51 protein-coding genes and 1 tRNA gene (2 of these 52 cut by a window edge) are annotated in these 57,671 nt (G+C 43.4%); 20 read left to right on the top strand and 32 right to left on the bottom strand.

Features of this window, described 5'->3' with window-relative positions; genetic code table 11:
- The 3 genes in view from IP510_RS11110 to IP510_RS11100 are tightly spaced (each overlapping or abutting the next) and all read left to right on the top strand, a layout consistent with a single transcriptional unit that may run on beyond the window.
- Positions 1 to 195: the end of an ABC transporter ATP-binding protein gene (locus IP510_RS11110; RefSeq protein ID WP_265087593.1), read on the top strand. The gene continues 879 nt to the left of window position 1, outside the view; 195 of the gene's 1,074 nt are visible here — the last part of the coding sequence; its start codon lies beyond the left edge, outside the window; the stop codon is at positions 193 to 195.
- Positions 192 to 1,163 (top strand): peptide ABC transporter ATP-binding protein, encoded by a 972-nt coding sequence (locus IP510_RS11105; protein ID WP_194364900.1) that lies wholly within the window; start codon positions 192 to 194, stop codon positions 1,161 to 1,163. The genes IP510_RS11110 and IP510_RS11105 overlap by 4 nt, the downstream gene beginning before the upstream one ends.
- Positions 1,156 to 2,124, top strand: a complete 969-nt coding sequence (locus tag IP510_RS11100; protein WP_194364899.1) for a DUF4424 family protein — start codon at positions 1,156 to 1,158, stop codon at positions 2,122 to 2,124. The genes IP510_RS11105 and IP510_RS11100 overlap by 8 nt, the downstream gene beginning before the upstream one ends.
- On the opposite strand, the gene IP510_RS11095 is transcribed toward IP510_RS11100, so the two are convergent.
- The 4 genes from IP510_RS11095 to serS all read right to left on the bottom strand — a co-directional run bounded on the left by IP510_RS11095 (position 2,125) and on the right by serS (position 7,601).
- A complete protein-coding gene (locus IP510_RS11095; RefSeq protein WP_194364898.1) occupies positions 2,125 to 3,189 on the bottom strand; it encodes a nuclease-related domain-containing protein in 1,065 nt (354 codons plus the stop codon). It lies immediately after the preceding gene.
- A gap of 84 nt (positions 3,190 to 3,273) precedes the next feature.
- A complete protein-coding gene (locus IP510_RS11090) occupies positions 3,274 to 3,795 on the bottom strand; it encodes a hypothetical protein (protein WP_194364897.1) in 522 nt (173 codons plus the stop codon).
- A 270-nt stretch (positions 3,796 to 4,065) separates the two neighbouring features.
- Positions 4,066 to 6,063 (bottom strand): transketolase, encoded by a 1,998-nt coding sequence (gene tkt, locus IP510_RS11085; protein WP_194364896.1) that lies wholly within the window; start codon positions 6,061 to 6,063, stop codon positions 4,066 to 4,068.
- A 251-nt stretch (positions 6,064 to 6,314) separates the two neighbouring features.
- The gene (serS, locus tag IP510_RS11080) at positions 6,315 to 7,601 is read right to left on the bottom strand and encodes a serine--tRNA ligase (protein ID WP_194364895.1); all 1,287 of its coding nucleotides are present in this window, start codon (positions 7,599 to 7,601) and stop codon (positions 6,315 to 6,317) included.
- Positions 7,602 to 8,036: 435 nt separating this feature from the next.
- On the opposite strand from serS, the gene IP510_RS11075 reads away from it, so the two are divergent.
- Together IP510_RS11075 and IP510_RS11070 are read left to right on the top strand one after the other, a co-directional pair.
- A complete protein-coding gene (locus IP510_RS11075; protein ID WP_194364894.1) occupies positions 8,037 to 8,699 on the top strand; it encodes a YcxB family protein in 663 nt (220 codons plus the stop codon).
- 259 nt (positions 8,700 to 8,958) lie between these two features.
- Positions 8,959 to 9,444, top strand: coding sequence for a Dps family protein (locus tag IP510_RS11070; protein WP_194364893.1), 486 nt, complete (start codon positions 8,959 to 8,961; stop codon positions 9,442 to 9,444).
- Positions 9,445 to 9,539: 95 nt separating this feature from the next.
- Here IP510_RS11070 and IP510_RS11065 read toward each other — a convergent pair whose 3' ends face one another.
- From IP510_RS11065 to IP510_RS11055, 3 genes are all read right to left on the bottom strand, one after another.
- Positions 9,540 to 10,247, bottom strand: coding sequence for a DUF2057 family protein (locus tag IP510_RS11065; RefSeq protein ID WP_194364892.1), 708 nt, complete (start codon positions 10,245 to 10,247; stop codon positions 9,540 to 9,542).
- 119 nt (positions 10,248 to 10,366) lie between these two features.
- Positions 10,367 to 11,170, bottom strand: a complete 804-nt coding sequence (hda, locus tag IP510_RS11060) for a DnaA regulatory inactivator Hda (protein ID WP_194364891.1) — start codon at positions 11,168 to 11,170, stop codon at positions 10,367 to 10,369.
- Between the two features lie 377 nt (positions 11,171 to 11,547).
- Positions 11,548 to 12,654 (bottom strand): AI-2E family transporter, encoded by a 1,107-nt coding sequence (locus IP510_RS11055; protein WP_194364890.1) that lies wholly within the window; start codon positions 12,652 to 12,654, stop codon positions 11,548 to 11,550.
- 461 nt (positions 12,655 to 13,115) lie between these two features.
- On the opposite strand from IP510_RS11055, the gene purM reads away from it, so the two are divergent.
- Entirely contained in the window at positions 13,116 to 14,165 is a 1,050-nt protein-coding gene (purM, locus tag IP510_RS11050; RefSeq protein ID WP_194364889.1) for a phosphoribosylformylglycinamidine cyclo-ligase, read from the top strand.
- The gene (gene purN / locus IP510_RS11045) at positions 14,165 to 14,851 is read left to right on the top strand and encodes a phosphoribosylglycinamide formyltransferase (RefSeq protein WP_194364888.1); all 687 of its coding nucleotides are present in this window, start codon (positions 14,165 to 14,167) and stop codon (positions 14,849 to 14,851) included. The genes purM and purN overlap by 1 nt, the downstream gene beginning before the upstream one ends.
- A 157-nt stretch (positions 14,852 to 15,008) precedes the next feature.
- Here the strand turns inward: purN and IP510_RS11040 are convergent, their stop codons facing one another.
- The gene (locus tag IP510_RS11040; RefSeq protein WP_194364887.1) at positions 15,009 to 16,382 is read right to left on the bottom strand and encodes an NAD-dependent succinate-semialdehyde dehydrogenase; all 1,374 of its coding nucleotides are present in this window, start codon (positions 16,380 to 16,382) and stop codon (positions 15,009 to 15,011) included.
- A 458-nt stretch (positions 16,383 to 16,840) separates the two neighbouring features.
- Positions 16,841 to 17,830, bottom strand: coding sequence for a LysR family transcriptional regulator (locus tag IP510_RS11035; protein ID WP_194364886.1), 990 nt, complete (start codon positions 17,828 to 17,830; stop codon positions 16,841 to 16,843).
- Positions 17,831 to 18,524: 694 nt separating this feature from the next.
- Here IP510_RS11035 and IP510_RS11030 point away from each other — a divergent pair.
- Complete coding sequence (locus IP510_RS11030) at positions 18,525 to 20,114, top strand: isocitrate lyase (protein ID WP_194364885.1); 1,590 nt, start codon at positions 18,525 to 18,527, stop codon at positions 20,112 to 20,114.
- Positions 20,115 to 20,290: 176 nt separating this feature from the next.
- Positions 20,291 to 21,847 carry a CYTH and CHAD domain-containing protein gene (locus IP510_RS11025; protein ID WP_194364884.1) on the top strand — a complete coding sequence of 519 codons (1,557 nt, stop codon included), beginning with the start codon at positions 20,291 to 20,293 and terminating at the stop codon, positions 21,845 to 21,847.
- Positions 21,848 to 21,878: 31 nt separating this feature from the next.
- Here IP510_RS11025 and IP510_RS11020 read toward each other — a convergent pair whose 3' ends face one another.
- On the bottom strand, positions 21,879 to 22,394 hold the full coding sequence (locus tag IP510_RS11020; protein WP_194364883.1) for a L,D-transpeptidase: 516 nt from the start codon (positions 22,392 to 22,394) through the stop codon (positions 21,879 to 21,881).
- Between the two features lie 152 nt (positions 22,395 to 22,546).
- Between IP510_RS11020 and IP510_RS11015 the strand changes: the two genes are divergently transcribed.
- Positions 22,547 to 23,800, top strand: coding sequence for a hypothetical protein (locus IP510_RS11015; RefSeq protein WP_194364882.1), 1,254 nt, complete (start codon positions 22,547 to 22,549; stop codon positions 23,798 to 23,800).
- A gap of 169 nt (positions 23,801 to 23,969) precedes the next feature.
- On the opposite strand, the gene IP510_RS11010 is transcribed toward IP510_RS11015, so the two are convergent.
- Positions 23,970 to 25,208, bottom strand: a complete 1,239-nt coding sequence (locus IP510_RS11010) for an argininosuccinate synthase (protein ID WP_194364881.1) — start codon at positions 25,206 to 25,208, stop codon at positions 23,970 to 23,972.
- A gap of 378 nt (positions 25,209 to 25,586) precedes the next feature.
- Between IP510_RS11010 and pyrC the strand changes: the two genes are divergently transcribed.
- The 3 genes from pyrC (at position 25,587) to IP510_RS10995 (ending at position 28,183) form a co-directional block, all read left to right on the top strand.
- On the top strand, positions 25,587 to 26,657 hold the full coding sequence (pyrC, locus tag IP510_RS11005; protein WP_194364880.1) for a dihydroorotase: 1,071 nt from the start codon (positions 25,587 to 25,589) through the stop codon (positions 26,655 to 26,657).
- A 255-nt stretch (positions 26,658 to 26,912) separates the two neighbouring features.
- Positions 26,913 to 27,575 carry a ribonuclease T gene (rnt, locus tag IP510_RS11000; protein ID WP_194364950.1) on the top strand — a complete coding sequence of 221 codons (663 nt, stop codon included), beginning with the start codon at positions 26,913 to 26,915 and terminating at the stop codon, positions 27,573 to 27,575.
- 532 nt (positions 27,576 to 28,107) lie between these two features.
- Positions 28,108 to 28,183: transfer RNA gene (locus IP510_RS10995), tRNA-Glu, on the top strand.
- A gap of 257 nt (positions 28,184 to 28,440) precedes the next feature.
- Here the strand turns inward: IP510_RS10995 and IP510_RS10990 are convergent.
- The 11 genes from IP510_RS10990 to IP510_RS10940 all read right to left on the bottom strand — a co-directional run bounded on the left by IP510_RS10990 (position 28,441) and on the right by IP510_RS10940 (position 42,288).
- Positions 28,441 to 29,007 (bottom strand): BLUF domain-containing protein, encoded by a 567-nt coding sequence (locus IP510_RS10990; RefSeq protein ID WP_194364879.1) that lies wholly within the window; start codon positions 29,005 to 29,007, stop codon positions 28,441 to 28,443.
- Positions 29,008 to 29,514: 507 nt separating this feature from the next.
- Positions 29,515 to 30,237 carry a 2-C-methyl-D-erythritol 4-phosphate cytidylyltransferase gene (gene ispD, locus IP510_RS10985; protein WP_194364878.1) on the bottom strand — a complete coding sequence of 241 codons (723 nt, stop codon included), beginning with the start codon at positions 30,235 to 30,237 and terminating at the stop codon, positions 29,515 to 29,517.
- A 121-nt stretch (positions 30,238 to 30,358) separates the two neighbouring features.
- Positions 30,359 to 30,667, bottom strand: coding sequence for an FtsB family cell division protein (locus tag IP510_RS10980; protein WP_194364877.1), 309 nt, complete (start codon positions 30,665 to 30,667; stop codon positions 30,359 to 30,361).
- 156 nt (positions 30,668 to 30,823) lie between these two features.
- Positions 30,824 to 32,140 carry a phosphopyruvate hydratase gene (gene eno / locus IP510_RS10975; protein WP_194364876.1) on the bottom strand — a complete coding sequence of 439 codons (1,317 nt, stop codon included), beginning with the start codon at positions 32,138 to 32,140 and terminating at the stop codon, positions 30,824 to 30,826.
- A gap of 336 nt (positions 32,141 to 32,476) precedes the next feature.
- Positions 32,477 to 34,837 (bottom strand): heavy metal translocating P-type ATPase, encoded by a 2,361-nt coding sequence (locus tag IP510_RS10970; protein ID WP_194364875.1) that lies wholly within the window; start codon positions 34,835 to 34,837, stop codon positions 32,477 to 32,479.
- Positions 34,838 to 34,940: 103 nt separating this feature from the next.
- Positions 34,941 to 35,165 carry a heavy-metal-associated domain-containing protein gene (locus tag IP510_RS10965; protein WP_194364874.1) on the bottom strand — a complete coding sequence of 75 codons (225 nt, stop codon included), beginning with the start codon at positions 35,163 to 35,165 and terminating at the stop codon, positions 34,941 to 34,943.
- Positions 35,166 to 35,238: 73 nt separating this feature from the next.
- On the bottom strand, positions 35,239 to 35,493 hold the full coding sequence (locus IP510_RS10960) for a heavy-metal-associated domain-containing protein (protein ID WP_194364873.1): 255 nt from the start codon (positions 35,491 to 35,493) through the stop codon (positions 35,239 to 35,241).
- Positions 35,494 to 35,520: 27 nt separating this feature from the next.
- A complete protein-coding gene (kdsA, locus tag IP510_RS10955; RefSeq protein WP_194364872.1) occupies positions 35,521 to 36,396 on the bottom strand; it encodes a 3-deoxy-8-phosphooctulonate synthase in 876 nt (291 codons plus the stop codon).
- Between the two features lie 223 nt (positions 36,397 to 36,619).
- Complete coding sequence (locus IP510_RS10950) at positions 36,620 to 38,254, bottom strand: CTP synthase (protein ID WP_194364871.1); 1,635 nt, start codon at positions 38,252 to 38,254, stop codon at positions 36,620 to 36,622.
- Positions 38,255 to 38,446: 192 nt separating this feature from the next.
- Entirely contained in the window at positions 38,447 to 39,475 is a 1,029-nt protein-coding gene (locus IP510_RS10945; protein WP_194364870.1) for a porin, read from the bottom strand.
- 614 nt (positions 39,476 to 40,089) lie between these two features.
- On the bottom strand, positions 40,090 to 42,288 hold the full coding sequence (locus IP510_RS10940; protein WP_194364869.1) for a malate synthase G: 2,199 nt from the start codon (positions 42,286 to 42,288) through the stop codon (positions 40,090 to 40,092).
- A 617-nt stretch (positions 42,289 to 42,905) separates the two neighbouring features.
- Between IP510_RS10940 and IP510_RS10935 the strand changes: the two genes are divergently transcribed.
- On the top strand, positions 42,906 to 43,592 hold the full coding sequence (locus IP510_RS10935) for a tRNA-(ms[2]io[6]A)-hydroxylase (RefSeq protein WP_194364868.1): 687 nt from the start codon (positions 42,906 to 42,908) through the stop codon (positions 43,590 to 43,592).
- Between the two features lie 184 nt (positions 43,593 to 43,776).
- Here the strand turns inward: IP510_RS10935 and IP510_RS10930 are convergent, their stop codons facing one another.
- The 6 genes from IP510_RS10930 to mtgA all read right to left on the bottom strand — a co-directional run bounded on the left by IP510_RS10930 (position 43,777) and on the right by mtgA (position 48,278).
- Positions 43,777 to 43,977 (bottom strand): hypothetical protein, encoded by a 201-nt coding sequence (locus IP510_RS10930; protein ID WP_194364867.1) that lies wholly within the window; start codon positions 43,975 to 43,977, stop codon positions 43,777 to 43,779.
- 152 nt (positions 43,978 to 44,129) lie between these two features.
- On the bottom strand, positions 44,130 to 44,423 hold the full coding sequence (locus IP510_RS10925; protein WP_194364866.1) for a hypothetical protein: 294 nt from the start codon (positions 44,421 to 44,423) through the stop codon (positions 44,130 to 44,132).
- Between the two features lie 38 nt (positions 44,424 to 44,461).
- A complete protein-coding gene (locus tag IP510_RS10920) occupies positions 44,462 to 44,710 on the bottom strand; it encodes a hypothetical protein (RefSeq protein WP_194364865.1) in 249 nt (82 codons plus the stop codon).
- A gap of 82 nt (positions 44,711 to 44,792) precedes the next feature.
- Positions 44,793 to 44,963, bottom strand: coding sequence for a hypothetical protein (locus tag IP510_RS10915; protein ID WP_194364864.1), 171 nt, complete (start codon positions 44,961 to 44,963; stop codon positions 44,793 to 44,795).
- Between the two features lie 273 nt (positions 44,964 to 45,236).
- Positions 45,237 to 47,498, bottom strand: coding sequence for a polyphosphate kinase 1 (gene ppk1 / locus IP510_RS10910; protein WP_227669673.1), 2,262 nt, complete (start codon positions 47,496 to 47,498; stop codon positions 45,237 to 45,239).
- Positions 47,499 to 47,591: 93 nt separating this feature from the next.
- Positions 47,592 to 48,278, bottom strand: coding sequence for a monofunctional biosynthetic peptidoglycan transglycosylase (gene mtgA, locus IP510_RS10905; RefSeq protein WP_194364862.1), 687 nt, complete (start codon positions 48,276 to 48,278; stop codon positions 47,592 to 47,594).
- Between the two features lie 301 nt (positions 48,279 to 48,579).
- On the opposite strand from mtgA, the gene IP510_RS10900 reads away from it, so the two are divergent.
- From IP510_RS10900 to IP510_RS10885, 4 genes are all read left to right on the top strand, one after another.
- Positions 48,580 to 48,894 carry a glutaredoxin family protein gene (locus IP510_RS10900; RefSeq protein ID WP_194364861.1) on the top strand — a complete coding sequence of 105 codons (315 nt, stop codon included), beginning with the start codon at positions 48,580 to 48,582 and terminating at the stop codon, positions 48,892 to 48,894.
- Between the two features lie 158 nt (positions 48,895 to 49,052).
- Positions 49,053 to 50,252, top strand: coding sequence for an alpha-hydroxy acid oxidase (locus IP510_RS10895; protein ID WP_194364860.1), 1,200 nt, complete (start codon positions 49,053 to 49,055; stop codon positions 50,250 to 50,252).
- A gap of 125 nt (positions 50,253 to 50,377) precedes the next feature.
- Positions 50,378 to 51,391, top strand: a complete 1,014-nt coding sequence (locus IP510_RS10890) for a rhomboid family intramembrane serine protease (RefSeq protein ID WP_194364859.1) — start codon at positions 50,378 to 50,380, stop codon at positions 51,389 to 51,391.
- A gap of 134 nt (positions 51,392 to 51,525) precedes the next feature.
- On the top strand, positions 51,526 to 52,338 hold the full coding sequence (locus IP510_RS10885; RefSeq protein WP_194364858.1) for a MipA/OmpV family protein: 813 nt from the start codon (positions 51,526 to 51,528) through the stop codon (positions 52,336 to 52,338).
- A 150-nt stretch (positions 52,339 to 52,488) separates the two neighbouring features.
- Here IP510_RS10885 and IP510_RS10880 read toward each other — a convergent pair whose 3' ends face one another.
- From IP510_RS10880 to fumC, 3 genes are all read right to left on the bottom strand, one after another.
- Entirely contained in the window at positions 52,489 to 52,956 is a 468-nt protein-coding gene (locus IP510_RS10880; RefSeq protein ID WP_194364857.1) for a hypothetical protein, read from the bottom strand.
- 456 nt (positions 52,957 to 53,412) lie between these two features.
- On the bottom strand, positions 53,413 to 53,940 hold the full coding sequence (locus IP510_RS10875) for a peroxiredoxin (RefSeq protein ID WP_149409229.1): 528 nt from the start codon (positions 53,938 to 53,940) through the stop codon (positions 53,413 to 53,415).
- A 144-nt stretch (positions 53,941 to 54,084) separates the two neighbouring features.
- On the bottom strand, positions 54,085 to 55,488 hold the full coding sequence (gene fumC / locus IP510_RS10870) for a class II fumarate hydratase (protein ID WP_010196317.1): 1,404 nt from the start codon (positions 55,486 to 55,488) through the stop codon (positions 54,085 to 54,087).
- 198 nt (positions 55,489 to 55,686) lie between these two features.
- On the opposite strand from fumC, the gene IP510_RS10865 reads away from it, so the two are divergent.
- Together IP510_RS10865 and IP510_RS10860 are read left to right on the top strand one after the other, a co-directional pair.
- Positions 55,687 to 56,337 (top strand): 5-formyltetrahydrofolate cyclo-ligase, encoded by a 651-nt coding sequence (locus IP510_RS10865; protein WP_194364856.1) that lies wholly within the window; start codon positions 55,687 to 55,689, stop codon positions 56,335 to 56,337.
- Complete coding sequence (locus IP510_RS10860) at positions 56,337 to 56,591, top strand: hypothetical protein (protein ID WP_194364855.1); 255 nt, start codon at positions 56,337 to 56,339, stop codon at positions 56,589 to 56,591. Before IP510_RS10865 ends, IP510_RS10860 begins: the two co-directional genes overlap by 1 nt.
- 128 nt (positions 56,592 to 56,719) lie before the next feature.
- Here IP510_RS10860 and IP510_RS10855 read toward each other — a convergent pair whose 3' ends face one another.
- On the bottom strand, positions 56,720 to 57,671 hold the 3' portion of the coding sequence (locus tag IP510_RS10855) for a Na+/H+ antiporter family protein (protein ID WP_194364854.1). The gene runs 410 nt beyond the window's last position; the window shows 952 of its 1,362 coding nt (coding positions 411-1,362); the start codon falls outside the window, past its right edge; its stop codon occupies positions 56,720 to 56,722.

Here is a 57,671-nt window from a genome sequence, read left to right as displayed (position 1 = left end):
CCAGGGGTCGTACCAAGTCAATACGATCGCCCAAGTGGTTGCCTATTGTCTCCGCGCTGCCCGTATAAAGAATCCGCTTGTGAAGTACCACCACCTATTTTAGATACGCCTACTGGCAAGGTGCGCTGTATTCATTCTGATCCTTCTTCTCGCAACTCTATCTCTCACGCTGCTACTTTGGAGTCCCAAGTATGAGTAACAAAGTGGTCTTAAAAGCAGACAACCTACACAAGCACTACCCAGTATCACAAGGTCTGGGCAAGGCAAAAGCATACGTGAAAGCGCTCAATGGTATCTCATTCGAGCTTGAAGCTGGCAAGACATTAGCCGTCGTTGGTGAGTCAGGCTGCGGTAAATCAACCCTTGCCCGCCAGCTGACGCTGATCGAAGCGCCTACTCATGGTGAGCTATTTATCAATGATGAAGGCACCACTGGCTATAGTAGAAAGGCGCTAAAAGAGCTGCGTACCGAAATTCAAATGGTTTTCCAAAACCCTTATGGTAGCTTAAATCCGCGCCATACTATCGGCTATCAGTTGACGGAACCATTGGATATTCATACCAAATTGTCTAAAGAAGAAAAGCGTGACAAAATCAACGAGATGATGAGAAATGTTGGTCTACGTCCCGAACATGCAGGCCGCTATCCACATATGTTTTCAGGGGGTCAACGCCAACGTATTGCCCTTGCCCGCGCGATGATGCTCAATCCTAAAATTGTCGTCGCTGATGAGCCAACCTCCGCACTCGATGTATCAATCCAAGCGCAAGTCTTAAATCTATTTATGGATTTGCAGGATGAGTATCGCACCGCTTACGTCTTTATCTCGCACAATTTATCGGTCGTACGCCACGTCGCTGATGATGTGATGGTGATGTATTTAGGTCAAGCGGTCGAACACGGCCCGAAAGAAGCGATTTATAATGCGCCAAAACACCCCTATACCATCGCCCTATTGGCTGCTGCCCCAACGGTAAATGGTCATAAAAATGATTTGACGCTACAAGGTGAGCTACCAAGTCCGCTTAACCCGCCAAGTGGCTGTGCACTGCATAAACGTTGTCCATATGCCAAGCAGCAATGCAGCGAAATAGAGCCACAACTGCGCGAATGGGATGGTCGATTGGTGGCTTGTTTACGTTTAGAAGAGATATATGGGTAAGCGACATTTTGTGTCTAGCGGTACATTAGCTTACGCTGTGCTGCTAGCAATGACGGCTGCCCAAGCTAATGACTCTACTGGCTATGTCGGTGCAGGCGGTGTTGAGTATCTTAAAAATAAAAATATCAGCATGCATAGTGAAGATTTATATATCTCAAAAGATGAAGTACGCGTCAATTATGAATTTAAAAACCTAAGTAATAAAGATATTACTGAGACGGTTCTTTTTCCTATGCCAGCGGTGCCTAGTTTTATAGACTCAGATTACGCTGATACCAGTGCCACTTATGATAACTTTAAAATTTGGGCCAATGGCAAGCCTATCACGCCTACCCTACATGTCCGTACCTTTATGTACCCGATCATCATCAAAAATGGTGAGAAAAGCCATGCGGAAAAAGCTGTTGATACCACCAAAGTTTTTAAGGCCTGCGGTATTAGTGATGCTCAAATGATGTCACCTTGGACCTATAAATTTGATACCAATGACATCAATCAACGGCTTTTGGACTGTAATAATAAGGCACTCGATAAGTTTATCGATGATAGAGAAAGTCTTTATATACCTTGGGATTCTCAAGTGATTTATAGTTGGGAGCAAACCTTTAAAGCCAATACGATTACTAAGGTCAAACACACGTATAAACCGTTAGTGGGTGGATCTGTGGATTTGGACAGTGGGCAATATGGGGATTTTTGCGTAGATGATTCAACTCAGAGAGCCTTTAACAAGAATAGTCGTCCATATCATGCCTTAAGCTATATCCTAACGACGGGGGCAAACTGGGCCAAACCTATTGCCAATTTCAAACTGACTGTCGAACGTGACCCTAACGAGCTAGTCTCGTTCTGCTGGAAAGGTAAGGGTAAAGTCAAAAAGATTGGACCAACGACATTTGAGATTAAAGAGACTAATTTTGTGCCAACCCATAATTTTGACGTCGCTTTTATCATGAAGTAGCTAATGGATATTGACCACACCTCGGCACTTAGGAAATTGGCTACAACCAAAAAAGTCCTGACCTTGATTCAGGCCTTTTTTTGCAACACGTTTGGTCATTTCTCCCTGACATCTTGGACAGTTAGGTACCTGCTCTGTAACAGCTGTATGATTGGTTCGCTCAACAGCTTTAAGATTGGTGCTATCAGACGTGATGATCTCACATTCAGCCGTTTTAAAATCATTGCCCGATAACTCAGGCTCCATAACTTCAAACGGTGTAAGAAACACTTTATTAGCCATATCATATGGTATGTTTGTCTGCTGAGTATTCATACTGTCAGTTAGTAACTCGCTAGATTCAATCTCAGTTTGACCAGACCATTGCAGCACTTCTTTACTTTTCAGCGTGGCTCGTTTAGCGGTTTCTTTTACGATCGGCTCAGGTATTGGCTTACTGACAGTTTTAGCAATTGGTTTATCAGTAGCGTTAACGCTAGGCTGCTGATTCAACGGGCTATGCTTGTCTTTTAGATAGGCTTTATGCTCTCTATTGGTGCGCCAAGACTTACTAAATCTGTTGCTATTAATCTGCTCAACGATGGACTTAACCTCGTCTTCAGTCAGTATCTTATCCTGCTTCTTCTTTACATAAGATACCATCCCACTCGTCAATACGTGTTCGGGTAACTCATCACGGGTTTTCAGCTCACACTCACCGATGAAAACAATCATCGAATGAAAATAGCTCAGCTCCAATCCTAATAAATCTGCGAGAGTCCTAATGTGCAAGTAGTTTTGGCGCAATGGGTTTTGGAATTTGAATTTACTGCCATTTGGGAAGGCTTGTGTCCACTGCTTTTGCTTCTCGCTACCATATATCCAGCCTTTATAGTTTTTGGTTTCGATGACAAAGATGCCGTACACAGAGACAATAATATGGTCGATTTGAGTGCTACCGCCATTTGCTCTTGGCAAGGTAATACCGTTTAATCGGTGATAGACGTTTTTTTCTAGTTTTAACCACATAGCGACGTTGATAACGGTTTCACCTAGGAAACCTTTGAAGGTGGATTTTAGGGACATTGTTTTATCTCAGTTCAATAACAGGACAAATGATCACATTTAAATAACCTATATGATGGACCTGACGTATCAGCAAGACAGAGATTATAATGAAATTCTAAATAGCTCATCGTAGCATTTGCAAATAACTGCTAAACATTTTTCTAAAAAATTATTATCTACGCAAACTAGAGTTTCTATCTCTGACACATCACTTTCGTTTCTAAATGTTGAACCAGCTGGTGTGATTTCAAACGGTAGATTACTTTGCTTCTCCAAAAGCTTTGTGTAAGACATGCCTTTTCCGTGCTTCAATACATTGATTGCGTAATAAAAATCCTCAAAACTTTCAAGTAACTCTATCTTATGATGACTTTTAAGCTTTTGTTTTAGCTCTTTAAAAGCTGAGCCTTTCTCGATCTTGAGTTCCTTTTGAACAACTGCCTCAAATAGTGAAAACATTCCTATAGCGAAAATACTTCTCTCCCACTGCATCTTTTGAAGTGTTAGTACCAACCTAGTTGAACCTAAATTTTCAAGTTCTTTACGAGTTAACTCTTCAACTCTATTAAAGTTTTCAATATTTGATTCTGTACTTTCAGATATGATTTGAATAAAGTTTTGCATCGTTTTTCTCAATATATTGAATAAAGATAAATTTTATTCTATCCAGTGCATCCCGTATACCTTTTAAACTATAACTGAAATATAGTTCGTACTTACCACTAAACCATCGCGTCGAAACACAAATTTTAGTACTAACGATAGCAATTATTTCACAACTGATAATATCGATATAAGTAGACCAAATCAACAGCTCTAAAACCAAAAATTAAATCATAAAAAAAGCCACCAGATTTCTCTAGTGGCTTTTTTATCTATCATTTTTTTAACGGATTACACCAAACTATTTACCGCTTCAACTACAGCATCAGTCGTAATACCAAACTCTTTGTATAACTGGTCTGCAGGGGCAGATTCGCCATAAGTGGTCATACCGATGACTTTGCCATCTAGACCAACGAACTTATACCAGTAATCTACATGCGCTGCTTCGACTGCTACGCGAGCACGGATATTGCTTGGTAATACCGCTTCGCGATAGCTAGCATCTTGCTCAACGAAAACCTCAGCACATGGCATAGACACTACACGTACGCCAACACCATTTGCGCTCAATGCTTCGTACGCTTCCATCGCTAGGCCAACTTCTGAACCAGTTGCGATGATGATTGCCTGTAGCTCGCCTTGCTCTTTTGCCAATACATAACCACCTTTAGTGATGTTCGCTACTTGCTCGCTATCACGTGCTTGATGTGGCAAGCTCTGACGGCTAAAGATCAATGCTGATGGGTTGTTTTCAGATTTGATTGCTTCTACCCAAGCGCTTGCAGATTCAGTCGCATCACACGGACGCCATGTACGTAGGTTTGGCGTGGTACGTAGGCTAGTCAATTGCTCAACTGGCTGATGCGTTGGGCCATCTTCACCCAGACCGATAGAGTCATGCGTATAGACATGAATGACGCGCTGCTTCATGAGTGCGCCCATGCGTACCGCGTTACGTGCGTATTCCATAAACATGAGGAACGTTGCTACGTAAGGGATAAAGCCGCCATGCAATGCGATGCCATTGGCAATCGCGGTCATACCGAACTCACGTACACCATAATAGATATAGTTGCCATCAGCATCTTTTTCGATGCCTTTAGCGCCTTTGAATAGCGTTAGGTTCGAGCCAGCTAAATCCGCTGAACCGCCTAGTAATTCTGGTAATAATGGCTGCAAGGTATTGATGGCGTTTTGACTGGCTTTACGGCTAGCAACATCGCCGCCCGCTTCTTGCGTTTGCTGAATATAGGCTTGTGCTTGGCTATCAAAGTCAGCAGGCAAATCACCATTTAGACGGCGTAACAACTCAGACGCCAGTTCAGGATAGGCTTTTTTATAAGCTTCGAAGTCCGCATCCCAGTTCTTCTGTTGTACGTCACCTTTGGCTTTGGCATCCCACGCTTCATAGATTTCGTCATCTAATTCAAATGGAGCATGTTTCCAAGACAACGCATCACGAGTCAAGGCAATTTCGTCATCACCTAACGGGGCACCATGACTGGCTGCTAGACCTTGCTTGTTCGGGCTACCCGCACCAATCGTGGTTTTGCAAATCAGAAGACTTGGTTTAGCAGTCTCTTTAAGCGCTTGTTCAGTTGCCTGAGTGATCGCATCAGCATCATGACCATCGACTTTGATAACTTGCCAGCCATAAGACTCAAAACGCGCTTGCGTATCATCAGTGAACCAGCCTTCGACATTACCGTCGATAGAGATGCCATTGTCATCATAGAAGAAGACCAGCTTACCAAGACCTAACGTGCCAGCCAATGAGCAAACTTCATGACTGATACCTTCCATCAAGCAACCATCGCCTAAAAATGCATAGGTATTATGATCTACGATGTTATGGCCTTCACGATTGAACTGCGCGGCTAAGGTTTTTTCAGCGATTGCAAAACCAACGGCATTAGCAATACCTTGGCCTAGTGGACCAGTAGTTGTTTCAACACCTGGTGTATAGCCAAGCTCAGGGTGACCTGGCGTTTTTGAATGCAACTGACGGAAACCTTTCAGGTCATCAACGCTGACGTCATAACCAGATAAATGCAGCAATGAGTAAATAAGCATTGAGCCATGACCGTTCGATAAGACAAAGCGATCACGGTTGTGCCACTGTGGATCGGTTGGGTTGTGCTTCAAAAACTTGCGCCACAGAACTTCAGCAATATCAGCCATGCCCATCGGAGCACCTGGATGACCAGAGTTGGCTTTTTGTACCGCGTCAAACGACAGTACACGAATGGCATTGGCTAATTTACGTTCGCTAATTGGAGCTGGCATAGAGTGTCCTAATATTCAAATGAGGGGTATGGCTGATAAGAGGAGAGTTTACTCAAAGGGTAATAAAATAAGGACGCAAAATGCGCCCTTACCGTGTTGGCTATAAAATCAAAGTGCAATATTAACATATTTGATGCAAGTCACGCCAAAAAATGGCATGGCTTAGCGGTGAGTATTTCACAGTAATTTATATCAATTTTATCAAAATACCCATAGTAATACGTTGTAAATCATTACAGCAAAATAACCATTTAAACTGAAATAGTCTCAGCACCGCCCATAAACGGACGCAATACTTCTGGAATGGTGATACTGCCATCTGCGTTTTGATGGTTTTCCATGACGGCCAATAGCGTACGGCCAACTGCCAAACCTGAACCATTCAGCGTGTGTACTAAGCTGGTTTGCTTGCCATCTTTGACACGCGTACCCATACGGCGCGCCTGGAAATCACCGCAGTTAGAGCAGCTAGAGATTTCACGGTAAGTGTCTTGGCTTGGTAACCATACTTCGATGTCATAAGTCTTTTGTGCTGCAAAGCCCATATCACCCGTACATAGCTGCACCGTGCGGTATGGTAGGTTCAACTGCTGCAAGATATATTCAGCTTGTCCAGTCATTGCTTCTAGCAACTCATCAGATTGTTCAGCCGTGGCAATATTGACCATCTCAACTTTTTCAAACTGATGCTGACGGATCAAACCACGGGTATCACGGCCATGTGAGCCAGCTTCACTACGGAAACAAGGCGTATGCGCGGTAAACTTAAGTGGTAGCTCGCTAATGTCCAAACGCTCGCCACGTACCAAGTTGGTCATTGGCACTTCAGCGGTTGGAATCAAATAAAAATCCATCTCTTCGTTATTAGTATGGTTTTTTAGCTTAAACAAATCATCTTCAAACTTAGGGAGCTGCCCCGTACCTTTGAGGCTGTCTGAATTCACAATATAAGGCACATAGGTCTCAAGATAGCCGTACTTCATGGTATGGGTATTGAGCATAAATTGAATCAGTGCGCGATGCATCTGCGCCAACTGTCCTTTTAGCACATTAAAGCGACTGCCAGTTAGCTTGGTCGCCGCTTCAAAGTCTAGCATACCAAGTGTCTCACCAATATAGGTGTGATCTTGAATCTCAAAATCAAACGTACGCGGCGTGCCCCACTTGCGCACTTCTACGTTGTCTTCTTCTGACGTACCTACTGGCACATCAGCTGCTGGAATATTAGGGATTTGCATGCCAGCTTTGGTGATGCGTTCCTGCAAAGTGCGCAGTTCATCTTCAGCCGCTTTAATCTCACCGCTGACACTTTGCATCTCAGCCAATAGCTCACTGGCGTCTTCGCCTGATTTTTTTAGCGCGCCTACTTGCTTGGCACCCGCATTACGGCGCGACTGCAACTCTTCAGTCTTGATCTGCAAAGATTTACGCTCTGACTCAACTGTTTGCCAAAAATCCATGTCAAGTGCATAACCACGAGTGGCCAGTTGCTGTTGTAAGTCGATTAAATCGCCGCGTAAGAGTTTTGCATCAATCATAATAGTTGCCTGTAACACTAAAGGTGAGTAAAAGGGTTGAAAAATATTATTAATAATTACCTAGCGCATGCACCGCTATGTTTTGCATCAATATGTCTTGTAGACGCTATAATACCAAGACACAGCAGATTTGACCATGTTTTGACCTCTGCTGATTGTATTTTCATTGATGACTTTCATTGTCTGTAGTCACTTACATTAGCCTCAAATACCTGTCTTGACATTTAATTCATCTCCAATAAGCCTCACCCCTCTTTATTAAAATCATTAATATCACCTCTATCAGTGCACAGAACGGCTTATATGTTTCATTTAGGGATACTTTTCGGTAAGATAAGCGCATACCTTTTTTTACTTTCAGCCAAGTACAGCATTGCCGCTTAGCTTTGGCGATTTAAATCCAACACTTTTAATCTAAGTATTTGAGAAACCTTTATGGCCCTGTACCCTTATACGCTCCAACCTGTCGCCTTAAACATAACTGAGGCTGAATTTCACCAAGCACAGTATGAACTGTTTGCCAGTGCCAGCCCCTCTTTTGGTCTATCAAGCTTTAAGAATAAAGAATGGATCATCATGGCAGTGGTTGTGGTACTTGCTATTGCAGGACTTATCTTTGTGACAGGCTACTCAACCATCATCTTTTGGTTGATGCTCGCTGGTGTGGTGATTTATCTATTGGCTCGTACTTTAGGTTTTAAGTGGTACGTAAAAAGAGAGTTCGAAAAGCAAGTGGCCGATCAAGAAATGCCAGATGAGATGCGCCAAATGAAGCTCGGCGTACAAAAACATGGCCTCGTGATGGCAATGCCAAGCAACCAACCTGATATGATGAAAAACTCGCAAATGCGCGGTATGCAAATGCGAGCTGGTAGCATGCAACAAGCCGTTATTCCGTGGACTGCTATCAAGAGCTGGGATGAGACTGACGACTATATTTTTATGATGTTTGAGCTAAAAGGTCAGCAAGGCAGCCAGATCGTACCCAAACGTCTAAAAGCGCAGAAATTCCCAATCGATACAGTACGTCAGCATTTATTAGAAGTGATTCCCTCTAAAGGTCTAAACCCTGAAAATCTGAAGCCACCAGCATTATAGAAACAAGCTCTTCTTTATCATTAATAGTAATGGTAGAGAAAGCCAGTTATAGTTTTATAAAACCAATCATTAAATTGTATTTATTAAATTTAACTTATTAATAATAGTTTGCTATTATTATAAGCATCAAAAGAAGAAAGACAGCTGATGCCAACAGTATCACAATCAAAATATTTTGATTATGATCACAACTTAGTACAGCTACGATGCTTCTTTATTTAATCTCGCATAATAACACTCACACTATAAGGACAATACTATGAGTAATACTAATAACGCTACTAACCAGATCGGTCTAGAAAAAGCAGACATGAGCGAAGTGATCGCAAAATTGAACAATCTATTATCAACGTATCATGTGTTTTATCTGAATGTACGTGGCTACCACTGGAATGTAAAAGGTGAGCATTTTTTCACTTTACATCCAAAGTTTGAAGAACTGTATACATCACTACAACTACAAATCGACGAAATTGCTGAACGTATCTTAACTTTGGGTGGTACGCCACTTCACGCTTATAGTGATTTTACGCAGCATACCAGTATCAGTGAAGACAAAAACGTCAAAGATGGCACAACTTGTGTGAAAGGTGTGATCACTGGATTACAAGCCTTGATTACAGAGCAACGCCAAGTATCATCGCTCGCTGCAGAAAGCGAAGATCAAGGATCAGCTGACTTGGTAGATGCTTATGTACAAGAACAAGAAAAACTGGTGTGGATGTACAACGCATTTTTAGGTTAATCATTATTAAAGAAACAGTACGCTACTAAAATCTAGATCATAAAAAAGCACCTACTTTAGGTGCTTTTTTTGTGCTTGCTGTGGCTAATGAAACCCTACTTTTGCATCCATTGACGCATTTTTTCACGTTCAGCAGGTGTTGCTTGTAGCCAAATCTGCATAAAGGTATCTAACGTATTGGTAGAGGCGTTCACACTCGTAGTCTGCTTGATAGGCGCTGCTGATGCCATGCTGACATTACTTGGTGCCGTAGCTGCTGGCTGACCTATAGCGGCAATCGCACGTTGGTTTTGTAGCTCTGCATCACCTGCACCGCCGAATACGCCGCCCAATGCTTTACCCAATCCTGAAAACAAGCCACTCTGGTTGCCAGCCATACCTTGCTGACTAGCAATGACGGTATTGTTTTGCTGTACGGCGAGCGTTGGCTGTTTAGCATAGTCTCTAGCAGTCTCATAATCTTCTGGCTGATTGGGCATCGTCAAACGATAGGTTTGATTGTCAGCCAGTTGTGCAGTCACACTGACATTACCTGAACGCAAATAGTCATGCTCATCACGAGCCAAGTTGTACAAGCGATCATATTTAGCTGTGATAGCGTGTTGACCCGGCTCGAGAGTGAAAGTCTTTGTCAATGGCTGAAAAGCACTCTGTTGAACCTCCTGCCCATTGATAGCGGTTACTTTAATATGATCATCGACCAATAATGTCACTGCGGCTTGTGACATCATAGAGACCGAAGTAGCACCGACCAACAATGATCCAATGGTCAATTTTTTTAACAAAGAAGCATTCGATTTCATAAATTATTCCGTTAATAGTAAAAGCATATTGGATGAAAGGATTCGTGTTCTTGCTACTAGATTTCTACTATCGTTGATTCAATTCAACTCAACAAAGAGACAACAGCAAGTGAGACAGATTAAAAATCAAGTGGCATCGTATGTTGGTCTTGAATAGCCGAATCGCTATCCACTTGTGTCTCTTGAGCGATGTCAGCAAGCTCTGCTGCCAATGTTTGTTCGTCGATGGTGCGTAGCGCATCGCTAATCACTGCTTTAGATATATTACTACGTCCCAGGTTAGAGAACATCGGTTGGATATAATTGAGCACTTCCATCATCGCACCGATACGGTGAGGGCCTTCTGTCAGCAAATGATTGAGGATTCGATCATCAAACTGCCAACCGCGACGACGTAAGATAGACTGTAATAATGCCTGACGATCTGCTAAATCGTGACCGGTAGGTACTTTAAAGGTAGGCGCTTGTGCCAAACGCGTTAATAAATCCCTCAGCTGAAAAGGCAAATCATCGGCGGGCTTATTGGCAGCAAACAACAGTTGACGCTGCCCTTCACGGCTACGATTGATCAGATGAAACAACGCTTCTTGCCATTGGCTGCTTTGCTCAAGCACCTCTAAATCGTCAATCGCGATGAGATCAAAATTCTCTAAAGACGATAGTACATGCACATCGGTTTGGATCAGCTCATTAAGGGACAAACAAATTGCAGATTTGTCCATTTCAATAAACGACTCACAGATAGCAGACAGCAGATGGGACTTACCCGTCGCAGGGCTACCAAACAGGTATAGCTGACCAATCAGGCCGACATGAAGTTGCCGCACTGCATCAATAATCGACATCCAACCGGGACCTGCAAAGTCGCTGAGACTTGCATCATGCTTAATGTCTAGGTTGAGACTTAGCTGTGCTTCTGCCATGAATCATCAACTCGTTTTGCGTATTGCAATAAAAATAAAAAAGATAAAAGTAAAATAAATCAATATGAGCTAGCGTCAGTATTACTGGGCATAAAATCTGGTGCAACTTAAGGACATGTCATCATTTAGATTCTGAAGCTTAAAATGAGGGACATGGCAGCCATATTTTTTTTAAAACCTGCATGAGCAAAGATGTCACTAGGATACGTAAAAATGTCGCAGTAATAGCGCATACCATTGATACTGCGCCTATATATAACATATTTACAAAATGACTGACAAGTCTTTTACCTACTAAGCCTTGTCAATCATTACTCCCTCACCGCATTATCCCTATCTACACTCTGTCTATCTGGGCATGTTAGGAGTTAGCGCATTTATTTATTTTCAAACAGTAACAACTGCTTACGGCCTTTATAAAAGTCAGTCGTACGATAGTACGCATATGCATGGCGAAACAATACATTCAGCACAGCGGACACCGGCAGCGCGATCAACATTCCTACGAAACCCAATAAACTGGCCCCTGCCAATACGGCAAATATCACCCATAGCGGTGATAGGCCAATCTTATCACCAAGTAGTAATGGCTGCAGAATATAACCTTCTGCGGCTTGTCCTACTAAAAACGCACCAACAATCAACGACAGGTAAGTCCAATCCAATCCAAACTGAAATAAGCAGGCAATGATCGCAGCAATGAACCCAATACCAAAACCTAAGTAAGGGACAAAGCTGGCAATACCCGCTACCATACCAATGATCAGACCAAGCTCTAACCCAATGAGCTGCAGCTGTATCGCATAGATAGCACCCAGTAACACCATCACCAAAAACTGACCTTTGATAAACGCCATCAAGGCCAAATCACACTCTTTGACTATTTCAATGACTTGTTGGCAGTAAGCAGTGGGTATTGCCATCTTCCATGTCTTTAAACGCTGATCCCAATTAAATAAGAAATAAAAGGTCAGAATAGGCACTAATACAATGAGACCTGCGTTATTGATGAAATTCATACTGGAAGTCAGTATTTGGCTCATCATAGTGCTAGCATCAGCAAACTCATAATTCGTCTGCATATAGTCAACGAGTGTCTCTGAAAAGGCTTTGGATTCTAATTCGGGCAGTCGAATACGGGTATTGTTGACAAGCCAATCACGCACCACTTGGTTATACCAATTAAATATCTTGGGCAAATAGTCCCAAGCGGCTTGTAGCTGATGCCATAATGTTGGTACTAACCACCAGAGTAACAACGCCATTCCCAAGGTAATGGTGGCATAAACAATGATAATCGCCATCCAACGCTTGATATATTTTGACAGTCGCTTTACCAACGGGTTGAATAGATAAGCCAGCATAAACGCCACGACAAATGGCACGATGACAGGCAACATCAAATACAGTAAAACCAGAGCCACAACTAAGGCAACGACAATAAATAAACGCCGGAAAAAGATATCTATTGGTTGTTTTATCATGACAAGTAGTCCTAGATTAAGCTGATTTAGAAAAATACCGCGTTGAAATTAATACAAGATAAAAAATCTGCCACACAATAAAGCACAATCGTCATCAGTGATTTATTAAATGCATCGCTCTCTAAAATGTATCCATTGCTCTTCTTGGTAGATAACCTGCTTTATTAAATTAACACTTAGCGAATAAGAATATTTAAACAACTATTTTAGGCAACATTTAACGATAAATTTAGCGTTTCATTATCGCAGAGTACGACAAAAAATCCGTCATTTTTTGTTTCTAAGCAACTTATTTGCCACTTAAGGCAAGTCTTCACTAAATATCAGCCAAATATTCGTAAGTTGCTTTGCGAGTAGGGTCTGTTTTTGGGTATAATGCGCCCACTATGTGCGCAATTAACACAACCGACCAGCTTTTCTACTGATAGACCTTCATTCCCTATAAAATTTGTGAGATGACCATGAGTAACAAGCCTTCTTTAAGCTACAAAGATGCCGGCGTTGATATCGATGCAGGCGATGCTTTGGTTCAGCGAATCAAGTCCGTGGCAAAAGCCACTACTCGTCCTGAAGTCGTGGGTGGACTGGGCGGTTTCGGTGCACTATGCCGTATCCCAACAGGTTATACATCTCCATTATTGGTTTCGGGCACTGATGGCGTGGGCACCAAGCTCAAATTGGCCCTACAGCTCAATCGTCATGACACGATCGGCATCGACTTGGTTGCCATGTGCGTCAACGATTTGTTGGTTTGCGGTGCAGAGCCACTATTTTTCTTAGATTACTATGCAACGGGTAAGCTCGATGTCGATGTAGCAGCGACTGTCGTGACAGGTATTGGCGATGGCTGTAAGCTCGCTAACTGTGCCCTTATTGGCGGCGAAACCGCTGAAATGCCAGGTATGTATCAAGACGATGACTATGACCTAGCTGGATTTTGTGTCGGTGTGGTTGAAGAAGCAGAAGTGGTGACTGGTGAAAATGTCGCAGAAGGTGATGTATTGATCGCATTGGCTTCTAGTGGCGCACACTCTAACGGCTACTCATTGGTACGTAAGGTCATCGAGGTTAGCGGTATTGATGTGACGACTAGCGATGAACAGCTAGACGGTCAGCCTATCCAAGACGCACTAATGGCACCGACCCGTATTTATGTTAAAGCCATCAAAGCGCTACAAGACACCCTTGGTAGCTCAGCGCTTCATGCCATGTCGCATATCACTGGTGGCGGCTTAACAGATAACTTACCTCGCGTACTACCTGAAACGCTAGCAGCAAGCATTGATACAGCCAGCTGGCAGTTCTCAGAGCTATTCACTTGGCTACAAACCCAAGGTAACATCGAGCAGAGTGAAATGTACCGCACCTTTAACTGCGGCGTCGGTTTTGTCATCGTCGTGCCTAAAGATAAAGCTGAAGCAGCCATCAACATATTGAATGACGCTGGCGAAAAAGCATGGCAGTTGGGTGAGATGGTTACACGCGAAGCGGATGCAGTGGTGTACCGTTAATGGTATCTGATACGTCAAATCAACCTATCAAACCATTACGTATTGCCGTTCTGGTATCAGGTAGTGGTAGTAATCTACAAGTATTGATCGATGCCATGCAAGCTGGCGCACTACCGATTGAAATAGTAGGTGTCATCAGCAATCGTGATGACGCTTATGCCATCACTCGTGCCAATGAGGCTAATATTCCAGTCGCGGTACTGTCACACGTTGCTAACGGCAAACGCATGGGTATCAAAACTTTTGAAACTCATGCAAATGCACAGCTTGTCGAATGGCAACCTGATCTCATTGTGTTGGCTGGGTTTATGCGTGTATTAAGTGGCGCGTTCATCGACAATGCGCCAGCGCCCATGATTAACTTGCACCCTTCTCTATTGCCTGTTTACAAGGGACTTGATACCCATCAGCGAGCGATACAAGCAGGTGAGCGTCATCATGGTTGTAGTATTCATGTCGTCACTGCTGAGCTCGATGCGGGCGCTGTTTTGACCCAAGCGCTGTTAGAGATCAATCAAACAGAGACGGCGGATAGCCTACAAGCACGTGTACAAAAACTTGAGCATAAGTTGCTACCATGGACAATTTTGCTATTGGCAAATAAAGTATTGTCACTTGATACTAGCAATACAGTTAAAGCAAGTTTGTTGCCAGCCTTGCCATTACAGCTGTTTATGAACGCTTAGACCAGTAATAGAACAGGATAAATTAGCTCGAAGCTAGTTTTAACACGTATGACATTTTTACATTAAAAAGCCCAGTCAACTCATAACGAGTGACTGGGCTTTTTAATGGTCATCTACTGACGACCATATTAATATCTAGCAGCAATATTAACTGCCATTAAAAAACATGAACCGCTTTAATGTTGACGAACTCTTTGATACCGAAGCCACCATGTTCGCGGCCATAACCTGAGTTTTTGACGCCACCAAATGGCAATGCAGGGTTGGCAAGACCATAACCATTGATATAGACCATACCAGTGTCAAACTCTTCACGTGCTAGACGTACCGCTTTGTCTGTATCTTTTGAGAAGATTGCACCGCCTAAACCATAGCGGCTGTCGTTAGCGATACGTAAGGCATCGTCTTGGTCTTTTGCGCGAATGAGCGAAGCCACAGGACCAAATAGTTCATCATCATAGGCAGGTTGACCTCTCTCAACGTTCTCTAAAATAGTAGCTGGATAAAAGCTGCCTTTACTATCAGGAATTTTACCGCCGACTGCAATCGTTGCACCTTTGGCCACGCTTTGCTCTACTTGCTCGTGTAACTGCTCCTGTAGATCTTTACGAGCCAATGGACCGATATCTGAGCTGTCATCCATAGGATCACCAGATTTCGTACCTGCAAACTTCTCAACAATACGCTTGCGGAATTCATCATATACACTATCCACTACAATGAAGCGTTTTGCGGCAACACAAGTTTCGCCGTTGTTGATTAGGCGTGCTTGTGCACAAGTCTCTACTGCTATGTCTAAATCAGCATCTTCTAACACGATGAAAGCATCGTTTGAACCAAGCTCTAATACCGCTTTTTTGATGGCTTTTGCCGCTTGTTGACCAACGATGACACCTGCTTTATCGCTACCTGTGAGCGTCACACCACGTACTTTATCGTTGTTGATTAAGTCTTCTGACTGGTCATGACCAATGATAATAGTACGGAAAAGATCACTTGGCAGTTCAGACTCATGCAAGATTTTTTCAATTAGTAAACCAGAGCCCGTCACGTTAGATGCGTGCTTTAACAAGACACTGTTACCCGCCATCAAGTTGGCGATGGTGTAACGGAATACCTGATATGCTGGGAAGTTCCAAGGCTGCATACCATAAATAATACCGATAGGCTGATAGCTAACCAATCCTTTTCTCATGCCTTCAATATCACGTACATCGTCAGCCAGTGCTTCGATACCATTTTCAGCAGTATAGTCACAGATTGCTTTACACAGATCAATCTCTTGCAAGCTTTGGCTATATAGCTTACCACGCTCTTCAGTCATCAGCTTAGCCAGCTCTTCTTTATGCTCGATTAGCTTATCACCGATAGACTTAATCGCTCGGCCACGCTCTTCGTGGCTAACAGTACGCCACGCTAAGAAAGCTTCATGTGAGGCATCAACGATCTTATTAACTTCGTCTACGCTCATATAATCGTAGTTTTTGATTTCTTCACCCGTGGTTGGGTTGATAGTAGTGATATCCGACATGTTATTGTCCTTGTTATTTGATTTTATATATATTTAATATTGTTGTTTGTATCGTTAATATCATAATGCTTTTATAGAATTATAAGCTTCCATCGAATAACCTTTTGTACAGTTCAATATTCGATGGGTCATTGTTTAACTGCGATTATCATAACAAGATATTTTACTCAGAGTTTTACAATATATTGTGAAGTGTGTTGAAGATGTTAAGAGTGTGACTGTTTGATTAAGTATGTCTAAATATTAGAGCATTTCCTTAGCCTGAGAGTTAAATGTTAAATGGAATGAAAACTGCTAACCATTTGCCAAAGTTCACCATCTATATGACGTTTTAATAAACCAAAAAAAACCAACGCTTAAGTTGGCTTTTCTGGTTGAGAATGACTAGAAGTTGCTAATAGTATAGTAGCTTAGTAGCCCATAAATAATCATAGAGGCTTTATGACATTTTTATCAGATCAAAACAAATGGTTAATGACAGGTATCTCTTGCGGTGGGTTCTCTTCTTCGTCAACGATTTGACGAGCCACATGCATGATCAGTTGGCGTAACCAACGATGGGCTGGATGATGTTGCAGTAACGGGGACCACGCCATCGTCAGCTCAAACTCAGGAATAAAGAATGGTGGCTCTTCCATCCTAATACTGTCGTTATTGGCTTGCATTCTTGCCACACGGGTTGGCAACGTTGCTACCAAATCCTTGTTGGCAGCAAGCATGGCTGGCATCTGATAATGACGAGTAAAGACACTGATTTGACGTTTTTGTCCCAGGCGCTGCAATGCCTGATCGATAGATCCTAGCCCGCCTGACTTTTCTGGATTCACCCCAAAGCCGACGCCCATACCTGTTTTTGATACCCAAACATGCTGTGCTTTCAGATAGTTTTTTAAATTAAAACGATTGGCGTAAGGGCTATCAGAGGACAGCAAACAAGTAAAGGTATCACGCCACACCAGCACCTGATGGAAGCTCTGTGGTATCTCATTAAAGCGGTTAATTGCCAGATCGACTCGTCCCTGCTCCATGTCACGATAGGAGACGTCTGATGGCGTCAAAAAGTCCAGAATAACATTGGGTGCCTCAGAACGTAATGCTTTCACCAGTTTAGGCACTAGGGTCGCTTCTGCATAGTCTGAGGTCATGATACGAAATACACGCGAGGTGCTATAGGGTCTAAATTCAGTACGCGGCTCTAGCACTTGCGTCAAGTCAGCCAATATCTCACGAATACGCGGCTGCAACTCAAGCGCACGCTCTGTCGGCGTCATGCCTTCAGACGAGCGAACCAACAGAGGGTCATTAAACAACTTGCGCAGACGGCGCAAAATATTGCTCATAGCAGGTTGGGTGATACCAAGCTGCTCGGCTGCACGAGTGACGTTTTTTTCTCGTAACAACACATCTAAATGGACTAATAGATTTAAATCAACCCGCTGCAAATTCATATGTAATTCTCTTGGACTTTGAGTAAATACCTCGACAAGCTTGGTATTTTCGGTGTTGTTATGACGAGTGACGACCAATAACAGCCTATTTTCACTAATTCCTGTCTAACTTATTCGAACATATACTGAGTATAACTCATCTTAGTCGATGTAAGGTACTGTTATATATAGTTTATAACCTATGGAAATACCAAAGATAACTATCATAAATTAGATAAATCTTGGTAAGGCAGTTATAGTAAATCCCATAAAGAGATTGTAATGCAGACGATAAATATGAGTTTTATAAGCGGATCACATTCAACTTAACAGTAGGATTTGGTCGCAGACTAGGACGTATTATCGGCCATGAAATACCGCTAGCTGGCATCGTCATTGTAACATCTCTTACGGTCAATTATGACACCACTATTTACTAAATGCTAAAGCGCTTTAAAGACACATAAGTGAGATGAGTTAACAGTTATTTATCAACTCCCAAGTTCAGTAATATTGTTGTATTCGTCACAAAGTTTGTTTAGTGTAAAGAAGAGATTGATTGGTTATGTACTCTCACATTTACGCTATATAAGATACTGACAGTGCCAATATCAAATATGAACAAACGATTTTTAGTCTAATAAAATGCTTTAGCAAAATAAAATTATTATCTCAACATTCAATTTATTTTTACACCCCACCAAGGAGACTATAGATGTCAACTGCATATAAATCAGCGATCGATCTAGTACGTGAATTAAAGCAAAAACACGGCAACTGGCAGAATATCAGTGAAGTCGACGCGGCACGTATGATGTCTCAAAACCGTTTCAAGACTGGTTTAGATATTGCAAAATATACAGCAAAAATCATGCGTCAAGACATGGAAGACTATGATAACGATACGTCTCAGTACACACAGTCTCTAGGTGCTTGGCATGGTTTTGTTGCACAGCAAACTATGTATGCTAAGAAAAAATATTTTGGCACTACTGCTAAAACGTATATCTATCTATCAGGCTGGATGGTTGCAGCATTGCGCTCTGAGTTTGGTCCTCTACCTGACCAATCAATGCATGAAAAAACGTCAGTACCTAAGCTAATCGAAGAAATCTACACATTCTTGCGTCAAGCAGATGCTAAAGTATTGAACGATTACTTCCGTGAGCTAAACGCTGCTGAAGAAGCAGGTCAAGACACGACTGAAATCCAAGCTAAAATCGAAAACTTTGATTCGCATGTTGTGCCAATCATTGCTGATATCGATGCAGGTTTCGGTAACGAAGAAGCCACTTACCTATTGACTAAGCAAATGATTGAAGCTGGTGCTTGTGCCATTCAGGTTGAAAACCAAGTATCTGATGCTAAGCAATGTGGTCACCAAGCAGGTAAAGTAACTGTACCGCATGAAGACTTCATCTCTAAGCTAAACGCCATCCGCTATGCATTCTTAGAGCTAGGTGTTGAAGACGGCATCATCGTTGCTCGTACTGACTCTGAAGGCGCATCACTCACTCAAAAAATCCCAGTATCAAATGAGCCAGGTGATTTAGCTTCTAAATACATCGACTTCATCGAAATGGAAGAAGTTACTTTAGAAAACGCCAACGAAAACGACAGCTTACTTAAGCACAACGGCAAACTAGTACGCCCTGTTCGCTTGCAAAACGGTCTATATCAATTCCGTGAAGAAACCAACATCGACCGCGTTGTACTTGACTGTGTAACGGCTCTAGAAAACGGCGCAGATCTACTATGGATTGAAACACCAACGCCAAACGTTGAACACATCAAAATGATGGTTGACCGTATTAAAGAGCAACAGCCAAAAGCGAAGCTTGTATACAACAACAGCCCATCATTCAACTGGACGCTAAACTTCCGTAAGCAAGTTATCGCACAGTGGGAAACCGAAGGCAAAGACATCTCTGCATACAATAAAGATGACTTGATGAGTGCTAACTATGATGGTACTGATTTGGACAAAGCAGCTGACGAAGCGGCTAAAAACTTCCAAAAAGATGCCTCACGTGAAGCAGGTGTATTCCATCATCTAATCACGCTACCTACTTATCACACGACCGCTCTTAGCGTACATGAGCTTGCTAAAGGCTACTTCGGTGAAGAAGGCATGCTTGCTTATGCAGCTGGTGTACAACGTAAAGAAATCCGCGAAGGCATCGCTTGTGTTAAGCACCAAGCAATGGCTGGTTCTGACCTTGGTGATGATCACAAAGAGATTTTCTCTGGTGACAACGCACTTAAAGCTGGTGGCGGTAAAAACACCATGGATCAGTTCAAATAGACTTTTATCAAATGATTGATTCGTTATAAATAACGACATCATTATTACCAAAAGCCGCCCTACATCATGTAGGGCGGCTTTTTTATTGCAGTTTAAATAATCAGAGAATGGTAGACTAATAATGGTTAATCACAATTATTGATCAGAGCCATCAGTCAGAATTATTAGGAGCTAATATGCAAGAGATAGAGCTGAAGTTTTTGGTACCAGAGTCGCGATTAAAGGGTTTGATGCGTCAAGCGCAAGTCAAATCTTCACAAGTGACCCAACTGGCTGCACATTATTACGATACGCCTGACCAGCAGCTGGCACAGGCAGGTATCGGTCTGCGTATTCGCAAAGAAGGTGACACATGGGTGCAAACGATAAAAGCGGGTGGCGATGGTTTGGCTGCACGCTTAGAGCATAATGCGGTACTTGATAATGAGCAAGTACAGGACATGCTCGATAATAACGAGCTGATGCCTGATCTTACCCTTTATAAAGACACCTCTATAGCCACTGCCCTAGCTGATTTTAAGCTCAAAAAACTGGCCAAGCAGTTGACTCGATTATATGTGACTGATGTACAACGTACCACTCGAACACTTATAGAGGATGATAATGACGATATCAATAACTGTCTTGAGGTGGCTTACGATCATGGAGAGATTGTCCATGGTACAGACGATGCTCAGCGAGAAGCTATCCAAGAGATAGAGTTTGAGCTGGTCTCAGGAGACTTGGACTTTTTATTTTTGACAGCCAAGACATGGTGCAAACGCTATAAACTGTGCTTATCTACTGTGACCAAGGCCGAACGTGGCGGCCTACTAATCAATGGACGAGACCACAGTCCAGCCGTCAGTGCCAACCTCAGTCAACTACAAGTAAGTAAAGACAGTAGCATGCCAGCCTTTGTACGAGCAGCGGTACATAACTGCCTGCTACAGATACTACCGAATAGCAGCGCTATCGTTGCTGGAAGCACAGAGGTCGAGCATGTGTTGCAATTGCATACTGGTATTAAGCGCTTGCTGGCGGCTCTAAGAGCATTCGCAGATTTTTCTGATGAGATTAATCCAGACTGGCTACCGATACTGCAACAGACAGCTGTGTTGCTTGATGACTATCGTCAGCTTGCTCATGTGGTCTCACACGTTGAGCCACTGCTGCAAACCTATGGCGCTCCTGCTGTTGACTGGGCCACAGATATCGATGCTATCAAAGTCACTCCCATTGATGCCGTGCGAGCCAATGACTTTCAGCTTACTCTACTAGAGCTGATTGCCTTTGCCATGAGCGATCCTAGTATCGAACCTAAAGCCGATCATCTAGCCCACGATAAGCTAGAGAAGATTCTCTCTAAACAGTACGAAAAGTGTTTTGAGAGCGATAATGAACCTGATGAAAGCAGTGACGCTGAGCTTGATGACGATAGAGCCGATAATGACAACCAAGCCGAAGATGGGTTAAGTCATCGCCTAACAGATTTGCTTTATATCAGTGAGTTCTCAGCATCCTTACTACGCAAGAAAAAAACCACACGCTGGCTAAAACGCCTGAAAAAAGCACAAACAGCACTGGAGCAACACAGTGCTGACAGTCGATATCAGCAATGCTATGAGTTAAAATCAGCGACAGATGCTCAAGCGCTATATGGTGCTGGTTGGTTCGTAGCCACACTGGAGCATGACTACGATCCGACTGCAAAGCACTTGGCCAAATTCAGAGACAGCTCAATATTTTGGTGATGTTTTTTAATAGCTATTTTTAATGTTTTGTTTATTCGGCAACGATAGTTACTGGCATGCCTGCTTTTACTTGCTCGTATAGTGCCACGATATCTTCGTTGCGCATACGTATACAGCCATGTGAAAGCGGCATACCCATCGGCTCAGTATCTGGCGTACCATGAATATAGATATAACGCTGATACGTATCACAGCCACCTTGATCATTACATCCTTTATTTGAGCCATCTTCAAGGCCACTCAGCCAAAGGATACGGCTCAATATCCAATCACGCTTAGGATGTAACGCGCCAAGATCCGCATCATAAATCTCACCTGTTGGCACACGACCGATGAACACTGCATTCATCGGCTCACTGCCTCCTATTTTTTCTGCGATGATATGCATGCCTAGCGGCGTACAGCCACTGTCTTGTAGGCTCCCTATCCCGTTTTTGGCCGTAGATATCGTATATCGACCAACCTCGGTCTGCTGCTGATAGATTGTTAGTGTTTGCTCAGCGATATTAATCACCAGCTCTGTATCATGAGTCTTCTTATTTGTCATATAGGTGTCCAGTTATCAGTTATTTATTCAAGTATTTATAAGGTTACTATCAAAGCAATCCATAAAATGATTGGAAATTTCTATTATTAAGGGATTGTGTCAGGGCATTTGGCACCGTAATATAGGGGCACACTTTTTGATGCTAGCAGATTATGACGACTATTTCACCGACACGTGTGTCGATGTATGACTTTCTATATCATGATACTCAGCCTATGCTGTCTCTTTTGGCGGATGCCGCGCAATTATCCTTACCGCAAGCACGCTTAGCAATAGATGCCAGTCTACAGGCGATTGTGAGCGCACTGCTTGCCTACCAGCAGCGCCATCAGGGGCAAGCCATTAGCAAAAAGCTGTTTGGCCGTAGTGCTGTCAAGGAGCTACGACAGTACAATTCCATGAACTTTGCGACCATTAGTGCGACGCTATATCATCGTCATGATGCGGCTGATGCCATATTCAATGACAGTGCCCGTGTTATCAAAGCGAGCGATCATATCGCCGCCCAAATGAGTGCCACGACACAGCAAGTTCAAATATTACTGACCTCTTTATGCGTGATTGTGCTTCGTGAATTGGCTATTTTGGCAGAATATAGTCAATTAGATAGCGATGAGATCAATAAGTGGTTTGCCCTGCAGCCACAGTTTTTATCCGCAGCACGTTTTGGTACAGATTCTGTCTTGTCTTCTGAGGCAGAAAGGGAGAACAGCGATGGCATTAACGATACGACTACCGAATCAGTATCTGAGCATTCGGACATTGAGTCAGAAGATACCACAGAGCGCAGGCTACTAAATACTGAGCAGCTCTCAAGCACGCCGCCCATTTTTGATACTCACTGGTATGAGCTGACTGGGTTCAAACCTGAAGATTATGAACCTACACAAGACATGCAATTGGCAACGGGCAACTACCTAAAAGCCATTGGCCGCTCATCTGATAACTTGCCGCAAGGTCGTCACAATGACATGCTGGTCTTCGCAGAGATGCCTGCTATTGCCTTGCCACATCAACGCTGGTTATTACAGCTGGCAAAAATCTCTGATATCTATCTTAGCCGTAACCGTCTACGCATCAACTCTGAACCTGCCAATCCACCCAAGCCACCACTTGTAAGTTTGGGGTTAATTGGCGGTAATAGTGACAATACGCCAGCGACAACCAGTGAAAAACCCATTGAATATGAGGCATCCACGCCCCTTTGGAAAAACCCTGTGATTCTCATCATCATATTGGTCGTTGGGGTGCTGGGCGCGCTCGCTACCTTTAAGTATCAATCACAACAACTTGATAACGCCCTCATTGCAAACCAAGAGAGTTTCGATAAAGATACCACTGAGGATCGTCAACAACAAGATGTGGCTATCGTCAGAGTGGATGACGCTGATAACAGAGTAGAATAAACAAAACAGACCTATTCGTACGTGACATGATGGTTTTTAGCAAGATAGTTTTGACACGTCTCTATCAACCATAAAAAATCAGCCATAAAAAAAGAGGTGCTATAAATATAGCGCCTCTTTTTTTGTGCATACAATCTAAGTTTTATTTAGCGATGATTCGCTTAAATGATTACTTAGACAAATCGCGCCCACGGCTGGCTTCGATAGCCAAACGTAGACCATTTAGACGGATAAAGCCTTCAGCGTCTTTTTGATCATAAGCGCCTGCATCATCTTCGAAAGTCGCGATTTTTTCATCAAACAATGAATCATCTGACTTACGACCAACAACGCTTACGCTGCCTTTGTACAGTTTTAAACGTACCGTACCGTTGACGTATTCTTGTGACTTGTCAATTAAAGCCTGTAACATCATACGCTCAGGGCTGAACCAATAACCGTTATAAATGATTTTTGCGTAGCGTGGCATCAGCTCATCTTTTAGATGTGCCGCTTCACGGTCAAGCGTTAACGACTCAATGCCGCGATGCGCTTTTAGCATAATCGTACCCGCTGGTGTCTCGTAGCAGCCACGTGACTTCATACCGACGTAACGGTTTTCAACGATATCCAAACGACCGATACCGTGCTTGCCACCAATCTCATTCAGCTTGATCATAATCTCAAAAGGCTTAAGTACTTCACCATCAATAGCAACGATGTCGCCTTTTTCGTATTCTAGCTCTAGATACTGTGCTTCATCAGGGGCTTGTTCTGGGCTGACTGACCAGCGCCACATATCGTCTTCGGCTTCAGCATACGGATCTTCTAAAACGCCACCTTCATAAGAGATATGCAGCAAATTAGCATCCATTGAGTATGGAGATTTTTTCTTATTGCCCGCATAATCAATGGCAATGTCATGCTCTTCAGCGTATTTCATCAAGCTTTCACGGCTTGACAGGTCCCACTCACGCCAAGGCGCAATCGTCACAACATCTGGTGATAATGCAACCGCACCCAGCTCAAAACGAACTTGGTCATTGCCTTTACCAGTCGCGCCATGACTGATGGCATCGGCGTTGTGTTCTTTTGCAATCTCAACCAAACGCTTGGCAATCAATGGACGGGCGATAGAAGTACCAAGTAAGTACTCACCTTCATAGATAGCATTAGCACGGAACATAGGGAAGACATAATCACGAGCGAACTCTTCGCGCAAATCTTCGATATGGATATGCTTGATACCCATGGCCTGTGCTTTGGCTCGTGCTGGCTCAACTTCTTCGCCTTGACCGATGTCAGCCGTAAAGGTAATCACTTCAGCATCATAAGTCTCTTTGAGCCATTTAGCGATGATTGAGGTATCAAGACCACCTGAATATGCCAATACGATTTTATTGATGTTTTTTGGATCAAGTTGAGCCATGAATAACTCCTATTATGAGAATGTAGTATAAAAAAAAGCGCTAAAATCAAATCGAAAGCCAGTTACTTGCTCAGTGTACATCATATTTACTATAGGCAAAAGTCTAACTGCCATAAGGCTTGAGGTTTTGCTATAAATTCTGAACGAAATTATTTTGTGTCACTGTCATTTAGCCTGTAACTTATAACCCTGTGACATCGGTATTGATAACCATGTAGGCCGTGATGTCTATGAACATGATGAGAGATATCGTGTGCCATCAATTATGTACAGATATTTAGCGACATATTTAGTCAGATGGGCAAATCTGTTATGATGGTCACATAACACCATCCCCTTTTGTTTCCTTTATTTGACGATATAGAGCGCTTTGACACTATGACTGATTCGACTAGAGAATTGATTATCCTTCAGCCAGATGATTGGCACATTCACCTGCGCGATGATCAAGCTTTGAGTACGACCGTACCGCATGCAGCGAGCAGCTTTAACCGTGTTATTTGCATGCCAAACCTTGTGCCACCAGTCAAGAACGTTGATGACGCTCTTGCCTATCGCACCCGTATTATGGCGCATTTATCAGACAGCGATTTGAGCCTTGAGCGCAAGTCAGCCTTTGATCCACGTATGACATTGTACTTAACTGACCACACTACCGCCAAAGATATCGAAATGGCGGCGCTGTCAGGTCTTGTGCAAGCCGTCAAGCTATATCCTGCTGGCGCAACCACCAACTCGGCAGATGGCGTCACCAATATCAACGCCTGTGTCGATGTATTTGAAGCACTAGAGAAGCATAATCTACCACTGCTGATACATGGTGAAGTGACGCAAGACCACGTAGATATCTTTGATCGCGAAAAACGCTTTTTAGACGAAGTGTTGGCACAAATTATCGTAAAATTTCCTACCCTAAAAATAGTCGTAGAACATATCACCACCAGTGACGCTGCAGACTTTGTATTGGCTCAAGGCAACCATGTGGCCGCCACCATCACGCCGCAGCATTTGATGTTTAACCGCAATCATCTGCTGGTTGGTGGTATCAAACCACATTTTTATTGTTTGCCTATCTTAAAGCGCGAAAGCCATCAAAAAGTCTTATTAGACGTTGCCACCAGTGGCAATCCAAAGTTTTTCTTAGGTACGGATTCAGCACCGCATGCGACGGATAAAAAAGAAGCCGCTTGTGGCTGTGCGGGCTGCTATAGTGCGGCGACCGCCTTGCCGTTATATGCAACAGCCTTTGATAGTGTGGGCAAGATAGACAAGTTAGAGGGTTTTGCTAGCCGTTTTGGTGCCCAGTTCTATGGCTTGCCAGTCAATGAAAGTACTATTACTCTCATCAATACTCCTATGCAAGTGCCAACTGACTATCCTTATTTCGATGGTGCATCACTGACGCCACTAATGGCAGGTGAAATGTTACCTTGGTCCATTAAAGGGTAATAGTCACCTAGTAACATTCAACCTCATCCTGTGATGGCAACCCCTCCCTTTTGACAAGTGGCATGGCTGTCAGCATAGGATGCTTATTTGCCATTTAATATGCCAGCACGACTGATAAAAGCGATTGAACTTGATATGACCCATCAAAACACAGCAACATTGCCTGAAAAAGACGCATTGAACCACACAGAGACAACCCTCAACGTTGTACCGAATACTGCTACTGAAAGCGATGCGGCAGAAGAACAAGCGCCTATGCGCTTAAAAGAGCGTTTTCGTAAATTTCTGCCAGTCGTCGTTGATGTCGAGACAGCAGGGTTTAACGCACAGACAGATGCGTTACTAGAGATTGCTTGTATTCCTGTGCTACTTGATGAGCATGGTGTGTTTTATCCCGGTGAGGCATTCAACGCTCATGTTGAACCTTTTGAAGGTGCAAACCTAGAACCAAGTGCGCTAGCCTTTACCGGCATCGACCCCAACAATCCGATGCGAAAAGCCATTGCTGAAGACGAAAAGACCGCACTGCGCCGTATTTTTAAGGGGTTAAAAGAAGTACGCCGTGAGGAGGACTGCCGTCAATGCGTCCTAATTGGGCATAACGCCCATTTTGACTTGGCATTTTTGAATGCCGCAGTAGTACGAACCAATAGTAAGAGCCACAATCCTTTTCACAATTTTTCGGTGTTTGATACCGTGACACTCTCGGCGCTGGCATTTGGCCAGACGGTGCTCGCACGCGCTTGTAAAGCCGCAGGACTGGATTTTGATGGTAAAAATGCTCACTCAGCACTGTATGACACCCAAAAAACGGCTGAGCTGTTCTGTTATATTCTCAATCACTATCCTATGCTGGCCAATGCCATGCACGCTGAAGACGATAAAGAAGCATTGGATGATAATGTCGATCGTAAATAAATCACATATCCTATGTTGCCAATGATACGTAATAGTGCTATTTGTAATACTTGATGACTTTGACATCTTGATCTAACAATCAATAAGGATATGATTGGTATTATGACTAGTAAATGGCATTATTTTATCAGACTTTAGGTGTTATGCATTCAGCTGACTTATGAAAAAACCCTAATGGTAGAGTATCCTTTTGGTCCACGCAGTTATATTCTACAGATGATTTAAGTTGCTCACCCTGCCTTGGTAGCCAATACTATCAAGACGTCATAGGAGGGACTTTATTATGGATCCACAACTTAAGTTATGGGGAACCATCATCGGCTATATGCTGCTTGCTTTGACCATTAGCGCATGTACTTCTCTGTGGATTCGGTATCATTTAAAGCGAAATGACTTGCATCCGCGCCGTGCTATCAAAAAAAGATATTTAATTTTAAAAAGACGTAGAAAAAGGCTTGACAGAAAGCGTAGAGGCTATTAGAATACGCACCACTTCAGCATAAAGGTGAAAGCAGCTGAAGCGTTAGTACTAGTCCCCATCGTCTAGAGGCCTAGGACACTGCCCTTTCACGGCGGTAACGGGGGTTCGAATCCCCCTGGGGACGCCACTATTTGGCGTCACTTATTAGCACTCTTGCTTAGCATGAGATTAGACTGATAATTGCACCACCTAAAACCCAATCATAATATGTTATGATTGGGTTTTTTTATGTTTGTTCTGAAATCATAATGATAGCGTGTGTTTGCGCTATTTATATCATCTACTCCACAAAAAAAGCCAGCAATAAATGCTGACTTTTTAATATACTATCTGTACTTTTAGCGGCTTATCATTGTATTTATTTTTGTGGATACCATTGATTGGTTACAGCATCAACCATAATAACGTTGCAGCTATCATCAACCCTAGTACGGTTTGAATCAAAAAGAACGCTTGATGCTGACCCACCACTTTACTTAAAGTGACGCCTAGCGTGCTATATTCGACAGGTGGTGTATTAGTATGTCCTGCTTTATTTTGCGCTTCATAGTAGTTTTGCAAAATATCTAAAAACTGTTGCCATTCATTGGCTTCCCATGTATATGGCTTAAATGGCATTAGCTTTTTGAGTTCAGAATCTTTGTTCATCCAGCGCTCAAGCGTAATAGAACGTAACGACCAACTGGCAAAACGGCGCTCCGTAATTTCTGAAAAATCTAGAATCTTTAACTCTTTGTGTCGCTCATCGACCAGCAATCTATTTTTAAGATTGGTTAACGCTTGTTCTGATCCTTCCACACACTGCAAAAAGTATCCATTGCCGTAACAAAGAATACCTGTAATATCATCGGCTCGGTTACGCTCGAGTGCACCTTCTGAGATATCATTCAGGGTACTAGGGCTTGACAGACCAGTTGAAGTAATTCGGCTTATATATACAAGCTGATACATACTTGTTGTCACTGGATTTGTTGAACCATTGATTGTTGACAATTAGTCTCTCCCATTGTCGATAAATATTGCTAAAACAATCATACTCACTTCAGAAAAAACATAAAGACGAGGCAACTTTAGATAACTAGCTGGCCTGATATATTATTGATTTTATAAGTTTTTATATTAATTGTATTAAGTTAGTTACATCATAGGTTAGTTTCGTCATCAAAGCAACCTATTCTTGGTCAGTGGCTTTGTGCACTGATGAAAGGCTTTTATTTGTCAATTTACTGACAATGAACGTGTTTACGCTTTCATAAACAGGCACTGATGATCATTTAACTATTTGTAGCTAAGATATACATAGATGGCAATGCTCATGCATCAGTAATGCATTGCAATGTCTTGCTCGCAAATGCTTGAGAGCACACGTTAGTATCGGTATGACAGGACAAGTATGTACGATATCGATTATAGGATGAACCGAGTATAAGAGAGAACATTACAAGTTGTGAAAAGGACTCAGGATTGAATAGTGAGGATAGCGGCTAATAAATCAGCATCATCAGGATAAGTAAGCTTAATATTTTGGCGGCTACCAGTCACCAGTTTTATTGGTAACTTTAAGTGTTCAAACGCACTGGCTTCATCTGTAATAGTGAGTTGATGTTTGGACACATACTCTAACACTTTTTTTAGCTGACCTAAGCGAAATACTTGCGGGGTCTGTGCTTGCCATAGCATGCTACGATCAATCGTAGTCTCAGCATAATAGTGGACACTGCCCTCATCTATAGACTGCATGTATGCTGTTTTCAGCGTGTCGGCCACTGGCGTTGCTAGGATAGCACCATAAGGCTCCAACATCGCTCCTCTAATGACTGTATCGATATCATGGCTAGGTACAACAGGGCGTGCTGCATCGTGAATCAGCACTAGATCTGAATCATCTGCACCTGCCTGGATAATTGCCTCGACACCTGCCTGTACTGATTGCCAACGCTCTGCTCCGCCAATGGCACAATGGATAGGCATTGAAAAATTCAGCGTTTGCACAGTATTGTCATCTGCTGCCACTACTAATAGACATTTATCAATATAGGTGCTAGTGCCTAGTCTTGCCACGCTATGCTGTAGTAGCGTTTGGCCTTGTAGCATCGTGTACTGCTTGGCAATAGACGCACCAAAACGACTGCCGCGACCAGCTGCCACAATCATTGCATGTAAAGTAGGGGTTGTATTCATAATGTCGTATTCATGGCTGAACCCATGATGGTATTGTTAAGTATGGGGATGAGAGTGAGAAAAAATAGATGTGCTAGATAGCGTTAAGATAGGTAATCGTAAATGATACATGTCATCAAAATTACTGACTACTATGTGTCGTTGGGGCAGTAGATACTTGGACGAAGGTTTCGTTTGGCTTGATCAGACCTAAATCTAGACGGGCATGCTCTTCTACCGCTTCTAGACCATTTTTCAAGTCTTGGACATCTGTACGTAGTAATTTGTTTGCAGCAACTTGATTGTCATTCAAATGTTGTTGCTCTTCAATTTGAGTCGTCAATTTATGATGCTCAAACCGTCCATTTTCACCCAACCAGTACTGATATTGCAACCCTAAGAGCACGGCAACGGCTAAAGCAAGTAGTATAAATTGGCTAAAATATTTCATAAGAGGACAACGCCAAACAACATAGAAAATGAGATAAGAGTCTAAGCCAGTCAGGCACTAGATAAACGTTTATCTAGTGCCTGGCTTTGATTATGATTGTGATTGTGACTTGAGGATTTTCAACGTACTTTGTACATTAAAAATCCTACGGGCCTATTAGCCACGTAAGCCAATAAACTCTTGACGGCCACGGTAGCTTGCACGTACTTGTTGCTCGATACGTAGCAATTGGTTGTACTTGGCAACACGGTCTGAGCGGCATAATGAGCCTGTTTTAATCTGGCCTGCTGCTGTGCCCACTGCCAAATCTGCAATGGTGCTGTCTTCCGTTTCACCTGAACGATGCGAGATGATGGTTGCATAACCATTTTTCTTCGCCATATAGATCGCATCTAAGGTTTCTGACAAGGTACCAATTTGGTTAAACTTAATCAAAATCGCATTGGCAATATGCTTATCAATGCCTTCTTGCAAGATAGCAGGGTTGGTCACAAACAGATCATCACCAACCAATTGGACGGTATCACCAATCTGCTCGGTCAGATACTTCCAGCCATCCCAATCTGACTCATCAAGACCATCTTCGATAGAGATAATAGGATATTGACGTGCTAGTCCAACTAAGTAGTCTGAAAATCCTTGGCTATCGAAAGATTTATTGCCTTCGCCTGCCAAGATGTATTGGCCATCTTTATAAAACTCACTAGCCGCACAATCGAGCGCAAGATGAATGTCTTCACCAGCTTTATAGCCGACTTGTTCAATCGCTTGCATGATAACCGTTATGGCTTCTTCGTTGCTGCGTAGGTTTGGTGCAAAGCCACCTTCATCACCAACGGCTGTGTTTAGACCTTGTGATTTTAAAACAGACTTTAAGCTGTGGAAAATCTCGGTACCCGCACGTAGTGCTTCTGAGAAGCTAGTGAAACCCACAGGCTCAATCATGAACTCTTGGATATCAACGGTATTGTCCGCATGCTCACCGCCGTTCAAGATATTCATCATCGGTACAGGCATGGTCAATGACGTTTGATTACGCAAGTTAGCAATATACTGATGCAATGGTAGATTCTGTGATTTAGCAGCCGCTTTAGCGGTAGCCAGTGACACGGCTAGCATCGCATTAGCACCAAGGCTTCCTTTGTTTTCTGTACCATCTAGCGCAATCATCGCGTCATCAATGCCTTGCTGCTCAGTCACGTCTCTATCCATCAAGGCGCTACGAATCTGACTGTTGACATTAGAGACGGCTTTTTTGACGCCTTTACCCATATAGCGAGCTTTGTCGCCATCACGTAGCTCAAGCGCTTCACGTGAGCCTGTTGATGCGCCACTTGGCGCAGCAGCACGTCCGATAGTGCCATCAGCTAAGATAACGTCGGCTTCGATGGTTGGATTGCCGCGCGAGTCTAAAATTTCACGAGCGCGAATGTCTTTAATTGCGGTGACGTTGTTGGTTTCTTCAGCGTACATAATGTCTGTTAATTCCTTTGGTCATGCCAAGTTTGTGAGATGGATAACGGCAGCTAGAATACAAAAAAGATAGAGCAAAATATCATATAGCGCCTGACCTTAAAACCCCTGTGAGCCTTTCTATCATATGACGATGCTTACATAGTGATTAAAGGTTTATTAGGCTGGTCAATGACTGGCTATAGTGTGTGGCATCATAGCATATATTTTATCAAACTTCCCTTATCTTACACTGACTTGCAGTCATAAAGACAATCATAGCTAGGGATATAAACAAGGGATATACACGACAGATGCCTCATTTAGGTTTATCGAATCATATGGCAAACAAGATATCTACACTTTGACCAAAGGCTCGCTATCAATAGGCGAGGTCGAGACTGTATTTTTCAGCTCAACCTTTGTCTTAAACCGTGTTAATCGTAGGGCATTCATCAAGACTGAAATAGAACTGAGTGCCATAGCAGCAGCGGCAATCATAGGATTCAAAAACCCAAACGCAGCAAGTGGAATACCAATACAGTTGTAGATAAAAGCAAAAAATAGGTTTTGCTTAATATTGCGTAGCGTTGCTTGAGCAATTTTTTGCGCAGCATCAATGTGCATAAGCGACTCGCCCATTAAGCGAGCTGACGCACTATGCTGTGCGACGTCTGTCGCTTCAAACATGGCAAAGCTCGCATCCGCAGTGGCCATCGCTGGCGCATCATTCACGCCATCTCCTGCCATCGCTACTTTGTGACCAGCCGTTTGCAATAAGGCTATTTGACTCGCCTTATCACGGGGGCTCATCTTGCCATAGGCTTTGTCTATCCCTAGCTGCCCTGCCACATGGTTGACCACTGACTGCTTATCACCACTCATCAAGATCACATTAATTCCAGCATCTTGTAGCGCTGTAATAGCCTGAGAGGTATCGGGCTTTAGATCGTCCGCTAAAGCAAAAGCCCCTAGTGGTTCATCGTTGATACTAATCGCAACGGTACTGGCAATTTGCCATGCTTTTGGCATAAATTTTGGTAATACTAGATTTGCAAATTCTGCCGTACCCACTTTAATCAGTCCAAGCCCTTCTATTTTTGCTTGTATACCTGCACCTTTGATGACACTGATATCGCTCACGTCAAATAGAGACAACTGGCGATCTTGGGCAGTGTTGACCAAAGCGGTGGCTAGTGGGTGACTGGCATGTGCCTCGACACTGGCCGCAATCTGCAGCACATCATCAACGGCAAGCGATTTATCCACCATGACATGATCGACGATAGTCGGCTTACCAATGGTCAGTGTACCTGTCTTATCGAGTACCACCGTATCAATGTTTCCTGCGGCCTCTAAACTTTGGGCATCTTTAAACCAAACGCCATGACGCGCAGCGACACCCATGCCAGCCATAATAGCCGCCGGCGTGGCCAGTCCAAGGGCGCAAGGACAGGCAATGACCAATACCGATACCGCATGCATTAAGGCAGTATCAACCATGCCAGTGAGCCACCATGTCAGACCAAAAGTAACCAAAGCAATGACAACCACAATCGGGACAAAGACTGCGGTAACCCGATCAGCAAGACGCGCCAGATTGGCTTTTGATCCTTGCGCATTGCTCAGCGCTTGTACCATATCACCAAGCTTTGTATCACTACCTTTGGCACTGACACGGTAGAGTAGACTGCCGTTCTCTACCAATGCCCCTGCCAGTAGCTCATCACCCTGCTCTTTTTTGAGTGGGACTGACTCCCCCGTCAAATGACTCTCCACGCACCAACCACTGCCACCGATAACCATACCGTCAGTGGCTACTCGGCTACCTTGCTTAGCACGCAAAATATCACCGATTTGCACATCAGACAGTGCAACATTATGAAAATCACCATTTGGCTGCTGCTGCTCGACTTGATCAGGCGTCAATGACAGCAATAAATCAATACTGTTTAGGCTATGTTTCTTGGTACGTTCTTCAAGATATTTACCCGTACGCACAAAAGCAATAACCATCACCCCTGCTTCAAAATACACGGCTGGGCTATTACTCACACCATGTCCGCCTACGTGACCGCTTTGCAGCAGACTGTTTAACGTTCCATCACCATGCGTGAGCCACAGATAGGTCGAGTATGCCCATATCGTCAGGGTGCCAATGACGACCAGTACGTCCATATTGGCAAGCCCACCTTTGATAGAGGCCCACGCGCTTTTATAGAAGGGTAGCGCCAATCCAAACTGTACAATCGTCGCTAAAACAAACTGAATCCAGATGGGTGGCATCCACGCCATACCAAAACCTGTCAGCATACCTGCCATACCAACCAAGAAAGGTACCAAACATAGCCATAGGCCAATCAAGCGCCATGGATATTGGGTAGCCGTGTCTTCATTTGCCTGTGCGAATAAGCGATCCGCTGCCTGTAGATTAGCGACAAACCCCGTTTTGTTTACCCATTCCGTGACTTGCTCTGGTGTCGTCTGCGCTGGATCATAATCCACATTGGCGGTCTCACCAGCAAAGTTTACGCTCACCTCGTATACTGCAGGTTTTTTATTAAGCACCTTCTCGATTCGTGAGGCGCAAGCCTGACATGTCATACCTTTTATAGCGAGTTGCAGATGTGCATGCTGCGGCGTAAGCGGTGTATTAGACTCAATATCTGTGTCAACAAGGTAAGAATCGTCATTTTTGGTATGGGTAGCATTGTTCATAAATAAAACTCGGTATGGCAGGGTTTGGTTAGGGTCTGTTGAAAACGTCAATCATGAAAAAGACCAGCCTAGATAGCTGGTCTTTTTCAGTAAAAAACCATACTTATGATTGGACAACAGTCGCATCAAAACCAGCATCCTCGATAGCAGAGACAATTGCCTTGATATCGGTTTTGCTATCATCAAAAGTTACCGTTGCCTGATTGTCTATCAGCTCGATACTAATATCATCTAAGCCGTCGATATCGGCCGTTGCGCTATACACGCTGGCAATGCAGCCACCGCAAGTCATACCGTCGATTTTAATAAGCTGTGTTTGATTGGCCATATTAGGCTCCTTATATTTATGTGTTAACGGTTTGGCTCATTCAAATGATTACTCATCCAAATGAGCCTACGATCTAGTCATCATGATGCAGGTTTTGCGGTGAATCAATCGGAAATGGCTGAGTCACATAATCCACCATACTAATCGCTGCGGTTAAGGCATGGATACTAGTATCTGTATCCTCATAACTCACTGTAGCGATGTCATGAATAGGATCGAGATCTATCGCCGTCACGCCTGAAATGTTTTTCAGAGCGGTCATGACACTATCTAGACCTTCCTCGTCATCGATATTCTCGATATTGACTTGAGCGGTTTGAATAGCCATGGTTAAAACCTCCAATCAATTTTAGTCTCAATGAGTGTCTAATACCTCAAAGCCTTTGACCAAGTCATCAAGTTGCTTAAGCTGATGCAAGAATGGCTCTAGCTGGCTCATACGCAGCGCACAAGGCCCATCACATTTGGCGGTTTCTGGGCTTGGGTGCGCCTCTAAAAACAGCCCTGCAATCCTTGTTGCCATGCCAGCACGTGCCAGCGTGGTAATCTGCTCACGGCGTCCGCCAGCACTATCACTACGGCCACCTGGCTGTTGTAAGCTATGCGTCACATCAAAAAACACAGGAATATCCATCTGCTTCATGGTGTCAAAACCGAGCATATCAACTACCAAATTATTATAACCAAAGGCACTACCACGCTCACACAGTATCAGCTTGTCATTGCCACCCTCCAAGCACTTATTAACGATATGACGCATCTCATGAGGGGCCAAGAACTGTGCTTTTTTAATATTAATAATCGCGTCTGTCTTGGCCATTGCATGCACCAAATCCGTCTGACGTGACAAGAACGCAGGCAATTGAATAATATCAGCCACTTCAGCGACTGGTGCTGCCTGATGCGGCTCATGTACATCCGTAATAATCGGTACTTGGAATTTTTCTTTGATTTGACCCAACCAATCAATGCCTTTCTCTAACCCCGGGCCTCGATAAGAGTGCAAACTTGAACGATTGGCTTTATCAAAACTGGCTTTAAACACATAGTCGATACCCAAACGTTGGCAAATATCTACGTATTGCTCAGCAATCTCAAATGCCAACTCTTTTGACTCTAAAACATTCATCCCACCAAACAACACAAAGGGTTGGTCATTGCCGATATTGATGGTTTTATTATCTGGTGTCTTAAGCGCGATGTGTGATTGTGCAGTCAGTAAATTTTCCATTAACCCATTATCCTCTATTTTGTTATGAATATCTTTGTCCCATATTGTAACCGATAGACCGATTAAAAAAAGTGTGCAAGCGTAATTAGATATCAATCACAAAGCTCAGCACGAGATAATACTGTCTACTATCACTCAAGACAAAGCAAAAAAAAGACCGATCCGAAGATCAGTCTTTTTTGGTGAAAACAAAACTTTCACATTGCAACTTATACTTTAGCGATTACTTTGTTTCGCTATGGTTTTTCGCTGCTTTGACAAAGCTGTTAAACAGTGGGTGACCACCGCGTGGCGAGCTAGTGAACTCTGGATGGAACTGCACTGCCACAAACCATGGATGCTCAGAAATCTCAACCGACTCTACCAAATGCTGCTTGGCAGAATAACCAGAGATGGTCATACCAGCTTGCTCTAACGGCTCGATATAGCGGTTATTCATCTCATAGCGATGGCGATGACGCTCAGTGATATTGTTTGCGCCATAGATCTGGCTAAGCTTGCTGCCAGACACCAGCTCAGCTTGCTGTGCGCCTAAACGCATGGTGCCACCAAGATCTGAATCATCACTGCGAATCTGTAGCTCACCGCGCTCGTCTAACCACTCTGTGATAAGACCAATGATAGGCTCGGCCGTTTTGCGATCGAATTCAGAAGAGTTGGCATTAATGTTCAGTACATTACGTGCATACTCAATCACAGCCAACTGCATACCGAGACAAATGCCCAAATATGGCACGTTGTTCTCACGAGCATAAGTAATGGCTTTGATCTTACCCATCGTGCCGCGTTCGCCAAACCCACCTGGCACTAACACTGCATTGGCATTATTTAACTGTGCCAATAAGCTATCATCACTCTCTAGACGCTCCGCATCGATATAATCAATCTTGACGTCTACCTTGTGAGTAATACCGGCATGCAGCAATGCTTCATTGATTGATTTATAAGCATCTGGCAGCTCAACGTATTTGCCGACCATAGCGACTGTCACTGAGCCTTCAGGGTTGAGCTGTGCTTCGACTACTTTGTCCCAATCGCTCAAGTCCGCTTCTGGCACATCAAGACCGAAACGCTCACAGACTAGATCATCAAGATCTTGCTCGTGTAGCGTACGCGGTATTTGGTAGATACTTTGTGCGTCTTCACACATGATGACCGCTCGCTCTTCTACATTGGTGAATAGCGCAATCTTACGACGGTTGTCTTGTGAGATATGATGATCAGAGCGACAGATTAAGATATCAGGCTGTAGGCCGATAGAGCGCAGCTCTTTTACTGAATGCTGTGTTGGCTTGGTTTTGGTCTCACCAGCACTGGCAATATAAGGCACTAAAGTAAGATGCATGAGCATGGCTCTATTGCGGCCAAGCTCTACTTGCATCTGACGCACGGCTTCCATGAATGGTAGTGACTCGATGTCACCAACCGTACCACCAATCTCGATAATGGCGATATCATAGCCTTCGCCACTGGCAAGGATTTTGCTTTTGATCTCATCCGTAATATGCGGAATAACCTGTACCGTACCGCCCAGATACTCACCGCGGCGTTCTTTATTAAGAACGTTCTGATAGATACGACCACTGGTGAAGTTATTACTTTTACTCATTTTTGAGTGGCGTAAAAAGCGCTCATAATAACCCAAATCTAAATCGGTCTCTGCGCCATCTTCGGTGACGAACACTTCACCGTGTTGAAACGGGCTCATCGTACCTGGATCAACGTTGATATACGGATCCATTTTGGTCATCGTGACGGTCACGCCACGTGCTTCTAAGACCGCTGCAAGAGACGCTGCGGTGATACCTTTTCCTAGTGAGGACACTACCCCACCGGTCACGAATATAAACTTGGTCATAGTACTCTGTCGGTAATTGGTAAAGAAGGATTTTACTAAAAATACGCCATAAAATATAGGGCAAAAATGCAAACTGGCTGAAACTCTTATTTTTTCGTGCCAGTAATAAACATTTTTTTAGTATTAAAACACCACATAACAAAAAACTCATCCCGAAGGATGAGTTTTTTTAGAATCAAATGCTAGTTGTTACTAGAATAAGTATTCTAGGCCAGTACCAACTACCACTACATCAGCATCGCCTCTGGTACCCATGTATGGAACGTTGTCAGCACTGTTTACGCCAGCATAGGCATGAGCAATGATGTTGTCTTTATACATATATTTACCACCAACAACGATTTGATCTGAATCAGCGTTATCATCACCATCTAGATTGGTAGTATTGTTGTACTGTGCATAGACAGCAGCTGGATAAGTAAAGTTGTTTAGACCCATTTGAGCGCTAATTACTAGACCTTTCTCTTTTTCAGAGCCGTAATCATAATCGCCTACTTGATATAGCGCGCCTAGAGTAACAGGAGCTGCCATGTACTTACCTAGATCAACAGTCGCTGTACCACGGATGATATCACCATTGATGTTTTGATCTTTGTCGTATGCAACACCAGCAGTGAAGCCAGTACCTTGATCAAACAACATGGCTACACCGAAGCCTGCATTGTCATTGTTATTTGCATCATCAGAGCTATACATTGCAGACAGTTGTAATGGTAGACCGTTGTATTTTGGTGCAGTCCAAATGATTGAACTTGCAATACGGTTACTATCTGCCATATTTAGCGCTGCAACTACTTCGCCTTCATTTTTGTTTTGACCTAGGTTATCCCAGTAACCTTGGTTAACAACAACGTTGTCAATACGAGCTAGGCTTGATTGGTTTTTACCAACACGGAACTCACCGAACTGCTTGTTGTTAATACCAAGATACGTATCACGGTTACTGAAAGTAGCGTTATCACCATCAAGACTAGTGCCATACTCTAAACGATAAATAACATCAGTATTAGCAGTCATCGCCTCAGAACCTTTGAAGCCGATACGTGAAGCATGAGAGTTAATCTCTACTGTATCTTCATCATACATGTTACCAGTAGGGCCATCAAACTCAGCATTAACATAGTCAGCCGCTAAAAAAGCTTTACCATAAATAGTTGGTGCTGCTTGTGCTGCAGATACAGATAGGGCTGCGATTGCTGTAACTAAAAGTAGTTTTTTCATGGGGTATCTCCACTTTACAATTGTAGTAATGAGCAAGCTATTATTAGCTGGCGCCCATAATGGTATCGTCACAAATCCTCAAAGATATAATGTGTAACTGGCTACCGAGATTAGTCAGAAACAAGTGTGGCGAATATTTATTACAGTAAGATGAAAAACAATAATTTACATAACTGGGATTAATATCGTAACTGCCATGTAATCTGTCGTCTTTACCAATCCATTGCGTAACATCCGTTACCAAACTCATACTTCGAGTACAAGCATAACAACTTTGACATAATTTGCAACATGTTTTTTTGCTTTTTCGATACATCCATTATCGAATAACTAACATTCAATTATATTTGAGCAATCACTAAAAAAACTTCTATGGACTCAATAAGATACAGAAAACATTGATTAATATCGTTACTGACAATCTTAAATAGCAGTAACGAATATCCAGTAATTAACCAAAAAAGCGCTATTTATATAGAAATAAATAGCGCTCATAAAATATTGATGGTCTTATTTTTAACACATATGACAGTCACAAACGAGCAAGATAGGATAATATATCATCTTGCTCACTTGCTTAAGTCTGCCTAAAAGATGATACTCAATCTATCATTTTAAGCGTTTTTCTTTAGATCTAAGCGCGCTTGATGTAATAATGGCTCAGTGTAACCGCTAGGCTGTTCGCGACCTTTGAAGACCAAATCGCAGGCTGCTTTAAACGCATAAGAGTTGTCCAAGTCATTTGACATCGGTTGATACTCATCATCGCCTGCATTTTGCTCATCAACGACCTTTGCCATACGTTTCATCGTATCCATCACTTGCTGCTCGCTCACCACGCTGTGGTGCAACCAGTTGGCGATATGCTGGCTAGAGATGCGTAGCGTTGCACGATCCTCCATGAGACCGACGTCGTCGATATCAGGCACTTTAGAGCAACCAACACCTTGGTTCACCCAGCGCACGACATAACCTAAGATACCCTGTGCATTATTGTCAAGCTCTTGCTGTTTTTCCTCTTCCGTCCAGTTGGTATTTTTTGCCAATGGAATGGTCAAAATATCGTCCAAGCTTGCGCGCTTGCGTGATTTTAAATTGTCTTGAACGTCCGTCACATTCACTTGATGGTAGTGTATGCTATGCAGCGTTGCACCTGTTGGTGAAGGTACCCATGCGGTACTGGCACCAGACTTCGGGTGCGCCGCTTTGGTGTCCATCATCTCTTTCATCTCGTCAGGTTTTGCCCACATACCTTTGCCGATTTGGGCGCGGCCTTGTAGACCTGTCTCTAGACCGATATCGACGTTCCACTGCTCGTAAGCGGGCTGCCATGCTTGCGACTTCATCTCACCTTTTGGCACGAATGGGCCTGCATTCATACTGGTATGCATCTCATCACCCGTACGATCCAAGAAGCCAGTATTAATAAAGATAACGCGCTCTTTTGCTTGGCGAATCGCCTCTTTTAGGTTGACCGTCATGCGGCGCTCTTCGTCCATAATGCCGATTTTGAGTGCATTGCGTTCTAGACCAAGCAAGTCTTCTGAGGCATTAAACAAATCATTGGCCATTTTGACTTCTTCAGGGCCATGCATTTTTGGCTTCACGATATACATTGAGCCTTTACGTGAGTTTGATAGCTCGTTTTTACCTTTGAGATCATTAAGCGTCAATAGCGGCGTAATCAAACCATCCATTAGACCTTCAAATATTGGCTCTTGACCATTACCCAAATCCACCAAAATTGCTGGGTTTTGCATCAAGTGACCAACGTTACGAATGAGTAGTAACGAGCGGCCAGGTAAAATCAGCTTGCCGCCATCTGGCGTGGTGTATTCGCGGTCTGGATTTTGTTTACGAGTACGCGTTTTGCCACCTTTTTCAAAAGTTTCTTGTAGATCGCTGTTCATTAGGCCAAGCCAGTTACGATAAACTTCCACTTTTTCTTCTGCGTCTACGGCGGCGACTGAGTCTTCACAATCTTGAATCGCTGTCATGGCTGATTCAAGCAAGACGTCTTTGATATGGGCGGGATCGTCTTTGCCTACCGGATGGTCGCTATCGATTTGAATCTCAGCATGTAAGCCGTTATTCTTTAGTAGTACGCCAGTAGGATGCTCAGCGTCTCCAACGAAACCGACAAACTTAGCAGTTTCTTTTAGCTCGGTGCTGCCATCGCCTTGTACGATCTCAAGCTTGCCATCGACTACTTTGAAGCCAGTCACATCGTTGTATGACCCTGATGCTAGTGCAAAATGCTCATCCAAAAACGCTTTGGCATATGCCACAACCGCAGCACCGCGAGTCGGATTATAGCCACCTGTCGCCTCTTGACCATTGTCATTACTGATGACATCGGTGCCATATAAGGCATCGTATAAGCTACCCCAACGGGCATTGGTCGCGTTCAGTGCATAGCGAGCATTACGTACCGGTACAACCAACTGCGGTCCTGCAATCAGAGCCACCTCGTCATCTACGTTTTCGGTAGTGACCGTAAAGTCCTCGCCTTCTGGTAACAGATAGCCAATTTCTTGCAAAAATGCCTTATAAGCTGGGTAATCGATAGTGCCTTCTTTTGCAGGGTTATCCAAATGCCACTGATCAATTTGTGCTTGAATAGTGTCACGAGTCGCAAGCAGTGCTTTATTACGCGGCGTAAATTCTTTAATGACCTTCTCAAAACCTGACCAATATTTGTCTGAATCAAAACCGACCTTTGGTAGCACTTCATTTTCAATAAAGTCATATAACTGCTGGTCGATGGCAAGGATGCCTTTTTGAATGCGATTGGCGTTAGAAGACTGGCCCATGTTGTGATCCTTATCTATTCGTGAAGTGTCGTAGTGTTCAACTGCTACCATAGCGAGGTTATAATAGTAACGTATACACTATTTGACGGCTATTTTTATGGTATCTGTTCAATTTTATAGTGTCTAATCAGCATAGTAGCAATAACTTTAACAGCCTTTATATAAGGCATTTTTATACATCTTATATTTTGATAGCCTATTGGCAATTGATATACTCTCTACTATTTAATAATGCCTGCTCATAAGACGAATGCCCTAGAGCGTAAAATATTATCCTACTATCAAATAATAAAATAAACAAGGAATCGCCATTTATTAAGTAAATGTTGGGGTTGTATAATAATGATACTGTATAGCTCGTAAGCGCTAGGCGCTATAACCACCATTTGGCATATGATCGAGCAAACTTCACGCCCACTTGTTAGGCCGATACAGCCAACTAGAAACAAAAGCCATCTATTGAACACATAGGTCAACGACTCACACGCCTAAGCCCTATCAACTGCCTTTGTCATATGATTATATAAGTAATATAATCCTCCAAACGATGATAAAACCTTCATTCATAAACAAAGCCACTTTAAACTATGACTATAAATCAGCAAGATTCTTCACCTATGCAATCATCAATAGACACTATTCATTCTGACGATACGACAGAAGACAGCATCGATATCACGCATCTACGCACGCCTATCAAAGTCGATTTATCCCCTGTTTATAATTTCTTAGGTGATAGAACCACACAAGCATGGGTAGATGCTGCGATGGAAAATCTGCCGATGATTATTCAAGACCATGCCAACTGCGAAAAAAAGGCCGCTGGTACTGCCATGAACTTGATGTTTCGTTATGAGTTTTCTTATGATTTGCAACGCAAGTTGGCGCAGCTCGTACGTGAGGAGATGCTGCACTATGAGCAAGTGCTAGGTATCATGAATGAGCGCGGGCAAGACTGGGCATATCTAGGTGCTGGTCGCTACGCCAAAGGCATGCTAAAACACAAGCGTACTTATGAGCCTGCAGCGATGGTCGACGTATTGATTATTGGGGCATTTATTGAAGCACGTTCTTGCGAGCGGTTTGCTGCATTGGCCGAGGTTATCAATGATGATCGTCTGGCAAAATACTACCGCTATCTGCTCAAGTCAGAAAGCCGTCATTTCGAGGATTATCTCGCGCTGGCTCAATCATTGTCGGACGAGAATATTGATGAACGAGTTGCGTTCTTCAAAAACGTAGAGGCTGATTTGATAAGCAGTCCTGACACTGAGTTACGCTTTCATAGCGGCACACCTGCCTAAAGATAAAAGCTTTCTATATCTTATATATAACTACTTCTTATAACTATTTTATTGGGAAGTAGAGACAAAAAAATAGTAAAGACAGCAAAAAGGCACTGCGTTTGATAGGGGTTCTATACTCCTATCAAACGCAGTGCCTTTTTATTGATATCTATATATTACTGCTATCAATATATCTAAAATGTTACTTGTCATCTTCCATTAAAGTACTGTCATACTGCTTGTGGTCTTTTGCAATATTATGCGGATCGTGATCATCAGTGGCTGTTTCTGCCGCTGCTGGATTAACTTTTTGCAAGGCATCATCAGGTACGATGCCATGATTGTCGTTCGAATCTTTTAGTTTGTAATCAGTGCTGTCATCTTTGTCTTGTTGCGTATTCATTAGAATTCCTTGCAATCATAGTTGTGCGCTTAAACCGTACCCTTGTTGTCGTTAATATCGGTTATCACTAACAATCATTAATATTTCAAGATTGATTGAACATTAACGGTTTGCTTTACTGTACTTATTACTTTCTACCATTAAGAATTGTCTTAATCTTTTAAGTCGGTATTCAGTGTACGACTTTGTGCATTATCAACAGTAGCATAACGATTTAGATCATTAATTTCATTACTTTTAGGCGATACGTTGCCCACTGTCTCTTCATTGATATTATCATCAAAGCCATTACCTGGCTGGTCACGGCGGTCAGGCTGGCGAGCAGGATCATCATTCTTATTCACATGCTCTGAACCTACGATGCCAGCTTCAAGTGTCTCTGTGCCTTTATTGGTAGTGGTATATTTTTCTGCGCTTTCATTATCTGTATTTTCATACGGCTTCATAACAGTATCCTTATAATTTTTTTGTTAATTAATACTTGTTAGTTATTTTTTTGACTTAGATCGTAAGCGTTCAATTCACTGACATCTTTACCGCCAGCAGGGAGGTTCTCTTGTTTACGTGGATCGGCATAGACTTCATCAGTCTCTTGTGATTCCTGTTCGGGGCCATCTATTTCCGGCTCATGCTTACGCCCCGCGTAGCTGCCTTCCGGATTTTCTGTCACGGCAACTGCTGGATCGTCCACCACCACTTTTTCTTCAGTGTCTGTCTGTTCATTAATAGTCATAGCGTCTCCTTCGCATTATTATTAGTTGTGCGCGTTTGGTTAGGTATGTTAACTCTACGTTTTTGTTATGTCGTTAGAGTGCTTACTTATCCGTGCGCAGCTCATCGTTAATAAAAGAGGTCTGCTCAGCATCACTGAGCTGCTCAGGGGCATCAACGTCTTTATTCTCTTTCAGATTTTTTTCGACTTCTTGACTGTTTACTTGTTCAGCGGCTTTCTTGATATCTGACGTGTCGTTATTAGTCGTACTCATAATGCATTTCCTAGTTTTATAATTGGTTTTGTCAGTCTTGCTGCATTAGCTCATTCATATTGACCAACGCTAGCAGTGACATCAATTATAAGTAGGATATTGCGTCATGTACCAGTGTGCTGCCGTATCAATGTGTGAATATATGTGAGGTTACAAGACAGTTTGTAACTTTTGCAATTTGTTAGCACAAAAAAACCAAGCACCAGTATTTACCAGTGCTTGGTTAGATAGTCAGTTAAATGGTCAATCATTCGCTAAAAACACTGATGCAGGTTAGCTAGACTCTTCAACACGATTAATCGTTTTTAATAAATACTCTTGGGCGACATGTGGCTCCTCGCCTACTGCTGGCTCTAACTGCTGCCAAACGCCCGTACCATCGAGTGCCCATGCTTGTGTATTATCTTTCAGGTAATTGAGCAACCCATCTTGGTAAATCTGTTTAAACAGTTTTTTGTTTTCAATTGGGAAAGCCACCTCTACTCGGTGGAATAAGTTACGATCCATCCAGTCGGCACTACCACAATACAGACGCTCATCGCCACCATTGTAGAAATAATAGATGCGCGTATGCTCTAAGAAGCGCCCGATGACAGAACGTACCGTGATGTTTTCAGACAGACCCTTTACTTGCGGACGTAAGCAACACATAGAGCGTAGTATCAGCTCAATGGTGACGCCTGCTTGTGAGGCATCATATAACTTATCAATCAGGCGACGCTCAGTGAGTGCGTTGGCTTTAATAATAATATGAGCGCGCTTGCCTGCCTTGGCATGAGCGATTTCATCATCAATAAAGCTCATCAGTTTTTCGTGCAGTGTAAACGGCGCATGTAGCAGTTTTTTGAGGTTGGCAGGCTTACCCATGCCCGTCAGCTCTTGGAAAATCTTATGAACGTCTTCTGAGATATCAGGATCTGCGCTAAACAAACCATAATCGGTATAGACCTTGGCATTGGCCGCATGATAGTTACCTGTACCCAGATGCACGTAACGATGGATTCGGTCATCCTCGCGGCGCACAATCAGCATTAGCTTGGCATGGGTCTTATAACCTACGATACCATAAACCACGACCGCACCAGCCTCTTGTAAATAGTTGGCAACAGCAATATTGGACGCCTCATCGAAACGCGCACGCAGCTCGATAACCGCCGTGACTTCTTTGCCATTACGGGCAGCAGCAGCCAGTGCCTTGACGATTTCTGAATTGGTACCTGACCGATATAACGTCTGTTTGATTGCCAAGACTTTCGGATCACTAGCAGCCTGCCACAGCAAATTAATAATGGGCGCGAACGAATGAAAAGGATGATGAACCAGCACGTCGCTCTTACGCATAGCAGCAAACATACTGGTCGACTTGTCTGATTTGTCCATTTCTCGGCGAAATGCTTTTGGCAAGATGTGGGTAAATGGCTGATAGCGCAGCTTAGGAATATTAAAGTCAAACAACAAGCGCGTCAGATTGACAGGACCATTGACACGGTACAACTGATTGGCATGCAGCTCAAACTCATTGAGTAGATAGTCACTGATGTGCGCAGGGCAATTGGTGGTGACTTCTAGACGCACTTTGTCACCGAAACGGCGGTTTTCAAGCTCGCCCTCTAGTGCCTTGGCAATGTCCTCAACATCATCTGCCAAATCCAGATCGGCATTACGCGTTAGCCTAAATTGGTGACAACCCGTCACACTCATGCCAGGAAACAACTCACCGATATGCTCATGAATGATCGCAGATAGCATGACATGATGCTCTTTGCCACCCGTGAGCTCATCTGGCAGGCGAATCACGCGCGGCAGACTACGAGGCGCAGGGACAATCGCCAAATTAATATCACGTCCAAAGGCATCTTTGCCCTCTAATGTGGCGATGAAGTTTAGGCTCTTATTGACCAGTCTAGGAAACGGATGCGCCGGATCGATACTGATCGGTGTCAATACTGGCAATACTTGCTCGGTAAAATAACGCTTCATCCATGCCGACTGCTTAGCATTAAGCTCTTCGCGTTTTAGGTAGCGAATATCTTCGAGTGCAAGGGCCGGCAAGATATCTTCATTCAAAATACGATACTGCTCACTGATCGCCTCATGAGTGATGGCCGATATCTCGTTCAACACTTCGCTAGGACGCATACCATGGGCACTGGTGGAGACATCAGCGATATTGAGCTTTTGCATGATACCTGCAACACGAATCTCAAAAAACTCATCGAGGTTGGATGAAAAAATAATCAGGAAAAACAAACGCTCTAACAGTGGATGGCGAGGACTGGCTGCTTGTGCTAAGACACGAAGGTGAAACTGCAATAAAGACAAATCGCGATTGATATAGCTATTAGCCGAGTAATTGCCATCTTCTGAGCGTTGCCAGTCGATTTCGGCCAGATTAACCTGATGACTGTCGATTGGAATGTCGATTGGGCTGTCTGTATTACTGTCATCATCTATAAAGATGTTAACCCTGTCATCAACACTATTCATATCAATCATCTTGTTAGTATTGTCATTATTATTCTGATTGTTAGTCATCTCTACCACCTCACTACTCCTTTTGCGTTATCGATACACCATCATCTTATATTTCATCATCTGTCTAAACGGGTATGGCACCACACAAACGCCCTAAGACGCTTGCGGCAATACCGCGTTTTTCATGCGTTTTTTGATAATGCGCTGCTTGTTACGTAGGGCTTTGTCGCCTTGATTGTCTTGGTAATACTTGGGATTGGTCAGCATCGCAATCAGTAGTGCTGACTCATCTCGATTCAGATTGGCCGCAGACTTATCAAAATAGTGGTGCGCCGCTGCATCGATCCCATAGATACCATTACCAAACTCGGCCACATTGAGATAAGCGGTCATGATGCGCTGCTTGTCCCACAGCGTCTCAATCATCACGGTAATCACCGCCTCTTCCGCTTTACGCACATAAGAGCGATGCGAGGTCAAAAACAAGTTTTTTGCCAATTGCTGGGTAATCGTTGAGCCACCAGCAGACTTTTTTCCCGATTCCTCATTTTTCTTTTGTGCCGCCTGAATACCTTTAAAATCAAAGCCATTATGCTGACTAAACGTCGAATCCTCACTCACAATCGCTGCTTGCTTGGCAGACTTGGCGATAGCATCGTACTCAGCCCACGTCTGCGTGACCGTGCCACCTGTGAGGCGATGGGTCAACATAAACATGCTGTTATTAATCGGCTGAGTCTTCCAAATCAATAGCAGTCCAACGACCAATACATGGAAGGCGACGACCAACAACATAAGTGCCAATAACAGTCGTTTGATGAATGTGCCAAAACTTGTCATGCGCGATATCCGATTGGTTAAAAGGTAATAAGGTAAAATAGGTGACCTGTTGGCAAGTGTGAATCCGTGACCCTAAGCCCGTCATCAGTAATCACCAACAGCAGGTCATCTTACCTAATCTCACAATCGCTGTCATTATTTACCCCACTTCTTTATGATGTAATAAGCCCAGAATGCGTTAAAGTACGTTGAGAGCAAGATCTGCGATCAGTGGTGAATCAATACCTATTGACACCAAGCGCGTTGCGACGGATATTAAGTAGATATCGGAATAAGAGAATGTTGAGATGAGAGAATAGTCATGCACGATGATAATAATATAGATGCACTACGGGCACAGATTATTGCAACCAATGCCAGCCTTGGCACTGCTGAAAACCGCCATCAATGGTGGCTACTGGGCACGTCAGGCTGTCATTTATGTGATATCGCTGAGCAAATAATCACCCAGTTTCAGGCGGTACAACCGATTAGCTATCAAAAAGTCGATATTGCAGACTTTGATGAGATGCTTATGATGGCGTTCGCCACGACCATTCCTGTAATTTTGACACCCTCTAAGCGCTTAAACTATCCGTTTTCGGTGATGGATTTGCAGCAGCTGCTCACTCAATAATATCAACCTTATAGTCAATCAATGTTAAAAATGGTACAAGGCAGACGAGCGCAAGTACGACAGTCGTAGGCTAAGCGGGTCTAACGCCCTAACACTTTAAGAGTGGTTCGACTATATAATAAAGATGCCCTATTACAATGACTAGGTGGTGACAAATCATGGAAGCATTAAAACCTGTCTTAAAAAAAATCACAGAAATTGAAGACCTGCGCCGTGTCGCTGAACGTAAAGTGCCGCGTATGTTTTATGACTATGTCGATTCAGGCTCATGGACTGAGACCACGTATCGCAGTAACGAAACCGACTTTGACCGTATCAAGCTGCGACAGCGGGTATTGGTCGATATGGACAATCGCAGTCTGGCGACACAAATGATTGGTGAATCTGTCAAGATGCCAGTCGCCATTGCCCCCACTGGATTTACTGGCATGATGTGGGCAGATGGCGAGATTCATGCGGCGCGCGCGGCTGAAAAATTTGGCGTGCCTTTCTCACTCTCGACCATGAGTATCTGCTCTATCGAAGATGTCGCCACCCATACTAGTGCGCCGTTTTGGTTTCAGCTGTATGTGATGCGCGATCAAGACTATATGACCAATCTGATTCAACGGGCAAAAGACGCCAATTGCTCGGCACTGATATTAACTGCCGACTTGCAAGTCATGGGTCAACGCCATAAGGACATCAAAAATGGCTTATCTGCACCGCCTAAGCCGACTCTGACCAATATCATCAACCTAATGACCAAGCCACAATGGTGCATGAACATGCTCGGCACCAAACGCCGTAGCTTTGGTAATATCGTCGGTCATGCCAAAGGCGTTAAAGATTTGTCCTCATTGAGCTCATGGACAGAGGAGCAATTTGATCCGCGATTGAGCTGGGATGATGTCGCACGTATCAAAGACATGTGGGGCGGTAAGCTCATTGTCAAAGGTATTATGGATCCTGAAGATGCCATCATGGCTGCCCGTAGCGGTGCCGATGCCTTGGTGGTCTCTAATCATGGCGGTCGTCAATTAGATGGCGCACCCTCCTCAATCTCTGCGCTGTCGGACATTGTACAAGCCGTGCATGCTGAGGATAGCGATATCGAGGTATGGTTAGACAGTGGCATTCGCTCTGGTCAAGATGTGCTAAAAGCCATGGCATTAGGTGCAAAAGGTACGATGATTGGTCGTGCTTTTCTTTACGGTCTGGGTGCTTATGGTGAAGATGGAGTACGCCGTGCGCTTGAGATCCTCTATAAAGAGTGTGATCTGTCTATGGCGTTCTGTGGTCATACCGATATAAATAAGGTCAAAGAGGACATCTTGATAAAAGGCACTTATGAGAACCTCAACGTGGCTCATCGTTAAGACTGTCGTTAAGACAAGCTATCAAGAACACTACTCCTTAATTCATAATGTCATGCAGATGTATGACATTATTCGACCATACCCTTTATACTGTATTGATAACATTCTAATGATATCTCGCCTTTATGACCATTCAACAATTATTAAAAACAGCCCCTGTCACTACCCTGCTATTAGCCAGTTTTATTGGGCTATTTATCATGCAGGTACTGACAGGCGTCGATGCCAATAATCCCTCAACGGAGTCGCTGCTAAACTGGGGCGCAAATGCACTGCCTTACACCATGCAGGAACAGCCATGGCGATTGGTCAGCAGTGCGTTTTTGCACATTGGACTGATGCACTTATTGTTTAATGGCTTTGCGATGTATTTTTTTGGGCAGATTGCCGAGCCGATGTTTGGCTCAGCCAAGTTCTTAGCGTTGTTTTTACTGGCGGCAATCGGTGGTAACTTACTCAACAGCTATATTACGTGGCAGGATATCATCGCAGGTACCGGACAGCCTGGACTATCAGCTGGCGCGTCAGGCGGCATCATGGGTATCGGCGCAGCATTATTAATCGCGGCACTATTCAAGATATCGGTCAATGGCATGGTGCTGAATTTCAAAAGCCTGATATTCATCATGGGTATCAACCTTGTCTATGGCTTTGCCGTACCGGGTATAGATAACGCGGGTCATATCGGCGGTGCAATCACTGGGCTCGTGATTGCCTTGGCTTTTGCGATTGGTTACCGTCAGCGGTTGGCAGTCGCTCTACAAAACGCCGCTATTCAACAGCAGCGCCATATCAACCCTTATCAAACTAGCTATCAGTATCATACTCAAGACAACACATCCTATAATAGTCAATATAATGACCAACTTGATAATCAAGGTCATTATGATGCCGAACCTAATGACCAGTCGCCTCACCTTGATGCCAATTCAATCGATGAAAAGGTTGCGTATGATGACTATGATGTGAATACCTCAGATATGCATCATACGGCTATTGAACCCAAAGCACTGAAAAAAGCATCCTTTATTTGGCAGCTATTACCGTGGATGGCGATGCTACTCATTAGCATTGGCTTTGTCTGGTGGTGGCAAGATATTCATCAGCAAATCCTACAAGTACTAAAAGCCATTGAGTAAATGCTCATACTTATCTATCATTGCTATATAGCTCCCAAAAACCGCATACTGATTCGTTTTATTGCTTCCCATTTTGAACACGTTTTTCCCAATCGCATCACTCAGTTATCTATACTCACTCACGAGACCCAATTATGTTAAATCTTGCCGCGCTCCCTAACACCACTACACGTACTATGTTTAGTGCGTTAACCGCTACTGCTCTATTTAGTGTCGCTAGCTTGTCTAACGCCGCACTTTTTAATGAAAACTTACCGACTGACAAGGACGCTGAGTTCAGCGTTGGGGTCAATGTCATGGCAGTCAACTCAGCCTACGATCTCGAAGACAACACTGAAGTGCGGGTGCTACCAGGTGCATTTTATGACAACAATAGAGTTTATTTGCGCGGTGCTCAAGCCGGTGTCTATGCAATCAATGATGGCGTCAATCAGTTGTCTGCCTATGCCAAGCTTGCTGGTAGCGAGTTCGATCCTGATGATGCCAATGGTGCGCTTCAAGGGCTTGATGAGCGTAAGGCATCAGCAGAGGCAGGTCTGAGCTATCAACGCCGCACCCCTATTGGTGGCTTTCGCGCTCAGATAGGTACAGACGTGCTCGATCGTAGCGGTGGCAATACAGCTCGCTTGACGTATCTTGCTAGAATCACCAGAAACAAGCTCACCGTCTATCCAAGCATTGGTTTTGAGTATCATGATGCTGACTACAACGAATACTATTATGGCGTCAGTGAAGAAGAGTCCGCAGAGACAGGTGTTGCCACTTATAAATCCAACTCAAGCTTGAACCCTTATGTGAATATCAGTGCCAACTATGATTTCAATAAGCGCTGGGCAGGGTTTGCCAACCAAAGCCTAAGCTATGTACCAAATGAGCAATACGATAGCCCAATGGTCGACTCACGTACTGAGTCAACGACGACGCTTGGTTTGCTTTATAAGTTTTAAGTGAGATTAGATTTTTGATAAGAAAAAGACCTTGGCACATAATGTGGCAAGGTCTTTTTTATTGAATAATTTTATATGTAGAGTGTGCTTAGCGCACCGATAAAATTAGTAGTTTTGAGATTATTGCGTTGGATGAACTCTAATATTTTTCTATGTGTATATTTCAGCGTAATTTTTAAGCTCTTTCAAAACCTTTTCCCTAACTATATCTAGCTTATCTATCTTTTCATCTATTTCAGTAATTTTGCTAGTTAATATAGCATCGTTTACTTCGTGTGCCATTAACACGAATTCTGATATCACATCATCTAGACCATGAAAGTAAGTACATATTAAGGTTTGAACTTTAACACCCATCTGGTGATAATTGTTACTAAGAAAATTTTGGCGGCTACCATCATAAGTATTAAGTTTATCTATAATTAAGTTATTAATTTCATATACAGTACTGACAAGTTCTTCATACTTCTCCCTTAAAAACTGCTTTCTTTCATTTTGCTTTTCAATTTCCAGCCTTACTAACTCATGTCGACGCTGTCGTTCGTTTATGAAAAAATTTGACAACAGTGTCAAAGCGGTACCGACTAAAACACCGAACAGACCTATCCATGCATCCATACTTAATCCTCAATAAATTAATTTAATTATGATTAGTATATCTTGTAAAAAATTTCTTCATTACCGTATACACATAGGCAAGATACTCATTAACCTATCTATACTCATAAAACCTGCATGGGATAAATTTCTGAAAACATATATTTTTGGTTAATAAATATTAATATGTTAGTCAAGAATATCATCTCAGTTGCTTGATGTATCCTATTAAAAAAAACACATATAAAACAGAACTGTTCATACGTCTATAACCAAAAAAAAGACCTCACCACTTGGCAAGGTCTTTTTCTGTGCTAAGAAGTATTTAATAACTCACTTAGGATTTACCATATCAGCAGGAACGCCCCACTCATCAAACTGCGCTTCAGTTAATAGCTTGCAATAGGTTAAACGCGATAACTGGATTATAGACGTTTAGCTCTAAAAATCAAGCATACTCAATAAGCTCAATCGAATCTAAGCATTACTTTTTAAATACGCTAACATAGTGTCTGCATCTGATACTTCAAATGGGTCTATTGGACAGTTGTCGCCAAAATCAGCTTCCTTAAACACTTTTGTAACTTCTTTATTGTCAACAACCATCGAATAACGCCATGAGCGCATACCAAAGCCAACATTACTCTTATCAACCAGCATGCCCATTTTACGAGTGAACTCACCATTACCATCAGGAAGTAAGAAAACGTTTTCACGGTTTTGCTTTAGACCCCATTGGTACATGACGAACGCATCATTGACAGAAATACAAACTATTTCATCTATACCTAATGCCTTAAACTCATTATAAAGCGCTTCATAACGAGGGAGATGGCTGGTCGAACAAGTTGGCGTAAAGGCACCTGGTAGAGAAAACACGACCACTTTCTTATTAGCAAATAACTCATCTGTGGTTAAATCATACCATGTGAACGGGTTGTCTCCTCCAATAGAATCATCACGAACACGAGTTTTAAAAGTCATATCAGGTACATGGGTAATCATTGTTTACTCCGAGTTAGGTTATTGTTTTTTTTATTTCTAAATTCTCAGTGGAACAAATATGATGATGCTACTAGCAATACAAATTGTACTTGTCGTACATTAAGCAAGTCTGACACCTTAGCACATCATCATTTGGTCTACTGCTTACTTAGGATTCACCATATCAGCAGGAATTACCCACTCATCAAACTGCGCTTCAGTTAGCAGCTCTAGCTCAACCGCCACTTGCTTCAATGTTTTGTTTTCTTTATAAGCAGTTTTAGCGATTTTCGCAGCATTCTCATAACCAACATGACGGTTCAATGCAGTCACTAGCATCAATGAGTTGTGCAAGAAGTCATCAATTTTATCTTTTACTGGCTCAATACCAACGGCACAGTTTTCATTGAAGCTGTTGCAGCCATCACCCAATAGTTTGATAGATTGCAATAAGTTAAACGCGATAACTGGCTTATACACGTTTAGCTCAAAGTTACCTGATGCGCCAGCCATGCTGATCGTCACATCGTTACCCATGACTTGAGCGACAACCATCGTCAATGCTTCTGACTGAGTTGGGTTTACTTTACCCGGCATGATAGAAGAGCCTGGCTCATTTTCAGGAATCGTCAATTCGCCTAGACCACAACGAGGACCTGATGCCAACCAACGTACATCGTTAGCGATTTTGTTTAAGCTGGCTGCTAGGGTCTTTAGTGCGCCTGATGCAAATACTTCTGCATCACGAGCGGCTAGCGCTTCAAACTTGTTTGGTGAGGTTACGAATGGCAAGCCAGTCAAAGTCGCTAATTGCTCAGCAGCGGTTACTGCATAATCAGGATGCGCGTTTAGACCCGTACCAACCGCAGTACCACCTAATGGCAGTTCATATAGACCTTGTAACGCATTATCAATACGTACCAATGAGTGATCAAGTTGGCTAACATAGCCGCTGAACTCTTGACCTAACGTTAATGGAGTAGCATCTTGTAAATGCGTACGACCGATTTTTACGATGCTATCGAATTCTTTAGCTTTAGCCGCTAATGTGTCGCGTAGTGCTTTTACTGCAGGGATCAATAAGCTATTGATTTGACGAGCAGCAGCCACACGAATCGCTGTTGGGAAACTGTCGTTGGTAGACTGTGCATGGTTTACATGGTCATTTGGGTGAATGGGCGTGTAGCTACCGCGCTCAGAACCAGCGATTTCGTTGGCACGGTTGGCCAATACTTCGTTCATGTTCATGTTTGACTGCGTACCAGAACCCGTCTGCCATACAACCAATGGGAACTGATCCGTTAGACCACCGTTGATGATTTCGTCAGCGGCTTGCACGATTAAATCGCGCTTGTCAGCGTCGATACGCTCTAGGCTTGCATTAGTAATCGCAGCAGCTTTTTTGACCAGTGCCATTGCTTCAATCATCGGACGTGGCAAAGTCTCGCCACCGATTTTGAAGTTCTCACGGCTACGCTGGGTTTGTGCACCCCAATAAGCGTCAGCTGGGACTTCCACGTTGCCCATGGTGTCTTTTTCGGTACGAGTTGCCTGATTCTGTGTCGACATAACTACCCTCTTTACTGGTTTGTTGTTAAATAACTGAACGATAAAAAGTGCAACAGCTGCTGCACATAAAGGAGAATACGATGTAAAGTGGCGTTATGATAGCATGACTACGACCCGTTGAATATTGACAAATAGCCATTGCTAACGTCTAAAAGCAGCTGTCATCATCAAACTCACAAACTAGTGGATAGTATAAATATGCATCCTGAACCAAAAAACGCAGCATCAGAGGAATCAGCCGTTAGTAACCCGCCCAGACGACACTTTACCCGCCAGCGCCGCCAGTTAAGCAACGGCGCACGCAGAGAATTTGCTCAGTCTGCAAGTTCACATCTATCTAAGCTACAGCAGCGTTTGCCAAAGCGTGCGCGTATTGGCCTATATTACGATGGCTTTGGTGAGCTACCCACTCAGCCAATATTAGACTGGTGCGGGCGCTTAGGCTATTTACCTTATTTACCAGTCGTCGGCTCACTTGGGCGTACCAGTAATGGCAGTGATGATAAACGATTGCGTTTTGTGCCTGTTTATCACTCAAAACTACTCAATATACCGACACGTATCCATCGGTTAGGTATGAAGCAAAACCATCATCGTCGACTACTTTGGGCGCGAGAATTGGATGTTATTATCTGTCCGCTAGTGGCGGTCGACCTAAACGGCAATCGTATGGGCATGGGTGGCGGGTTTTATGATACAACGCTTGGCAAAAGCTATCGGTCGGGCGCTAAAAAGCCATTAAAAATTGGCTGGTGTTATGACTTTCAAGTGGCTGAACAATTAGCCCGTCAACCGTGGGATGTGCCATTAGATGGCTTAATTACGCCAAGCGGCATAAGGTGGTTTTAATGAAAGATGATAAACAGTTTGAAAAAGACTCTAGCGCTGCTGATTCCAGTGCAGACAGTGTGGATGAATATTTGCAGACATTAGGCAATGAGGACGCTAGAGAGCTACGTTACTACAGTCAAGAGCAGCCCTTTAGCGCTGATGAGATGACACGGCTAGTCAATGAAGAGCGTCTAAATAAACTGCTGGCGCAAAGTGATGAGTTTTTGAGTAGTTTGAGTGGTGAGATAAGAGATTTTGATGAAGATTGTTAGAAAACACATCGATTAAGCGATGAGTAGAGATAAAAAAAGGCGAGCATAGTGACTGTTTATATTAGTTACTATTTACGATAGTTGCTATGCCCACCTTTTATATCAAACCCAACAATTCAAGTCATTTACTACAACACCATCGCGGCTATCCAACCAAACACTAACAAAGGAATATTATAGTGAATAAAAGTGGGGATTACACTGTCTTTAATGTGGTCATGCTGTCCATCTATGTTTAGACCAGAGGTTGGTCCCAGAGTCGAGTCTGACGCAGGAGAACCTGCATCACCCAACGCGCCAGCCGTACCTATAATCGCCACGGTAGCCAATGGCGAAAATCCTAACGAGATACACAGCGGCACATAAATCGCAGCCAAAATAGGAATGGTTGAGAATGACGAACCGATACCCATGGTCACAATCAAACCAATGAGTAGCATGATAAATGCCGCCATTGCTTTATTACCACCGAACAGTGAAGCTGCCCCATCGACCAATGGCTGAATCTGCTCAGTCGCTTTCATGACTTCCGCAAACCCTTGCGCGGTAATCATAATAAAGCCAATCATCGCCATCAGCTTGATACCGTCATTAAAGACGCCATCAGCATCACGCCACTTCACCACGCCGGTTGCCATAAACACACCAAAGCCAAACATCGAACCAAGTAGTAGCGAATCAGTATATAACTGCACGACGAAAGCCGTAACGATAGCAGCTAGTGCAACCAGCGTCTTTAGCTTGCTTTGCGACTGTGCACCAGCAGCAGTCTTGCTTAGGGCGTCACCTTCTACAACTGCATCGTGTGCTTGCTGATCTATCGCAATCTGCTGATAGGTGCGCGGTTTACGGTAGCTAATAAATACAGCAACTATCAAACCAATGAGCATACCTAGTGCGGGAATCGCCATGGCCTTGACCACAGAGATATTACTAACATCAATGCCTGCTTCACCCACGTTTTTGAGCATAATCTGATTGAGGTAGATATCACCAAACCCATAAGGGATGAACATATAGGTGGTGACCAGTCCAAAAGTAATCAAACAGGCAATCAGGCGTCTATCGATGTGCATGCGA

The organism is Psychrobacter sp. NG254 (genome assembly GCF_015277735.1).
Classification (GTDB): domain Bacteria; phylum Pseudomonadota; class Gammaproteobacteria; order Pseudomonadales; family Moraxellaceae; genus Psychrobacter.
This window is presented reverse-complemented; position numbering and strand designations above follow the sequence as displayed.

Excerpts from the sequence above, each read along its gene's own strand:
- IP510_RS11105 (WP_194364900.1), top strand. The coding sequence starts at position 192 with ATGAGTAACAAAGTGGTCTTAAAAGCAGACAACCTACACAAGCACTAC.
- IP510_RS11100 (WP_194364899.1), top strand. The coding sequence starts at position 1,156 with ATGGGTAAGCGACATTTTGTGTCTAGCGGTACATTAGCTTACGCTGTG.
- IP510_RS11095 (WP_194364898.1), bottom strand. The coding sequence starts at position 3,189 with ATGTCCCTAAAATCCACCTTCAAAGGTTTCCTAGGTGAAACCGTTATC.
- IP510_RS11090 (WP_194364897.1), bottom strand. The coding sequence starts at position 3,795 with ATGCAAAACTTTATTCAAATCATATCTGAAAGTACAGAATCAAATATT.
- tkt (WP_194364896.1), bottom strand. The coding sequence starts at position 6,063 with ATGCCAGCTCCAATTAGCGAACGTAAATTAGCCAATGCCATTCGTGTA.
- serS (WP_194364895.1), bottom strand. The coding sequence starts at position 7,601 with ATGATTGATGCAAAACTCTTACGCGGCGATTTAATCGACTTACAACAG.
- IP510_RS11075 (WP_194364894.1), top strand. The coding sequence starts at position 8,037 with ATGGCCCTGTACCCTTATACGCTCCAACCTGTCGCCTTAAACATAACT.
- IP510_RS11070 (WP_194364893.1), top strand. The coding sequence starts at position 8,959 with ATGAGTAATACTAATAACGCTACTAACCAGATCGGTCTAGAAAAAGCA.
- IP510_RS11065 (WP_194364892.1), bottom strand. The coding sequence starts at position 10,247 with ATGAAATCGAATGCTTCTTTGTTAAAAAAATTGACCATTGGATCATTG.
- hda (WP_194364891.1), bottom strand. The coding sequence starts at position 11,170 with ATGGCAGAAGCACAGCTAAGTCTCAACCTAGACATTAAGCATGATGCA.
- IP510_RS11055 (WP_194364890.1), bottom strand. The coding sequence starts at position 12,654 with ATGATAAAACAACCAATAGATATCTTTTTCCGGCGTTTATTTATTGTC.
- purM (WP_194364889.1), top strand. The coding sequence starts at position 13,116 with ATGAGTAACAAGCCTTCTTTAAGCTACAAAGATGCCGGCGTTGATATC.
- purN (WP_194364888.1), top strand. The coding sequence starts at position 14,165 with ATGGTATCTGATACGTCAAATCAACCTATCAAACCATTACGTATTGCC.
- IP510_RS11040 (WP_194364887.1), bottom strand. The coding sequence starts at position 16,382 with ATGTCGGATATCACTACTATCAACCCAACCACGGGTGAAGAAATCAAA.
- IP510_RS11035 (WP_194364886.1), bottom strand. The coding sequence starts at position 17,830 with ATGAATTTGCAGCGGGTTGATTTAAATCTATTAGTCCATTTAGATGTG.
- IP510_RS11030 (WP_194364885.1), top strand. The coding sequence starts at position 18,525 with ATGTCAACTGCATATAAATCAGCGATCGATCTAGTACGTGAATTAAAG.
- IP510_RS11025 (WP_194364884.1), top strand. The coding sequence starts at position 20,291 with ATGCAAGAGATAGAGCTGAAGTTTTTGGTACCAGAGTCGCGATTAAAG.
- IP510_RS11020 (WP_194364883.1), bottom strand. The coding sequence starts at position 22,394 with ATGACAAATAAGAAGACTCATGATACAGAGCTGGTGATTAATATCGCT.
- IP510_RS11015 (WP_194364882.1), top strand. The coding sequence starts at position 22,547 with ATGACGACTATTTCACCGACACGTGTGTCGATGTATGACTTTCTATAT.
- IP510_RS11010 (WP_194364881.1), bottom strand. The coding sequence starts at position 25,208 with ATGGCTCAACTTGATCCAAAAAACATCAATAAAATCGTATTGGCATAT.
- pyrC (WP_194364880.1), top strand. The coding sequence starts at position 25,587 with ATGACTGATTCGACTAGAGAATTGATTATCCTTCAGCCAGATGATTGG.
- rnt (WP_194364950.1), top strand. The coding sequence starts at position 26,913 with ATGCGCTTAAAAGAGCGTTTTCGTAAATTTCTGCCAGTCGTCGTTGAT.
- IP510_RS10990 (WP_194364879.1), bottom strand. The coding sequence starts at position 29,007 with ATGTATCAGCTTGTATATATAAGCCGAATTACTTCAACTGGTCTGTCA.
- ispD (WP_194364878.1), bottom strand. The coding sequence starts at position 30,237 with ATGAATACAACCCCTACTTTACATGCAATGATTGTGGCAGCTGGTCGC.
- IP510_RS10980 (WP_194364877.1), bottom strand. The coding sequence starts at position 30,667 with ATGAAATATTTTAGCCAATTTATACTACTTGCTTTAGCCGTTGCCGTG.
- eno (WP_194364876.1), bottom strand. The coding sequence starts at position 32,140 with ATGTACGCTGAAGAAACCAACAACGTCACCGCAATTAAAGACATTCGC.
- IP510_RS10970 (WP_194364875.1), bottom strand. The coding sequence starts at position 34,837 with ATGAACAATGCTACCCATACCAAAAATGACGATTCTTACCTTGTTGAC.
- IP510_RS10965 (WP_194364874.1), bottom strand. The coding sequence starts at position 35,165 with ATGGCCAATCAAACACAGCTTATTAAAATCGACGGTATGACTTGCGGT.
- IP510_RS10960 (WP_194364873.1), bottom strand. The coding sequence starts at position 35,493 with ATGGCTATTCAAACCGCTCAAGTCAATATCGAGAATATCGATGACGAG.
- kdsA (WP_194364872.1), bottom strand. The coding sequence starts at position 36,396 with ATGGAAAATTTACTGACTGCACAATCACACATCGCGCTTAAGACACCA.
- IP510_RS10950 (WP_194364871.1), bottom strand. The coding sequence starts at position 38,254 with ATGACCAAGTTTATATTCGTGACCGGTGGGGTAGTGTCCTCACTAGGA.
- IP510_RS10945 (WP_194364870.1), bottom strand. The coding sequence starts at position 39,475 with ATGAAAAAACTACTTTTAGTTACAGCAATCGCAGCCCTATCTGTATCT.
- IP510_RS10940 (WP_194364869.1), bottom strand. The coding sequence starts at position 42,288 with ATGGGCCAGTCTTCTAACGCCAATCGCATTCAAAAAGGCATCCTTGCC.
- IP510_RS10935 (WP_194364868.1), top strand. The coding sequence starts at position 42,906 with ATGCAATCATCAATAGACACTATTCATTCTGACGATACGACAGAAGAC.
- IP510_RS10930 (WP_194364867.1), bottom strand. The coding sequence starts at position 43,977 with ATGAATACGCAACAAGACAAAGATGACAGCACTGATTACAAACTAAAA.
- IP510_RS10925 (WP_194364866.1), bottom strand. The coding sequence starts at position 44,423 with ATGAAGCCGTATGAAAATACAGATAATGAAAGCGCAGAAAAATATACC.
- IP510_RS10920 (WP_194364865.1), bottom strand. The coding sequence starts at position 44,710 with ATGACTATTAATGAACAGACAGACACTGAAGAAAAAGTGGTGGTGGAC.
- IP510_RS10915 (WP_194364864.1), bottom strand. The coding sequence starts at position 44,963 with ATGAGTACGACTAATAACGACACGTCAGATATCAAGAAAGCCGCTGAA.
- ppk1 (WP_227669673.1), bottom strand. The coding sequence starts at position 47,498 with ATGACTAACAATCAGAATAATAATGACAATACTAACAAGATGATTGAT.
- mtgA (WP_194364862.1), bottom strand. The coding sequence starts at position 48,278 with ATGACAAGTTTTGGCACATTCATCAAACGACTGTTATTGGCACTTATG.
- IP510_RS10900 (WP_194364861.1), top strand. The coding sequence starts at position 48,580 with ATGCACGATGATAATAATATAGATGCACTACGGGCACAGATTATTGCA.
- IP510_RS10895 (WP_194364860.1), top strand. The coding sequence starts at position 49,053 with ATGGAAGCATTAAAACCTGTCTTAAAAAAAATCACAGAAATTGAAGAC.
- IP510_RS10890 (WP_194364859.1), top strand. The coding sequence starts at position 50,378 with ATGACCATTCAACAATTATTAAAAACAGCCCCTGTCACTACCCTGCTA.
- IP510_RS10885 (WP_194364858.1), top strand. The coding sequence starts at position 51,526 with ATGTTAAATCTTGCCGCGCTCCCTAACACCACTACACGTACTATGTTT.
- IP510_RS10880 (WP_194364857.1), bottom strand. The coding sequence starts at position 52,956 with ATGGATGCATGGATAGGTCTGTTCGGTGTTTTAGTCGGTACCGCTTTG.
- IP510_RS10875 (WP_149409229.1), bottom strand. The coding sequence starts at position 53,940 with ATGATTACCCATGTACCTGATATGACTTTTAAAACTCGTGTTCGTGAT.
- fumC (WP_010196317.1), bottom strand. The coding sequence starts at position 55,488 with ATGTCGACACAGAATCAGGCAACTCGTACCGAAAAAGACACCATGGGC.
- IP510_RS10865 (WP_194364856.1), top strand. The coding sequence starts at position 55,687 with ATGCATCCTGAACCAAAAAACGCAGCATCAGAGGAATCAGCCGTTAGT.
- IP510_RS10860 (WP_194364855.1), top strand. The coding sequence starts at position 56,337 with ATGAAAGATGATAAACAGTTTGAAAAAGACTCTAGCGCTGCTGATTCC.